The following is a 56137-nucleotide window of genomic DNA, read 5'->3' as shown; positions in this document are numbered from 1 at the left end:
ATCACTAGGTCGGTCTCGCGCCGCTGATAGGACTTCGAGGAAAACAGCGGACCCAGCACCGGCAGCTTGCCAAGCCCCGGCAAGCGCGTGCTGGTCATGTCGTTCTGCGACTGCAGAAGGCCGGCGATCATGAAGCTCTGGCCATTCTTCAGGTCGACTGATGTCCTGGCGCGGCGCACGATGAAGGCCGGAATGGAAATGCCGTTGCTGACTTGGATGGAGGCGGAAGGGTCGATCGAGGACACTTCCGGCGCGATATCCAGGCTGACCAGCCCGTCCTTGAGCACCGTCGGCGTGAAATCCAGACCAACGCCGTATTTCTTGTAGGTGACGCTGATCTTGCCGTTGTCTTCCGAAACCGGGATCGGGAACTCGCCGCCGGCGAGGAAGCTCGCCGTCTGGCCGGAGCGGGCGATCAGGTTCGGCTCGGCCAGCCGCCGGGCCAGCCCGCGCTCTTCCAGCGCCTTGATGGCGATGTCGATCGAAACGCCGTTGGAGAGCAGCCGGCCGATGATCTCACCGGTACCCGCCGTCGGGATGGTGCCTGGATCGATCACGACATCGCGGCCGCCAATGCCGAAGGCGAAGTTGGCGCCGTACTTGACGCCGAGGTCCTGTCCTGCTTGGCGGTTGATCTCGACGAAGCGAACGTTGAGCTGCACTTGCTGCGAGGACGAGATATTGACCGAGTTGATGACTTCCTCATTGCCGGAAAAGCGCGACGCGATCTTGCTGGCCTTCTCGGCCGCGACCGCATCGTCGGCCTCGCCCGACAGCACCACGCGGCCGTTGGCCGAACCGACCCTGATCTTGGCATCCGGCACGCTGGCGCGGATGGTATTGGCGAGCTGATCTGTATCCAGCGTCACCTCGACGTCGATGGTGCCGACGAGCTGCTTGTTCTGATCGAACAGCGCGATGCCCGTGGTGCCGAGATTGTTGCCCAGCACATAGAAGGATTTGTCGGTCAGCGGGTTGACGTTGGCGATCTCCGGATCGCCGATGACGATCTGGTAGAAGGCGGCGCTCGTCATGATCGTCTTGGGCTTGCCCTTGGCGACCTTGATCGAGGCGTTCCTGGTCGCCGAGACGTAGACGACGTCGTTATTTGCCTGGGCCGGCGTCCCAAAGGCAAGCATTCCGGCGGCTGCCAGTAAGGTGCCCGCCGCCATCGCACGCAGAAGGCGCAGCCCTCTCGTTGTCCATTCTTTATTCAACACAGGCATTGTCCCGTCCCCGGCCGGTCCCCACCGGCTATTATTCTTGTTCCTTGGAAGGAACGACGTCTCCCTCGGCTCGCTTCGAAGGAACCCTGTATTCCTCGACCTTCGTGCCGCGCGACACGATCACCGTCTTGAATTTTGGCTCTTCCGGCTCCTTGGCCACCGCATTGACCAGCGAGGCGGTGCTTGCCTCCGCGCTCGCGGCGACCGAACCGCCGAAGGAGGAGATGGTGGTGAGCCCGTTGCCGCTGGCGCTGGCATCGGCGGCGGACCGCAAAGACAGCGACAAGGTGCCGACGGTGCGGGCGAGCGCGACCTTCTGCGCCCCTTCGTTCGTCACCTCGAGGGTCACCGAATTGGCGATCTGCGGCTCGGTCTTGCGCTCGTCCGCGCCCTGCCCGACCGAAAGCACTTTGGCGTCGGAAACCACGATCTCGGACGTGACCGTCGAGCCCGATGCCCCTTGAGCATTTTTGGACACTTCCTGGATTTCGCCGGCGTCGCGCGTCAACACGACGTCGACCCGGTCGCCGGGCGTGATGAAGCCGCCGACGCCGGCGATCTCATCGGTGCGGATGGTGACGGCGCGCATGCCTGGCGACAGCATGTTGGAAAGCGTCGCGCGGCCGTTCGGCCCAGACAACTTGGCGAGCAGCACCGGCTCGTTGACCTCGATCGGCGACAGCACGACGCGGCTGCCTTCGGCAAGCAGCTTGTCGATGGTGGGGAAGGCGCCCCGCGGCAGGGAATCCTGCGGCCACGGGATTTCGGTGAGTTGCGACCGGTCGAGCTGCATGCCGTAGCGCAGCGAAGCATTGGCCACCACGATGGTCTTGAACTCGACCTTGGGCTCCTGCGGCACGACGACCGATGCCACCTTCTGCTCGGATTGGGCTTTCGCCTGGCTTTTGACCCAGAAATCCGCGGCAAAGATCGAGATCGCGCCGAAAACGGCGGCGATGCCGATCATGGTTATGGCCCTGCCTCTCACGCCGAAACCCCTGATGCCCCGTGGTCTTTTGTCGTTGAGGTTCACGCTAGGCGTTAATGTTAAAGAATCAGGAATCCGTGGATGCCAGGACCGCCCTATTTCCGGCGGCTTGGTTATCGAATGGTTTTAGAATAAGAGAGACTTTGATCCCTGAACGGAACAGGAACCTCGTTCGCCCGCCGAAAGCGTGGCAGTATCGAGGAGTGATTCGCAGTACCGGACTTAATGGCCAGCATGGACGACACCAGCGATCTTTTCGGCAATCGGGAAAAGCAACCCCAGCAGGGGCGCGCGCCGTCGCGCCCGGCTGATCCGCTGGTTCAGGCGGCCAAGCGTTCGACCGCCGCCCGCGACGGCAGCGAAGGCTACAGCGCCGCCGACATCGAGGTGCTGGAAGGGCTGGAGCCGGTGCGCCGCCGCCCAGGCATGTATATCGGCGGCACCGACGACAAGGCGATGCATCACCTCTTCGCCGAGGTCATCGACAATTCCATGGACGAGGCGGTCGCCGGTCACGCCACCTTCATCGACGTTGAGCTTTCGGCCGACGGCTTCCTGACGGTCACCGACAACGGCCGTGGCATCCCGATCGACCCGCATCCGAAATTCAAGAAGCCGGCGCTCGAAGTCATCATGACGACGCTGCATTCGGGCGGCAAGTTCGACTCCAAGGTCTATGAGACTTCCGGCGGCCTGCACGGCGTCGGCGTCTCCGTCGTCAACGCGCTGTCCGATCACCTCGAGGTCGAGGTCGCGCGAGGCCGCCAGCTCTATCGCCAACGCTTTTCTCGCGGCATCCCGGTGAGCGGGCTTGAGCATCTCGGCGAGGTGCACAACCGCCGCGGCACGAGGACCCGCTTCCATCCCGACGAGCAGATCTTCGGCAAGGGCGCCGCCTTCGAGCCGGCGCGGCTTTACCGCATGACGCGCTCGAAAGCCTATCTGTTCGGCGGCGTCGAGATCCGCTGGACCTGCGATCCGTCGCTGATCAAGGAAAAGGACCAGACTCCGGCCAAGGCCGAGTTCCATTTTCCCGGCGGCCTGAAGGATTATCTCAAGGCGACGCTCGGTGACGAATTCCAGGTCACGCGCGAGGTCTTCGCCGGCAAGAGCGAAAAGCAGGGCGGCCACGGTTCGCTCGAATGGGCCGTCACCTGGTTCGGTGGAGACGGCTTCCTCAATTCCTACTGCAACACCATCCCCACCGCCGAAGGCGGCACGCATGAGGCCGGTTTCCGCAACGTGCTGACGCGCGGCCTTCGCGCCTATGCCGACCTGATCGGCAACAAGCGCGCCTCCGTCATCACCACCGAGGACGTGATGATCTCGGCCGCCGGCATGCTGTCGGTGTTCATCCGCGAGCCCGAATTCGTCGGCCAGACCAAGGACAGGCTGGCGACGATCGAGGCGATGCGCATCGTCGAAAGCGCCATCCGCGATCCGTTCGACCACTGGTTGGCCGACAACCCACAGGAAGCCTCAAAACTTCTTGAATGGGTGATCGCGCGCGCCGACGAGCGCGTGCGCCGCCGCCAGGAGAAGGAAGTCTCGCGCAAGAGCGCGGTGCGCAAGCTGCGCCTGCCCGGCAAGCTCGCCGACTGCACGCAGAACGCCGCCGCTGGCGCCGAGCTCTTCATCGTCGAAGGCGACTCGGCCGGCGGCTCGGCCAAGCAGGCGCGCGACCGCGCCAGCCAGGCGGTGCTGCCGCTGCGCGGCAAGATCCTCAACGTCGCCAGCGCCGGCAACGACAAGCTTGCCGCCAACCAGCAGATCTCCGACCTGATCCAGGCGCTCGGCTGCGGCACGCGCTCGAAATACCGCGACGAGGACTTGCGCTACGACCGCGTGATCATCATGACCGACGCCGACGTCGACGGCGCGCATATCGCTTCGCTGCTGATCACCTTCTTCTACCAGGAGATGCCGAACCTGATCCGCGGCGGCCATCTCTACATGGCCGTGCCGCCGCTCTACTCGATCCGCCAAGGCGGCAAGGTCGCCTATGCGCGCGACGACGCACACAAGGACGAGTTGCTGCGCACAGAATTCACCGGGCGCGGCAAAGTCGAGATCGGCCGCTTCAAGGGTCTTGGCGAGATGATGGCCTCGCAGCTCAAGGAGACCACGATGGACCCGAGGAAGCGCACGCTGCTCAGGGTCGACGTGAGCGAGGCCGAGGCGGCGACCAAGGATGCCGTCGACGCGCTGATGGGCACAAAGCCCGAGGCGCGCTTCCGCTTCATCCAGGAACGCGCCGAGTTCGCCGAGGCCGACGTGCTGGATATCTGAACGCGGACTGGTCCATAACAGGCTCCGGTACGGAGACTGTATGTGACCCGCACGCGGCTGAAAGAGCTTGTCGAGATACCGCTGAACGGCCTGACGCAGCCGACGCGCTCGGACTGGATTTTTGCCCTGCGCACGGTTTCGGCCGGGCTGATCGCCCTGCTTGCCGCCTACGCCCTCAAGCTCGATCATCCGCAATGGGCGATGATGACGGTCTTCATCGTCGCGCAGCCGGTGGCCGGCATGGTGCTGGCGAAAGGTTTCTACCGGCTGCTCGGCACACTCGCCGGCGGCCTTGCTGCGGTCGGCATCACATCGCTCTTCGGCACCAATCCCTGGCTGCTGGTCACGGTGCTGGCGCTGTGGATCGGCGTCTGCACGCTCGTCTCCTCGCTGCTGCGCAATCCGGAGGCCTATGGTGCGGCCCTTGCCGGCTACACGGCGATGATCATCAGCCTGCCGGCTTTCGGACAGCCGCATCTCGTCGTAGATCTCGCTATCGCGCGCTGCGCCGAAATCGTGCTTGGCATCGTCTGCGCCGGCGTCACCAGCCGGCTGATCCTGCCGAAACTTGCGGCCGACGCGATCATATCGAGATTGAAGCGCAGCATCCTCGATCTCGCCGAGTATGCGGGAGGCGCCTTTTCCGGCGGCGACCCGGCGGCCCTTGCCGCTCTCCAGCGCAAGCTGATCACCGATGCGCAGACGCTGGCCGAGATGCGCACCTATGCGCGCCTCGAGGCGCCGAGCTTCGCCACGCGCGCCCATCCGATGCGGCGCACGATCGGGCAACTCCTGTGGGCGCTCTCGGCGGCCCGCGCGCTGCACACCCACGCCGCGCCGAAGAACGCGGCGCTCATCCCGGTGCGCGGCGAGTTGAAGACCTTGGTCGGCGAACTGGCGGCGACACCAGGGGCGCTTGACGACACCGGCCCGTGGGTGGCGCGGCTCGATGCGATCGCGAGCAAGGCAAGAGAGGCGCCGCCTGCGCCTGCCGACCCCGGCGAAGACAAGGTCGGCACCATCACCCGTCTCACCATTGCCGCCGATTTCGCGGAGGCGCTGAAGCAGGTGATGCGCGGCCTGGATGCGCTTCGCTCGCCGGTTGCCAAGCCATCCCGTGAGCGGCAACAGCCGGCCCTGGTCGTGCATCGCGACTATCACGCCGCCTGGCGCAACGCCGTGCGTGCGGCGCTCGCCACGCTGCTGGTGGCGGCCTTCTGGCTGACAACCAAATGGTCGGAGACCGCGGGCACCGTTATCCTCGTTGCCGTCGTCTCTAGCCTGTTCGCGGCGCGTCCCGATCCGGTTCAGTCCGCCTGGGGCTTCTTCAAGGGAACGCTGCTCGCTCTGCCCTTCGCCTTCCTCGTCGGCCAGATCGCCTTGCCGGCGCTACCGGGCTTCGGCTGGTTCACGCTCTTTGTCGTGCCGATCATGGTGCCGGCAGCACTCGGCATGGCCAATCCGCGCCATGTCGGCGTCGCCACCGCCTTCGCCATCAACTTCCTCGCTTTCCTCAGCCCGCATCAGCTGATGACCTACGATCCCAGCCCGTTTTTCGCCGGATCGGCGTCGATCCTGGTCGGCATCCTGATTGCCATCGGCGTTTTCATCATCGTGCTGCCGGCCAATCCATGGGTCACCGTGGAGCGCATCTCGCAGGCGATGCGGGAGGACCTGGCCCGCCTTTGCCTGCACGAGCGCATTCCCCGGCGTTTGGCCTTCGAAAGCCTGGCCTATGACCGGATCAACCAGCTGATGCCGCAGCTGCAGCAGACGGGCAGGAAGGGCGATCCCATCCTGGGCGGCAGCATCGCCGCGGTCACCGTCGGGCTCGAAGTGCTGCGGCTGCGCGGCGCGCAGCTGAATTCCGCGATCCCGCGCGAGACGGTGGAGTCGGTCGGCAACTTCCTGCGCGGCCTGGCGCGGGAATTGCTGTTCAGAAGACACGGCGAGCCGCAAACCTCGACCGTTGCCGTGGCGAGGCAATATGCGGCCGGCATCGCCGATCGCAGCGACCGCCCCGAAATGCTGCAGATCGCCGCTTCGCTGCGCATCATCGCCGCGGCGATGGAAGACTATCCGGATTTCTTCGCGAAGGGTCGGGCGTAGCCCAAGCAGATAGGCCTCAGCCCTTGGTGTGCTTTCGCATTGGGGCGGCCATCTTAGCCGGCTTCGCTTCATCCATGAGATCCACGTCGAAGTGATCGGCCGCCCGCAAGATCAACTTCGAAATGCCATCAATAGCTTCTTCAAGTTTCCGCTTGTCGGGCGCGGGAGGTATCCGTCCTGACGGCGACGGATACCGAAAAGTTGTCGCGTAGGCTTCCAGCCACGCAAAAGATTTCAAAGTCGATTTCTCGGCATTGTCGTCCGGAAATCGCCTTATCACCTTGTCCAACTGGTGGGCATCGTGACGTTCGATGTGAATGGCCTCGGAGGTCGCCAGAGCCCGGACAACCTGCTCGAGCGCCTGTTCGCCCAGATAGGCAGCGTTCCGGGATCCTGAGCCGGCCAGAAGACGTGCGTCACTGATGCATCCATTCGCCAATCGAAGGGCGCTGGCTATCGTCCATTGGTCAGACATCTAGGCGGCGGCCGCTTCGAGCAACGTCATACGCGATCGTATTCTTCGAGTTCCAGCTGGCCGCCAGGTCGCTGGATGTCGTGGAAAGAATAGTAGCGGGAATTCCGATCTCGTTCTTTATCGTCCAGGCCACCAAGGGATCGAGCAATTCGGGCCTGACATCGTCCGGCAGTGCAACGAGAATATCCCAGTCGCTGTCGGGGCGATTGTCTCCTCGAGCTCGGCTTCCAAACAGCCAAATAGACTCCGGATTCAAGCGAACCTTGATCGCATCAATCAGAGGTTGAATTTCGACCGGAACCTGGGCACGTTGTTTTTCGGCAAGTCGGCGCATGGCTCACACATAGTACCAGATTTTTCCGCGTACAACGCTTCGGGAATGCGGCGCTCTGGCTATGCAGCAGCAATCGCCAGCGCATGTCCGCGCGCGTTCTCGCGCAGCGCGTCGAGATGGATCGACTTCACCAGCCCGGCAAGATCGCCCTCGGCCGATTGCCCGCCGAGTTCCTTCAGCATCAGCCAGCTCACTTCCTGGACGCCGGCGACGCGCTTGCCGTTGGCAACCTCGCGCCAGATCTTCAACGCCCGCAGGATGATACCGTGCGTGGCGGCAGCGAGGCCGGCGTTGCGGAACAGCGCCTGCAACGCCACGTCGTGACCGCCGGCCAGCAGCGCCCTCACCCTCTGCTCGGATTGCTGGGCAAGCGCGACCAGCGCCGAGCCGAAGAAGTCGACCTTGCCATGCGCGATGGTGCGGATGATGAAGCCTGCTGTGAGATCGCCGCGCAACCTCAGATGCTCGATCAGCGCGGCATGCTCCTCGGCACGCGTGCCCTCGATCAACGTGACGGAGGCTTTCACGCAGGCGTCGCGCATCACGCGGTCGGCGCGGGCAGCCCCCATCAGCGCCAGCACCAGCGGCGACCCCTTCAGCGTCTCGCCGAGCTTGACCAGCAGCATGTGCCGGCAGTCGGCAGGCAAACGCGCGTCGGCAATCAGCGCTTCGCGCACCAGGGGCAGATGGCCGTGCCGTTCGGCCATGCGGCGGAAGCTCAGCGATGCAATATCGGCGCCGCTGTTGGCAACGAGCGTGGCGCAGGCTTCCGGTTCGCCGATCTCGGCGATGGCAGCCGCCAGCGACATCGAGACGACAGGGCGGTTGGCTATAAGCTTCTGGGTGGCCTTCTGGCCGCAAGCGACACGGTCGATGAGATCGGCATCGGTAAGCAAAGGCGAACGCGCCAGGACCAGGGCGGCCACTTCCGGTTGGTCGGCAGCCAGCGCGGCGATCACCTGCGGCGGCGCGTGATGGCTCATCGACAGCGCTTCGGCGAGCGACTGCCGGACCTTGGCGGAAACGTCGTCGAGCAGCAGCGTCAACGCCGCCTCGGCGGCACAGCGATCCTCGAACGGCAGGTCGGAGTTTATGTAGGCGCGGGCCAGCGCGCTCGCGGCAGCCGCACGCTCGGAAACCCTTGCCGTATCAATCCATTTTAGAAAATGCGAAACAATCATGCCGACCAGCTACGCCCTTGCCGGAACGTTCCCCGGCCCCGTTGTGAACGGTAGGCCGGAAATGGTTTACGAACGGTTCACCATGTTTCTTAACCGGCTTGATGGAGCCGCAGCCAACGCCTATCAAGCAAGGGTAAGCGGAGGAGATCGGACAATGGCTGGGCTTTATCTGGAAGAGTTCGTCGTTGGCCATGTCTTCCGCCACACGCTGCGCAAGACCGTCACCGAAAGCGACAACATGCTGTTCTCGGTGATGACGCTGAACCCGCAGCCCCTGCACATCGATTTCGACTTCGCGGCGAAGAGCGAATGGGGCAAGCCTTTGGTCAATTCGCTGTTCACGCTCGGCCTGATGATCGGCATCTCGGTCAACGACATCACGGTCGGCACCACGATCGCAAATCTCGGCATGAAGGAAACGGTGTTTCCGCATCCGGTCTTCCACGGCGACACGGTCCGCGTTGAGACAACGGTCGTTTCGGTGCGCGAGTCGAAATCAAAGCCGGATCGCGGCATCGTCGAATTCGAGCACCGCGCTTATAATCAGAACGACGTGCTTGTCGCCAAATGCACAAGGCAGGCGATGATGATGAAGAAGGCCGCCTGATGCGCTCGCTGCTCTTCGTGCCCGGCGACTCCGAGCGGAAGCTAGAAAAAGGCTTTGACGCCGGCGCCGACGTCGTCATCGTTGATTTGGAGGATTCCGTCGCCGCCGCCAACAAGGCGGAGGCGCGGGCGATTGCGGCGAGCTTCATCTCAGCCAAAAGGCAGCAGACAAATCCCACCGTCTATGTGCGGGTCAACGATCTGTCGACCGGCCTGACCGACGACGACCTCGCGGCGCTTGTCCCGGTGAGGCCCGACGGTATCATGCTGCCGAAGTCGAACAGCAGCCAGGATGTCCAGCAGCTCGCGGCAAAGCTTCGTGTGCACGAAGCCGAAAACGGGTTGCCGGACGGCAGCATAAGAATCCTGCCGATCATCACCGAGACCGCCGCCGGCGTGCTGGCTGCGGCGAGCTATGCCGGCGCCAGCGAAAGGCTCGTCGGGCTTACCTGGGGCGCAGAGGACCTGTCGGCGGCGATAGGCGCGCGCTCGGCGCGCGACGAGAGCGGCCGCTACACCGACGTGTTCCGCCTGGCGCGCACGATGACCATCCTTGCGGCCGGCGCGGCCGAGGTCGCGGCGATCGATACCGTGTTCCCGGATTTCCGCGATATGGCCGCCTTCGAGGCCGAATGCCGCGAGGCCGAGCGCGACGGCTTTGCCGGCAAGATGGCGATCCATCCGGCGCAGGTGCCGGTCATCAACGCCGCCTTCACGCCGTCGGCCGAGGCGGTCTCGCGATCGCAGGCGATCGTCAACGCCTTCGCGGCGGCGGGAAATCCCGGCGTGGTCGGCATCGGCGGCAAGATGTATGACCGGCCGCATTTGCGGCTCGCCGAACGGCTGCTGGCCCGCGCCAGGGCGGCAGGAATTTCCGCCTGACCTTCCGGCCTGCTACCAGACCATCGGGATCAACCTGTAGCGCACGTTCGCCGCATAATCGTCATAGCCTTGCAGCCCGGTCCTGAGCGTCTTTTCTTCGATGAAGGTGCGGATGGCGAGCAGCACGATGAAGACAAGCACCGATGCCAGTCCCCACCAGGATCCGAGCAGCAGCGCCGTGCCGGCGAAATAGAGTATGGCGCCTGCATACATCGGATGGCGGACGTAGCTGTAAGGCCCTGTCGTGATCACCCGCTGTCCACGCTCTTCCTGGATCTTCACGACCGGCGCCGCGAAGCTGTTTTCCAGCATCGTGAGATAGCAGATCCAGATGCCGACGAGCAGGACCGGCGCGCCGATCACTTGCACCCAGGCGGAAACCGGCGACCAGCCGAAACGGAAATCGAACCCCATCAAGGCCAGCCAACCGAAGATGCCGAGCAGCAATATGCTCAGCAATATTTTGTCGGCCGCGGTCTGGTTCTTCTGGATCGGAGGGCGGAGGCGCTCATTCATCAGGCCCGGATCGCGCCGGGCAAGCGCCATACCCATGGTAAGGCTTAGTGCGACCATCACGACTATGTACACCCAGGCTCCGGTCCAGCGCAGCGTGCCTGCCGACAGAAACATCAGTGCGCCCATGAAGCCGAACCACAGGAATGTCTGGACAACCAATTTCGAGACCATGACCCAACCTTCCGTGACATGCTCCGCCGCTATTGGTCGAATCCGACCAGTGGTCTATTATACCGACCAATGGTCTGTTCTCAAGCTTTATCGGCACTCGAGCATCTGGACGAGAACGGTCGCCGCGTGCAGAAGGTTTCGCCATGCCACGTATCATCAAGCACCCGGAACTCAGGCGAGAAGAACTGCTCGACCATGCCCAGGTCCTGTTCCTGACGCATGGGTACGACAAAGCAAGCCTCAATGACGTGATTGCCGCCGCCGGCATCTCGAAGGGCGCCTTCTATCACTATTTTCCTTCCAAGGAGGCCCTGCTGGAAGCGCTGGCCGAGCGCTTCGCCAAACAGGCGCTCGCCGGTGTCCAGGACATACTCGCCGATCCGGCGCTCGATCCGCTCGGGCGGCTCAATGCCCTGCTCGCAAAATCGCGGCAGGCCAAGATCGAGACCGCGGCGGAAGCCTGGGCGCTGTTCGAGACGCTGTTCCGGCCGGAAAACCTGGTGCTGTTCCACCGCATCAACCTGGCGGCCAGCGCCTCGTTTTCGCCCTTGCTGGTCGAGATCATCCGGCAAGGCGTCGAGGACGGCACGTTCCGCACATTCGACCCGGAAGGCGTCGCCGACATCGTCATGCAATTCGGCATGGCCACGCACGACGTCATCGCCAAGGCGTTCGCCAGCGGCAACGATGCCGACATGGACATCGCGATCGAAGCCCTGGAGAAGCGCGTCAGGCTCTACGAGATCGCCCTCGACCGCATCCTCGGCCTGCCCGACGGCAGCATTCGCATCGGTGAGCCCGGCTATGTGCGCGCCGTGATGACAGCACGCGCCAAAGCAATTCCAGGAAAAGTGCGCAGCGGTTTTCCGTCCGGAATTGCATAAACCAATGCTTGGAGCGGACCGGCGACAACAGTCGCCGATCCGCTTTAATCCTTTGGCCAGCGCGGCCGCCGCATCGAAAAAATCTCGTTGACGCTGGCGTAGTCCATATAGCCGAGCCGGGCGACATTGCCGGCTCTGACGATGTCGAATTGGCCGTCCTTGAGATAGGCATCGTCGATGTGGACGCCGACGACTTCGCCGGCGACGACGACGGCGCTGGTTTGCGTGCCGTCCAGCGCCCGGGGCCGAAATATCTCCGTCACCCGGCATTCGAGCGCCGCCGGCGCTTCCGCCACGCGCGGCGGCGCGACGAGGCGCGACGGCGCCATGGCGAGGTCGGCATAGCCGAACTCGCTGACGCCGCGCGGCGCATCGACAGCCGTGCGGTTCATCTTCTCGGCCAATTCGCGGCTGACGAGATTGGCGACGAATTCGCCGGTCTCTTCGGCGAAGGTGGCGCTGTCCTTCGCGCCTTCGGATGAGAACCAGACGATGAAGGGACGCGTCGAAAACGCATTGAAGTACGAATAGGGCGCGAGGTTGATCTCGCCGGCCCTGTTCAACGTCGAGATCCATCCGATGGGGCGCGGCGCCACGATCGCTTTCGACGGATCGTGCGGCAGGCCGTGGCCCTTCGAAGGCTCGTAGAACATCTTAGCCGCCCCAGGGCCCTGCGTAATCGGCATAGAGCTTCGCCGGATCGGGCCGCGGCCGCTCGGGCGCCGGCCCCTGGTATGAGCCGATATGGACGAAGCCGACGACGCGCTCCTGCGGCGACAGCCCGAGGATCGCCCTGCCCTCCGCGACGTCGGAATACCAGTTGCTGATCATGTTGGTGCCATAGCCCAGCGCATTGGCCGCGATCATCAGATTCATAGCCGCCATTGCGCCCGACAGGAACATCTCCCATTGCGGGATCTTCGGGTTCTCCTTCGGCACCGATACCACGCCGATCACCAGCGGCGCGCGCGAGAAGCGCGCCAGCTCCTGGTTGCGCCGCCCCTCGGGCAGTGGCCCCTCACGCTGCTCGGCAAGGGCGGCGAGCTTCTTGCCGATCTCGATCCGCGCTTCGCCGCGATAGAGGATGAACCGCCAGGGTTCGAGCCGGCCGTGATCGGGAACGCGCGAGGCGGCAGCGATCATCGTGGCGATCTCCGCGTCGCTCGGCGCCGGCTCCTTGAGGTCGGGTATAGGCGCGGAATTGCGGGTCAGCAGGAAGTCGATGATCGGCGACGCCATGGGCGCAAGTCTCCTAGAAACATTCAATTTTGAGCTGAAGCACGCCATCGGGAGGTCGGGCGGCTCGGGCAATGGCGCATTATGCGCCGGATAAAGAGCCCTGGCGGGACGCGGCGGGCTCTTGAGCCTTGAAATTGCCACTGCCTTGGGCTTCAACGCAAGGCATGTTTGAGGGGACTCTGCGCCTTTTCGTGATCGGGCTCATCGCCGCGCTGTTCGCGGTGCCGGTTTCGTTTGCGCTGGCCCAGAACGCCAACGACGTCGGCGACATCAAGCTGCCGGGCATTTCGAGTTACGCGACGCCGAAGAGCGAGAGGTCGCTGGCGCTCGGCAGCGGCGGCGCGATCACGCTTTCCGCGCAATTGACCGACAAGGGCGCCGACATCAGCCGCGGCATCGTCTGGCGCGTGTTCAGGCCGGAGCCCGCCAGCGACGGCAAGCTGCCCATGGTGGCGTCCGCACATGGCGGTACGGCGGTGTTCCAGCTCGATCCCGGCAGCTACCTTGTCCACGCCTCCTATGGGCGCGCCGGCGCCACCAAGCGCATCACCGTCGGCAAGGATGCCAAGCGCGAAAGCCTTGTCCTCGACGCCGGCGGCCTGAAGCTCGACGCCGTGACGTCGGGCGGCGCGCATATCCCGCCGAAGAAGCTCCGCTTCGCGATCTATGAGGGCCAGGCCGAGGCCAATGGCGACCGTGCGCTGATCGCCCCCGACGTCGCGCCCGATACGGTGGTGCGGCTGAATGCCGGCACCTATCACGTCGTCTCCACCTATGGCGCGGTCAACGCCGTGATCCGCTCCGACATCCGCGTCGAGGCCGGCAAGCTGACGGAGGCCACTGTCGAGCACCGCGCGGCCGAGATGACGATGAAGCTGGTGCGCGAGGCCGGCGGCGAAGCCATTGCCGACACCTCCTGGTCGCTGCTCAACGAATCCGGCGATCCGATCAAGGAAGCCGTCGGCGCCTTCGCCTCGATGGTGCTGGCCGAGGGCCAGTACACCATCATCGCCAAGAACCGCGACCGCATCTACCAGAAGGATTTTACCGTCGTCGCCGGCCAGAACCAGGAAATCGAGGTTGTCGCGAACGAGTCGTCCGCCATCGATCCTGAAGAAGGCGCCGACTAACCGGCGCCTTGGTGTTTACTCGAAGTGATAATTCAGTCCGATGCGCACGGTCTGCTCGTGGTACTTGGCGGACGCGTTGAAATTGATCGGCGTGTTGGTGGCTGCGGTGAACGACCGCTTGCCGAGGTCGACGTAAAGATATTCGGCCTTCAAGCTCCAGTTTGGCGCCAGCATCGTTTCGACGCCACCACCCACCGTCCAGCCGGCGCGCGTTCCGGAGGCTGTATGATCGCCGCAGATGGTTGCGTCAGGAATACAGCCGGAGGTCACGTCGGTCTCGCTGTAGCTTAGGCTGGTTTCGCCAAAGGCAAGGCCGCCCGTTGCATAGACAAGCCATTGCGGATCGACGAGGTACCCTGCCCGCCCGCGCAGCGTTCCAAACCAGTCGATCTTCTTTTCAACACTAGTGCTTGTCGTGTCGAAAAATTCCGGAAACCTGACTTCCGACTTAGACCCGCTGATGCCTGAGGCCTGCAGATCCGCCTCGATGCCAACAACCCAGCCGGATGGCAGTTGCCAGTTATAGCCAGCCTGACCGCCGCCGATCACACCCTGGGCCGAAGGGGATAGGGACGAAGGAAAGGAGCCGGAAGCGATGATGGCGTCCAGGAAATCCTGCAGCTCCGGGACATCCGTGCTTGGCGACAAACCGACCTTGCCCGAATCCCAGCCATAGCCGACATTGGCGCCGATATAGGCACCGCTCCAGGACGGAGTGGCCTCACCCGCATTGGCGGAACCCATATTGATGAAGGCTGGCGCGCCCAAGGCCAGGCTCGTCAACACAAGTGTCTTCGCAATGTTCATCGACTTGCCCCCAAACCCAAGCCTTTGATAGCAAATCGTGCAACCTATGACTGTGGCCGTTTGGCTACAGTCGCATGAATATCTGTTAAGTATTCAAGCAATAGCTAAAATATTGACCAGCGAAAGCCAACTAATATCAGCCGGTCAGGCCGCCTTGCGCATCCGCTTTGGCAGAAACGGCACGCGTCCGCGCGGCGCGGCCGGCGATGCCAGGTCGAAAACAGCGCGGTAAAGCCGGTCGAGCAACGCCTTGCGGTCGCGCAGCGGCTCCAGTTCGCTCCACCTCAGAATATCGCCGATGCGCACTTCGATCGCCTTGCCGGACAGGCGCGCGAACTCGCGGATGAGCAGGGAGGTGCGCAGCGTCAACGATGCCTTGCCGACGAACTTCGCCACACGGTTGTCGCGCTCGGCCATGTTCATCGGCCCGCTGACCAGGTGGAACAGGCGGCCGTTCTGGCCGGAGAAATGCATCGGGATGACCGAGGCCCTGGCCTCCTGGATGAGCTTGGCCGGAAACATCTTCCACGGCAGGTCGATCGCCCGGCCAAATCCTTTCGGCGCCGTGGCGACGCCGCCGGCCGGGAAGACCACGATGGTGACGCCTTCCTTCAACAGCCGCACCGCCTCGTGACGCACCGCCATGTTGTTCTTCAGCGCTTCCTTGGTCTCGGAGAAATCGATCGGCAGTGAATAGGCTTCCATCTCCCGGATCCTGAGCAGATCCTTGTGGATCATGACCCGGAACGGCCGGCCGAGCTGCTCGGCCAGCGACAAGACGGCAATGCCGTCGCCGATGCCGAACGGATGGTTGGCGACAATCACCAGCGGCGTGTCCGGTAAATTCACCGGCGGCCAATGGCCCGCGTTGCGCACCTTGACGTCAATCAGCTCCAGCATGCGGCTGAACACGCGCTCCCCGGTCGGCGCCACTTGGCGGCGCCAGAAATCATAGAGCACGGCGAAGCGGTCGCGGCCCGACAGGCCTTCGACGGAATGGATGAACCACCGCGTCAGCGCCGGCTGATGCTGGTTGGCGTAAGAGAGCTCGGGAAACGGCCGTTGCCGCAGTTTCAGCTTGAGCATGGCGGCTCGGTTACAGGGTTGGCGTGACAGGCATGTGAAAATGGCGGTGGACCATGCCACCGCCATTCCAATGCATGTCGCCCAAAAGTGTGCAGCGGTTTTGGGAAAACGACATGCATCAAAACAAAGACCTAAAGCGCGTCGTGCTGAATCCGTTTCAGCGCGGCGCGCTTTAGGAGAGGTTCAGGAAAATCAAGCCGCGGCGCGGCGCTTGCGGTCCGGCGAGACCGCCTCGTCGGTCAGCGATTTCACCGCATCGGCGAGCTTCAGCGACTCCTGATCGCGGGAACCCAGACGGCGGATATTGACCGTCTCCTCTTCCGCCTCACGTTTACCGCAGACGAGGATGACAGGGACCTTGGCCAGTGAATGCTCGCGCACCTTGTAGTTGATCTTCTCGTTGCGCAGGTCGGCTTCGGCCAGCAGGCCCGCCGCTTTCAGCCGATCGACGACCTTCATTGCGTACTCATCTGCATCGGAGGTGATCGTCGCCACCACCACCTGCAGCGGCGCGAACCACAGCGGGAAATGGCCGGAATAGTTCTCCATCAGGATGCCGAGGAAGCGTTCCATCGAGCCGCACACCGCGCGATGCACCATGACCGGCTGCTTCTTCTCCGAATCCGAACCGATATAGAAGGCGCCGAACCGCTCCGGCAGGTTGAAGTCGACCTGCGTGGTGCCGCACTGCCATTCGCGGCCAATGGCGTCCTTCAACACATATTCGAATTTCGGCCCGTAGAAGGCTCCCTCGCCCGGATTGATCGAGGTCTTGATGCGGTTGCCCGAGCGCGTGCGGATCGTCTCCAGCACATTGCTCATGATCGCCTCGGCATGGTCCCAGGCCTCGTCGGTCCCGACGCGCTTGTCCGGCCGCGTCGACAGCTTCACGGCGACCTCGTTGAAGCCGAAATCGGCATAGGTCGACAGGATCAGGTCGTTGATGCGCAGGCATTCCGCGGCCAACTGCTCCTCGGTGCAGAAGATATGCGCGTCATCCTGGGTGAAGCCGCGCACACGCATCAGCCCGTGCAGCGCGCCCGATGGCTCGTAGCGATGCACATTGCCGAACTCAGCAAGTTTCACGGGCAGTTCGCGGTAAGACTTCAACCCATGCTTGAAGATCTGCACATGGCCGGGGCAGTTCATCGGCTTCAGCGCGAAGATGCGGTCGTCGTCGGTATCATCGCCGGCGACCGTCACCTTGAACATCGCGTCGCGGTACCAGCCCCAATGGCCCGACGTCTCCCACAGGCTCTTGTCCAGCACCTGCGGCGCGTTGACTTCCTGATAGCCATGCTCGTCGAGGCGGCGGCGCATATAGTTGACCAGGTTCTGGAACATCTTCCAGCCCTTGGCGTGCCAGAAGACGACGCCCGGCCCTTCTTCCTGGAAATGGAACAGGTCCATCTCCCGGCCGAGCTTGCGGTGGTCGCGCTTCTCGGCTTCCTCCAGCAGCATCTGGTACGCCTCGAGCTGCGCCTGGTCGGCAAAGGCGGTGCCATAGATGCGCGTCAGCATCGGGTTGTTGGAATCGCCGCGCCAGTAGGCGCCCGCCACCTTCATCAGCTTGAAGGCGTTGCCGACCTGACCCGTCGAAGCCATGTGTGGACCGCGGCAGAGGTCGAACCAATCGCCCTGCGCGTAGATCTTGATGTCCTGATCTTCCGGAATGGCGTCGATCAGCTCGACCTTGTAGCGCTCGCCCTTGTCGGCGAAGACCTTCTTCGCCTTCTCGCGCGACCAGACTTCCTTGGTGAACGGCTTGTTGCGGGCGATGATCTCGCGCATCTTCTTTTCGATCGCCGGGAAATCGTCCGGTGTGAACGGCGCGTTGCGCGCAAAGTCGTAATAGAACCCGTTCTCGATCACCGGCCCGATGGTCACCTGCGTTCCCGGCCAAAGCTCCTGCACGGCCTCGGCCAGCACATGCGCCGCGTCATGGCGGATGAGCTCGAGCGCGCGCGGGTCGTCGCGGGTGATGATCTCGACCTTGCCGGATTTGCCGAGCGGATCGGAAAGGTCGCGCACGGTGCCGTCGATCGCATAGGCCACGGCCTTCTTGGCCAGCGACTTCGAGATCGACTCGGCAAGGCCGGCGCCGGTCATCGCCGCGTCGTACTCGCGGACCGAACCGTCGGGAAACGTCAGGGAAACGGAATTCAGCATCAGAGTTCTCCTATCCAGTCCCGCAAACGAGCGCGGGTGGTGAAATGCATGTCGAGCTGAGCATGCAGAGGGTTAACCAGAGGCGCCAATCACACGGGCGATTGCCGGCGGGCGCGGTTTTAGAGGCAGGATGGCGTCAGGTAAAGAGGCCGTCAGGAAATGTCGCCAGCGATGTCGCAGGCTGGTCGCGAAGGCTTGCGAATAATCCAGGGACAGATTTGGATGACCGGAATGGAAGACGCCACACCCAGCCGAACCGCCCTGCGCGTCGCGCGCCTGCGGGCATTGCATCAGTTTTCACCGCAGGCCGCGTTGTTTCGCGATCCATACGCGGCAGCAATTCTGGGTGAGGCCGCGCCCGGCGCGCAGGAGCTCGACCAGGAAGACGAGCATGGCCGCCGCATGCGCCTGTTCGTTGCGGCGCGCGCCCGCCTCGCCGAGGATTGGCTGGCGGCGGCGGTGCGGCGCGGCGTTCGCCAGGTCGTGGTGCTCGGCGCCGGTCTCGACACATTTTCGCTGCGCAATCCGTACCCGGACCTCGCGGTCTTCGAGGTCGACCATCCGGCAACGCAAGCCTGGAAGCGCCGGCTCATCGCCGATGCCGGCCTCTCGGAGCCGCGCGGCGCCACATTTGTGCCGGTCAATTTCGAGCGCCAGCTTCTGTCGGAAGAATTGTCGTCGGCCGGTTTCAAGCCGGCCGAGGCAGGCTTCTTCATGTGGCTCGGCGTCGTGCCTTACCTGACGCGCGAAGCGATCTTCGGCACGCTGTCCTACATTGCCGGCATCCCCGGCTCGGAGGTCGTGTTCGATTACAGTGAGCCGGCCGAGAACCGCGATACGGCCGGACAGGCAGCGCTTGCCTTCTACGCGGCGCGTGTCGCGGCTATCGGCGAACCCTGGATCAGCTTCTTCGTTCCCGGCGAACTGAGAAAGTCCCTCAACGACCTCGGCTTCGACGAGATCGAGGATCTCGAGAGCAGCGCCATCGCCGCCCGTTTTGCCAGAGCCCCTACCCCTAGCCGGAACAATTCCGGCGGGCACATTCTTCGCGCCCGCCGAAGCGTCTGAACCGGATCACTTCACCAGTTGCGGCAGGTCCTTCAGGAACGCCGCCCTTGTCGCGAGGCCCTTCGGCATGTCGCCGCGCTTGGCATCGACAACCAGCCGCGCGAAGACGATACGGCGGCCATCCTTCTCGCCCCAGCCGACGAACCAGCCGAGCGAGCGCTTGTTCTTGTCGAGTGCTGTGCTGCCGGTCTTGCCCTGCACGGTCCAGTCCCCGGCCTCGAAGCTCGGGATGATCGTTTTTGTCATCTCATGCGCCTTGGCCGAAACCGGCATCTTGCCGGCAAGCAGCCGGCGCAGGAACGCCGTCTGCTCGACAGGCGAGATTTCGAGCGAGGAATCCACCCAGGAATTGGTCAGGCCGTCATTCTTGCCAGAGGTCCCTGAGACATCCGCGTTGCCGTAGCCGAACTTCGACACATAGCCGGCGAAGCTTTTCGCGCCGAGCCGGCGCGTGATCTCGCGCGAATACCAGATGATGGAATCGCGTTCCCAGATCGTCGGGTCGACGGTCTTTCGGTCGCGCTTCACCGCGTTGAACTCGGGCTTGTAGTCCCAGCTCGGCGTGTGCTGGTCGCTCAGGATTCCGGCATCGTAGCCGATCAGCGCCAGAGGCACCTTGAAGGTGGACGCCGGGCTGACGCGCTGGTCGCACACACCGTCCTGGTAAAGCGTCGCGCCGCTCGTCGAATCCTGGATCAGCGTGCAGTGGATGTCCTTCAGCGGCGCCGATTGCGCCCGCATCGGCAGGCCGAGCATCAAAGCCAGAAGGAACAAAATAACGGCGATAAAGAAGGGATAGCGGTCCATCTGGCGCATCGAAGCTCACTCCGGAAAGGGATTACGCAGAGCGGCTTAGCGAGGCGTCTTGTCTCGATTTTGTCTCAAATTCGCAGTGTTTGTGCAGGCTGATGTTAACCCTACTGGATCGTAAACACAGCCTTCGAGACGACGATGCGGTCAGCCATCCGCGTCGCCGCGTTTCCTGCCAATCCGCCAGTAGCGCCACGGCATGAACCAGACATAGCGCGAGGCGAGCGTCTCCGGCACGCGGTCGATGCCGTGCGTTCCGAACGGCCCGCAGCGCGAGATCCGGAACAGCGCCATCCAGCCGCCGGCCCACAGGCCGTGGCGGGCAATCGCTTCATGCGCGTATTCGGAGCAGGTCGGCAGGTGCCGGCAATTGTTGCCGACGAAGCCGGAGAGCGTCAGCTGATAGAGACGCACAAGCGACGTGCCAAGCAGACGGCCCGGCGTCTTGCGCCAGGGTCCCGGCCAGTTGCGCCCGCGCTGGATAGGCCGGGCGCTGTGCATATGCCCATGATGGTCAGCCAACCAATCTGCTCCGCAGTGTTTCGCTGCACGATAGATGTGGGCTTCAGGCCCGGAACGCAATGTTCTTTTGCCCTCATGGCCTGGTGCGGCGAGCGGGATGCCGGTCTGTCCGCGGCGCATCGTGAAATGAACAGTCTGGATGGTCATGGCAACAGCGGCTGCGCGGGGCCTCGCCACGCCACTGAAAGGTGGCGATCCGCATGACGTCGTTCAAAATGGCCAGGAACTCGTTCATCGCAGGTCTCCTTCGAGCACCGATTAGACTGCCGCTGGCCTTCGTCCTCAAACGAGTATAATTTCCGCGTCGAATAACTTGAGGTTATACGAAATGAAGCGTGGCCGGCTGCCGCTGACGGCGCTCAGGAGCTTCGAAACCGCCGGCCGGCACTTGAGCTTCAGCCGCGCGGCCGAGGAACTTTATGTCTCGCAAGCGGCGATCAGCCGGCAGATCCGCGAACTCGAAACCTTCCTGCGTCAGCCGCTGTTTCTCCGCCTCCACCGCCGCGTCGAGCTGACGGATGCCGGCCGCCGGCTGCTCGACCAATTGGTGAGAAGCTTCGACGACATCGACCGGGTGCTGTCGGAGTTGGCGACATCGCCGGCGCAGTCGGTGGTGCGCGTCAGCGTCGAACCTTCGCTTGCAGCGGTTTGGCTGGTGCCGCGGCTCAACCGCTTTCGCCAGTTGCGGCCCGATATCGATGTCTCCCTGGACGTCGATCCGAGATTGATCGAGTTCCGCAGCGACCAGCCCGAGCTTGCCTTGCGCTTCAGCCCGCGCGCGAGCTCGTGGCCGCGCAGCGATGCCGAGCGCCTGGCTTCGACGGTCGATTCACCCGTCCTGTCGCCGGCATTGCTGGCGGCCGGCCCTCCCCTGGAGAAGCCGGTCGACCTTCGCCACTACACGCTGCTGCATGAGGAAAACAGACAAAGCTGGGCGCGCTGGTTCGAAGCGGCCGGCGTGGCGGCCGACGCGGTGCCCGCGCGCGGCCCGATGCTCGCCGACGCCTCGCTCTCGAAGCAGGCGGCGCTGCTCGGCCATGGCGTGGCGCTTGGCGATCTCTTGCAGATCGGCGACGAGCTCGCCTCCGGCGCGCTGGTCAAGCCTTTCGACATCGACGTCGCGTCGGGCGCCTACTGGCTGGTGGCGAGAAATTTGCAGGATCTTTCCGAGCCGGCCGCGGCTTTCGCCGACTGGATAAGAGGCGAGTTTGCCGCGACTAGGGGAGCGGTTTAGGCGCTTGTGATCAAGCAGCCTGACCGGCGCGCTTCTTCTCGATCTGGCCGATCGCGTCGACCACCGCGTCGAAGGTCAGCATGGTCGAGGCGTGGCGCGCCTTGTAGTCGCGCACCGGCTCCAAATATCTGAGGTCGGCGAAACGGCCCTCCGGCGGCGCGCCGTTTTCCTTCAGCATCTTCAGCATGGTCTCGCGCACGGCGCGCAACTCGTTAGCGTTCGCGCCGATCACATGCCGGGCCATGATCGAGGAGGAGGCCTGGCCGAGCGCGCAGGCCTTCACGTCATGGGCGAAATCGGTCACCACATCGCCGTCCATTTTCAAGTCGACGGTGACGGTCGAGCCGCACAATTTGGAATGCGCCCGAGCGGTCGCGTCGGGGTGGTCGAGCCGGCCGATCCGCGCGATGTTTCCGGCGAAGCCGAGAATTTTCGCATTGTAGACATCGTCGATCATATTTTTCCAATCCGTCGCCGCCGAGCGAACAGTGTTTGCCGCTGTTGCGTCTTCCTTTCGCTCTGCACGAGCATATATAATGCTGGCAGCCGGGCATCGACAAGGCAACCTCAAGCCATTGTCATTGCTCATCTGTTCACGCCGCTTACGGGCTGGAAACCGGGCGAGTTTCACCCGAAAGGTCGTGGTCCGTTCAACTCGTCCCACCTTTGAGTGGGACTACGGGAGACGCCTTTATGGATGCCGTCATCAAGAAACTCATGCCCCCTTCCTCCTACATGGAGAAGCCGGTCACGGACCGGCCAAGCGAGGCCGAGGTCGAGGCCGCCGTGCGCACGCTTTTGCGCTGGACCGGGGACAACCCGGATCGCGAAGGCCTCGTCGACACACCGAAGCGTGTCACCAAGGCCTTCCGCGAGATGTTCAACGGCTACGACATGTGTCCGGCCGAAGAGCTTGGCCGCACCTTCGAGGAAGTGGCCGGCTATGACGATCTCGTCATCGTCAGGGACATAAAGTTCCACTCCCATTGCGAGCACCACATGGTGCCGATCATCGGCAAGGCACATGTCGGTTACCTGCCGGACGGCAAGGTCGTCGGCCTCTCCAAGATCGCGCGCGTCGTCGACATCTTCGCGCACCGCCTGCAGACGCAGGAAGCGATGACCGCGCAGATCGCCGGCGTCATCCAGGACGTCCTCAACCCGCGCGGCGTCGCCGTGATGATCGAGGCCGAGCACATGTGCATGGCCATGCGCGGCATCCGCAAGCAGGACTCGACCACGCTCACCTCGACGTTCACCGGCGTCTTCAAGGACACACCCGAGGAACAGGTGCGCTTCGTCACTATGGTGCGCAGCTGATCGTCTGCCATCACCTGCTAAAGGCGTAGGCTGAGTCGAAAATGGTGGTTTCCGATATCCGGAGCGGAGCGTATTTATCTACGTGAGCACCGGAGGCGCGGGAACCGCCATTTTTGCAGGCCGGCCTCCGTGAATATCGGCGTCTTTAGATCGAACAAGGACCGGCGATGTCGGCACTACAATTTCCCAAAGCTCCAGCAGACAAGAAGGCGCTGGAGGAAGGCACCGCCCTTTCTCCGCGCTTCGATGCCGCTGGCCTCGTAACCGTCGTCGTCACCGACGCCGGCGACGGCATGCTCTTGATGGTCGCGCATATGAACGCCGAAGCACTGGCGCTGACGCTGGAAACCGGCATCGCGCACTACTGGTCGCGTTCGCGCAATGCGCTGTGGAAGAAGGGCGAGACCTCGGGCAATGTCCAGAGCGTCGTCGAGATGCGCACGGATTGTGACCAGGACGCGATATGGTTGAGCGTCAAAGTATTGGGCCACGACGCAACTTGTCACACCGGGAGACGTTCCTGCTTTTATCGGACGGTGGGGCTCAGCGACGGCAAGGCGACGCTTGTCAACGACGGCAGCAAACCGCTGTTCGATGCGAAAGAGGCGTATCGGAAGCCGGTGTGAACCATTCAATATTCACAAATCACTCATATTCACTATTCTCAAACATCCTTGTGGTAGAAGGGATAAGGGACAAGGGGAGATCATGATGCTCGAATGGGCGTCATTGCGCAGCAGACCTGACGTTCAGGAAGCCAACGGCCCTGCATCGTCCGGCGGCGTGCCCGATCCGAAGTCGGCGAAGAAGGCGGGCATTTCGCTGGCGCTCGGCGGCGGCTGCGCTCGCGGCTGGGCCCATATCGGCGTGCTGCGCGCGCTGGACGAAGCCGGCATCGAAGTGTCGATGATCGCAGGCACCTCGATCGGCGCGCTGGTCGGCGGCTGCTATATTGCAGGCAAGCTGGACGAACTTGAGGAGTTCGCCAGAAGCCTGACCAAGCGGCGCATCTTCGGGCTTCTCGACCTCAATCTGCGCGGCAGCGGCCTGTTCCGCGGCATGAAGCTTGACGCGCGGCTGCGCGAGCGCATGGCCGGCATCCGTTTCGAGGACCTGACGAAGCCGTTTGTCGCCGTCGCTTCGGAGATCCGCACCGGCCACGAAATCTGGCTGTCGAAAGGTTCGCTGATCACCGCCATGCGCGCGTCCTACGCGCTGCCTGGCGTCTTCGAGCCGGTGAACTGCAACGGCCGCGTGCTGGTCGACGGCGCGCTGGTCAATCCGGTGCCGGTCTCGGTCTGCCGCGCCTATGAGCAGCCGCTCGTCGTGGCGGTCAACCTCCACTACGATCTGTTCGGACGCGCCGCGGTGATCAAGCATAGCGCGGGTGAACTCGTCATCGAGAACGACGCGCCGCGTCCCGGCCAGGCCAATCCTCAGTACCAGCCACACCAGACCCGGCTCGGCATCACCGGCGTCATGGTCGAGGCCTTCAACATCATCCAGGACCGGATTTCACGCGCCAGGCTCGCCGGCGATCCGCCTGACATGTCGCTGCAGCCGAAGCTCAGCCACATCGGCCTGACCGAGTTCCACCGCGCCGATGAGGCGATCCGCCTCGGCTATCAGGCGACGATGTCGCAGATCAGCGAATTGACGCGGCTGCAGACGGTGCTCGCCTGAACTGAAGCCCCAGTCGAAGTTCAAGCTATCGCGGCATCCGTGATGCGGAATTGCACCGTACGGTTGCCGTTCCAGTAATTGCCCGACAGCGAACCGGCGACATGCACGGTCTTGCCCCTGTTCTTGAACAGGAACTCGCCGAGCGCGGTATCGACGGCCCGGAACGCTATCGCCTGGAGGTTGCCGCCGCTTTGCGACTGCAGGTCGGCGCGAATGTGGTTGGTGCCGATCGGTCGTGCGTCGGTCAGCCTGTGGCGCGGCAGCACGAACACCGGCGCGATATGTCCCGCGCCGAACGGACCGGCTTTCTCCAGCGCGTCGAGAAGCGAAAGCGTGGCGCCCTCGGCCGCAAGCGCGCCGTCGATCGCCAGGCTTTCTTCGCTCTGCAACCGGAACACGTCCGCCGACGCACGCTCCTCGAAGAAGGCTCGGAGCGCGCCGAGCTTGGCGCGCTCGACGGTGATGCCGGCCGCCATGCCGTGGCCGCCCCCCTTGACGATCAGCCCGGCCTCGGCCGCCTCACGCACCAGCCGGCCGAGATCGAAACCGGAGACCGAGCGCCCCGAGCCGGTGCCGATGCCGTTGGCGTTGAAGGCGATGGCGAAAGCCGGGCGGCGCGCATGCTCCTTGAGCCGCGAGGCCAGCAGCCCGACGATGCCCGGGTGCCAGCTGTTGCTGGCGGTGACGACGATGGCCGGACCGCTGCCGCCGGCAAGCTCGGCATCGGCTTCGGCGCGCGCCTGCGCCAGCATCTCCATTTCCATCTGCTGCCGTTCCTGGTTGAGGCGGTCCAGCGTTTCGGCAATGCTTGCGGCTTCGACCGGATCGTCGGTGGCCAAAAGCCGGCTGCCAAGCGCGGCATCGCCGATGCGCCCGCCGGCATTGATGCGCGGCCCGATCAGATAGGCGAGATGAAAAGTGTTGATCGGCTCGCCGATGCGCGAGACCCGCGCCAGCGCCGCCAGCCCCTCATTCTTCTGCTGGCGCGCCACCTGCAGCCCCTTGACCACGAAAGCGCGGTTCACGCCGGTGAGCGGCACCACGTCGCACACCGTCGCCAGCGCGACGAGGTCGAGCAGCGAGAGCAGATCGACCGGCGCGGCGTTCGGCAACTTCTCGCGCAGCACCTTCGCCGTCTGCACCAGGCAGAGGAAAACCACGCCGGCGGCGCAAAGATACCCCTGCCCCGAAAGATCGTCCTCCCGGTTCGGATTGACCACCGCATCGGCCGCCGGCAGCGCGCCGCCGACCTGGTGATGGTCGAGCACCACGACATCGGCGCCGGCTTGTTTGGCCGCCTCGACCGAAGCCGCGCTGTTGGTGCCGCAGTCGACCGTGACGATAAGCTTCGCGCCGCGCGAGATCAGCTCGCGCATGGCTTCCGGATTGGGGCCGTAGCCTTCGAAGATGCGGTCCGGAATGTAGATTTCGGACGGCACCGAAAAATGCGTGAGAAAGCGCTTCAGCAGCGCCGACGAGGCTGCGCCGTCGACATCGTAATCGCCGAAGATCGCCACTTTTTCGCCGGCCGCGATCGCATCCGCCAGCCGCTCCGCCGCCTTTTCCATATCGGTCAGCGAGGCAGGATTCGGCAAAAGCTCGCGGATGGTCGGATCGAGGAAGCGCTCGGTCTGCTCGACCGTCACGCCGCGCCCGGCGAGCACCCGCGCCACGATGTCCGGCACCCCATGGCCCTGCGCGATGGCTAAAGCGGCCATGTCCTGCCGCTCGGTCAGCCGGTGCTCCCAGGAGACACCGGTCGCCGACTGCCTGACATCGAGGAAGAACCGTCTTTCGCCCGTCATGCGACGCGCCGTCTGCACACCATCCTGTGGCAGATATCAATATGCGACGTACAGAGCAATTCCGGGAAAGCGGGCAATTAAAGGAAACTGTGGACGCTCTTCCGTCCGCAATTGCGTCGAAAGGGTCCACGCAGGCCAAAAATCAAAACTTTTCCAGATCCTGGTGACGCGCCTTGATCTCGCGCACGGTGCGCGAGGACGAGCGCAGCACGATTGTGTGGGTGGTGATGAAGGTGCGGCCGAACTTCACCCCGTCGAGCAGATTGCCGTCGGTGACGCCGGTCGCCGCAAACAGCACGTCGCCGCGCGCCATGTCCTGCGCGCGGTAGACCCGCTTCGGGTCGGAAATGCCCATCTTTTCGGCGCGCGCCACCTTCTCCGGCGTGTCGAGGATCAGCCTGCCCTGCATCTGGCCGCCGGTGCAACGCAGCGCCGCCGCGGCCAGCACGCCCTCCGGCGCACCGCCGGTGCCGAGATAGATGTCGATGCCGGTCTCGTCCGGATCGGTGGTGTGGATGACGCCTGCGACGTCGCCGTCGCCGATCAGCCGGATCGCGGCGCCCGTGGCGCGCACGGCGTCGATCAGCTTGGCGTGGCGTGGCCGGTCGAGGATGCAGGCGGTGACGTCGGACACCGCGACGCCCTTGGCCTTGGCGAGGTTGGCGATGTTTTCGGCCGGCGGCGCGTCGATGTCGATGATGCCCTCGGCGTAGCCTGGACCGATGGCGATCTTGTCCATATAGACGTCGGGCGCGAACAGCAGGCTGCCCTTTTCCGCGATGGCGATGACGGCCAGCGCATTGGGCAGGTTCTTGGCGCAGATCGTGGTGCCTTCGAGCGGATCGAGCGCAATGTCGACGGCCGGGCCTTTGCCGGTGCCGACCTCTTCGCCGATATAGAGCATCGGCGCCTCGTCGCGCTCGCCCTCGCCGATCACCACGGTGCCCTTGATGGCGAGCCGGTTGAGCTCCTGGCGCATGGCATCGACCGCGACCTGGTCGGCGGCCTTCTCGTCACCACGTCCGCGCAGCCTGGCCGCCGCGACCGCGGCCCGCTCGGTGACGCGCACGACTTCCATGGTGAGGATCCGGTCGAGACCGGCGGCGATGTTCTGGGCCATGTTCATAGATAGGCATTCCTCGTTGACTGTTGCTTCGAGCAATTCCGCGCGGAAAACCGCTAAGCGCTTTTCCTGGAATTGCTCCCGCCTCCCGCCAGAGGCGCGCTTCTTCTGGCAAAGCTCCATGACAACGGCAAGACTTGCCCCGGCAATTTTTGAAATGGCAGCAATATCAATCGATTGAAGGCGGAATGTAACCAAGCATGTCTCCCGAAAGTGGGAACCGGTTTCGGGCCGAAGACATGCGTCAAGTCAAATCAGAGTTATTCCGCCCGCTCGATGCGGATCACCTGCGGCTTGTCGGTCAGATGGCCGTCCTTGGTGACGCCTTCGACCGCCTTGCGCACCGCGGCTTCCGTCGTCTCGTGGGTGACGAGGATGACCGTCTTCTGCGCCTCGGTTTCCGGCCCGGCTGCCTGCTGCACGATCGATTCCAGCGAAATGTCGTTGTCGGCCATGCGCTTGGCGATCGCGGCGAAGACACCGATGCGGTCATGCACGGTGAGCCGGATGAAATAGCCCCCGGCGTGGCTGCGCATCTGCGCCTTCCTGTAGGGCTTCAATTCCTTCGCCGGCCAGCCGAAGACAGGCCCGTGCTGGAAGCCCGGCCGGCTCTTGGCGATGTCGGCTATGTCGCCGACCACCGCCGAAGCGGTGGCGTTGCCGCCGGCGCCGGGACCAGAGAGCAAAAGCTCGCCAAGGATGTCGGTCTCGATCGCCACGGCATTGGTGACGCCGTGCACCTGCGCGATGACCGAGGCCGTCGGCACCATGGTCGGGTGCACGCGCTGTTCGATGCCGCTGTCGGTGCGCTGGGCGACGCCGAGCAGCTTGATGCGGTAGCCGAGCTCGGCCGCCGCGCGGATGTCGGCCTGGGTGATGTTGGAGATGCCTTCCATATAGATGTCGTTGGCGGCGATCTTGGTGCCGAAGGCAAGGCTGGTCAGGATCGACAGCTTGTGCGCGGTGTCGTGGCCCTCGATGTCGAAGGTCGGGTCGGCCTCGGCGTAGCCCAGCCGCTGCGCGTCCTTCAGGCAGGCGTCGAAAGAGATGCCTTCGGCCTCCATGCGGGTCAGGATGTAGTTGCAGGTGCCGTTGAGGATGCCGAAGACGCGGGTGACCTGGTTGCCGGCCATCGCCTCGCGCATCGTCTTGATGACCGGGATGCCGCCGGCCACCGCCGCCTCGTAGTTGAGCAGCACGCCCTTCTTCTCGGCGATCTCGGCGAGTTGCACGCCATGCTTGGCCAAGAGCGCCTTGTTGGCGGTCACGACATGGCGCCCGGCCTCGAGCGCCGCCTTCACCGAGGCTCGCGCGGGTCCCTCGTCGCCGCCGATGAGCTCAACGAAGACATCGATATCGGCGTATTCGGCCAGCTTGACGGCATCGTCGAACCACCTGGCGGTGCTGAGATCGATGCCGCGGTCGCGCTTCGGGTCACGCGCCGAAACGGCGGTGACGACGATGTCGCGACCGCACTGGCGGGTGAGTTCGGCGGCCTTCTCGTTGAGCACGCGCGCCACCGAGGCGCCCACCGTGCCAAGGCCGGCAATTCCAACACGCAACGCTTCAGCCATGTCCGGCGACGCCCCTCAAAGATTGGTCGGTGTAATGTGCGGTGAACTCAGCGGCGCGCGGTGAGCGGCACAACATTGTTGGGCTGCTTGGCGGTCGAGGCAAAGAAGCGCTTGATGTTGCGCGCCGCTTGCCTGATCCGGTGCTCGTTCTCGACCAGCGCCAGGCGCACGAAGTCGTCGCCGTGCTCGCCGAAGCCGATGCCCGGCGCCACCGCCACGTCGGCATGCTCGATGAGCAGTTTGGAGAATTCGAGCGAGCCGAGCTGGCGGAACTGTTCCGGGATCGGCGCCCAGGCGAACATCGAGGCCGCGGGCGCAGGAATGGTCCAGCCGGCGCGGCCGAAGGAATCGACCATCACGTCGCGCCGCTTGTGGTAGACCTCGCGCACCTCCTCGATATCGGCGCCGTCGCCGTTCAGCGCATGCGCCGCCGCCACCTGGATCGGCGTGAAGGCGCCGTAGTCGAGATAGGACTTGACCCGGGTCAGCGCCGCGATCAGCCGTTCGTTGCCGACCGCGAAGCCCATGCGCCAGCCGGGCATGGAGAAGGTCTTCGACATCGAGGTGAACTCGACGCAGACGTCGATCGCGCCCGGAACCTGAAGCACGGAAGGCGGCGGGTTGCCGTCGAAATAGATCTCCGAATAGGCAAGGTCCGACAGGATGATGATGTCGTTCTTCTTCGCGAAGGCGACGACGTCCTTGTAGAAATCGAGCGAGGCGACCAGCGCCGTCGGGTTGGACGGGTAGTTGAGGATCAGCGCCAGCGGCTTCGGGATCGAGTGGCGGATGCCGCGCTCGACCGCCGGGATGAAGCCGTCATCGGGCTCCACCTGAAGCGAGCGGATGACGCCGCCCGACATGATGAAGCCGAAGGCGTGGATCGGATAGGTCGGATTGGGGCACAGGATAACGTCGCCGGGCGCGGTGATCGCCTGCGCCATGTTGGCGAAGCCTTCCTTCGAGCCCAGCGTCGCCACCACTTGCGTGTCGGGGTTGAGCTTCACGCCGAAGCGGCGCTGGTAATAGTTCGCCTGGGCGCGGCGCAGGCCCGGAATGCCGCGCGAGGAGGAATAGCGATGCGTGCGCGGGTCGCGCACCACTTCGCACAATTTGTCGACGATGGCCTTCGGCGTCGGCAAGTCCGGATTGCCCATGCCAAGGTCGATGATGTCGGCGCCGCGCGAGCGTGCGCTGGCCTTCAGCCGGTTGACCTGTTCGAACACGTAAGGCGGAAGCCGGCGGACCTTGTGAAATTCTTCCATTTCAGTTCCAGACGATCAAACGGGGGCGCATTCGGCGCGCGATATAAACCTAATTGCAGTTAGGGTCGAGGGCGGGATCGCATTTGCCTTCGATCTGCTTCAGCGTGTCGTCGCCATGCGTTCTGGCGAGCGTGTTGAGCGCCGCGGTATTGGGGGCTGGTTTCGCGCCGCCGCCCTTGGCAAGCTGCGCCTGCTGCTCGGACTTGAGCTCACCGAGCTTGGCGGCGGTCTCCTCCTTGGAGAGTTGCTTGGCGGCCACCTGAGGCCGAATGTTGAGGTTCGGATAGGAGCCGGTGTCCTTCGGTCCCTCGGCCAGCGCTGTCGGCGCCGAACTGTTGGCGTTGCCGGTGCTGGTACAGCCGCCTGCCAGCAACGGCGCGCACAGCACCGCGGCCGCGACGGCGATGCGGCAAATCGAACCGACGCCGAGAAAATAAGTCCCGCCAACATTAATCGTCATATTGTTTTCCTGGCAGCCGGGTTAGAGCGTGTTGGACCCGGTCAGATGTCCCATGATAATATGTCAAGAAAACGCTCCGGGAGGAACCCCGCGAACCATGTCCAAAGCGCCCGATTCGGACAAAGCGGAAAATGGCGGACCTTCGACCGTCGAGCAATATCTGGTGAAAGACCCCGAGCGTTTCGCGTTGAACATGGCGCGCATGATCGAGCAGGCCGGCAAGGCGGCCTCCGCCTGGGCTGAGCCGCGCGAGAAGGGCGAGGTGCGCGACCATGTCGCCGAGCCCGTGGTCGACATGGTCAAGACCTTCTCCAAGCTCTCGGAATACTGGCTGGCCGACCCCCAGCGCGCGCTGGAAGCGCAGACGCGGCTCTTCGCCGGCTACATGACGGTCTGGGCGAACGCCATCCAGAGGGCCAGCCCCAACGCCGAAGCCCCCGAAGACGCAGTCAAGCCCGAGCGCGGCGACAAGCGCTTCCAGGACCCGGAATGGGGTCGCAACGCCTTCTTCGATTTCCTGAAACAGGCCTATCTCGTCACCTCGCGCTGGGCCTCGGACCTCGTCGAGCATGCCGAGGGCCTGGACGAGCACACCCGCCACAAGGCGAGCTTCTACGTCAAGCAGGTCTCCAACGCGATCGCGCCGTCGAATTTCATCCTGACCAATCCGGAGCTGTTCCGCGAGACCGTCGCCTCCAACGGCGAGAACCTGGTGCGCGGCATGAAGATGCTGGCCGAGGACATCGCCGCCGGCAGGGGCGACCTGAAGCTCCGCCAGGCGGACTACGCGCCGTTCGAGATCGGCAAGAACATCGCCACCACGCCCGGCAAGGTCATCGGCCGCAGCGATGTCGCCGAGATCATCCAGTACGATCCGGCGACCGAGACGGTGCTGAAGCGCCCGCTGCTCGTCTGCCCGCCCTGGATCAACAAATACTACATCCTCGACCTCAACCCGCAGAAATCCTTCATCCGCTGGGCGATCGAGCAGGGCCACACGGTCTTCGTCATCTCCTGGATCAACCCCGACGAGCGCCACGGCGCCAAGGGTTGGGAGGCCTATATCCGCGAAGGCCTGCAATTCGGCCTCGACATGGTCGAAAAGGCGACCGGCGAGAAGGAGGTCAATTCGATCGGCTATTGCGTCGGCGGCACGCTGCTGGCGGCAGCGCTTGCGCTTCTGGCGCAGGAAGGCGACCACCGCATCAAATCGGCGACCTTCTTCACCACCCAGGTCGACTTCACCTATGCCGGCGACCTGAAGGTTTTCGTCGACGAGGACCAGGTTGCCGCGGTCGAGCGCTCGATGAGCGAGAAGGGCTACCTCGAAGGCACCAAGATGGCCACCGCCTTCAACATGCTGCGCTCCGGCGATCTGATCTGGCCATACGTCATCAACAACTATATGCGCGGCAAGGATCCCCTGCCCTTCGACCTGCTCTACTGGAATGCCGACTCGACCCGCATGGCGGCGGCCAACCATTCCTTCTACCTGCGCAACTGCTATCTCGAGAACAATCTCTCGCGCGGCACGATGGAGCTTGCCAGCCGCACCGTGTCGCTGGCCGACATCACGATCCCGGTCTACAACCTGGCCACGAAAGAGGACCACATCGCGCCGGCGCTCTCGGTGTTCCTTGGCTCGCGCTATTTCGGCGGCGATGTCGAGTATGTGATGGCGGGCTCCGGCCACATCGCCGGCGTCGTCAATCCGCCGGCGGCGCATAAATACCAGTACTGGACCGGCGCCAAGCCGGTGGGCGATTTCAACACCTGGTTCGCTGGGGCGCACGAGCATGCTGGTTCGTGGTGGACGCACTGGCAGCACTGGATCGAAAGCCAGGACAATGTGCATGTGCCGGCCCGCAAACCGGGCAAGCGTATGAAAACCTTGGGCGATGCGCCGGGCACCTATGTCAAGGTGCGTGTGTAACGGACTGTAATGTCTGGTGAGTTGACGGGCTGCCAAAACAGGGCGAAATGGTGGCGTTAATCGTTTTCGCAGCCTCAGTTCGCCTTCAGACGCACAATAATTCCGAGGCTTGCGGATTGACGCATATCCCGTTTCCGGTTCGGGAACAGGAGGTCGTCGCCAGGGGCACTGGAGCGCCACGGCGATGATGAACGGACCGGATGCTGAGGGGGAATTCTATTTTGAAACCAGCAGGTTGGCGTCTTGCACGAAGGGAAAGCCGCAGCATTGTGGCAGCGCTTTTCTCCGTGCTTCTGGCCTCCTGCACCTCGACCGGCGACCCGACTATGTCGGTCGTCACGCCGGCCTACAATTCAACCGCCACCGAGATGAGCGCTGCTTCCAGCGCCACGTCCGCGGCTTCGGCCGATTCGACCTCGCAGGTGGCGTCGGCCACCCCAGAGGCGGCATCGACCGTGATGAGCGAGGACGACAAGCCGCTGCCGGAAAAGATTGCTTATGTGCCGGAGACACGGCCTGGAGCCGCCGCGTTCCCCGCCGTCGCCGTGCCTGACGGCGCCACCTCGATTGCAGGCAACACCCCGCAACCGTTGGCACAGCCGGCGCAGACGGCCGACGAGACGAAAGCCGCCGCCGAGAAGGTCGCCGCAGGCGATGCCGCCGCGGTCGCATCGAAAGCGCAGGCGACAACGCAAGATATGAGCAATGGCGTCTATGTGACGGCCGGCGAGCCTCAGCAGCAGCCGATCGCCGCGCCGAAGAAGGGCCTGTTCGCCTCGCTGTTCAGCACCACGCCGGCTTCCGCGGCGCCCGCGCCGCTGATCAACAACGCGCGCTCAGGCGACCAGCCCGCCGCCCAGGCCAAGACCACGCCGCCGCCGGCCAAGCCGATCGTGACGCTCGCCTCCGCGACGCCGGGCGACAAGCCGGTGCAACTGGCGTCCCTCGGTGACGACAGCGGCAGCCACATTACCGGCGCCGATGCCCTGCCCGGCGTGCGCCAGACGGCGCTGTTCGAGATCAAGCGCAAGTCCGGCATCGACGACGAGAGCGACGTCGACCTCAACGAGGACGAAGGCGGCGGCTCCTACCAGGTGGCGTCCGCCGCCGGCATGGCGAGGCTCGCCCCCAACGGCCTCTTGAAGCAGAACGAAAGCGTCGACGTCGCCTGCCTCAAGCCGTCGCTGGTGCGCGTGCTGAAGACGATCGAGGGCCATTTCGGCCGCAAGATGATCGTCACCTCCGGCTATCGCGATCCCTCGCGCAACCGCCGCGCCAACGGCGCCAAGAACTCGCTGCACATGTATTGCGCCGCCGCCGACATCCAGTTGCCCGGCGTCTCGAAATGGGAGCTGGCGAGCTATGTCCGCTCGATGCCTGGCCGCGGCGGCGTCGGCACCTACTGTCACACCGAATCGGTCCACGTCGACGTCGGCCCCGAGCGCGACTGGAACTGGCGCTGCCGCCGCCGCGGCGGCGGTGGCGACGGCTAACGGAGGGCGCTTCGCCTCCCACCCGTCTTCAGCGTTGGAAATTGGCGAAAGCGGCGGCGACAGCCAATCTCCCCCCAAGTGGGGGAGATGCCCGGCAGGGCAGAGAGGGGCGCTGTCCCGCCGACATCTCAGGTTTCCGCACCGCCGTCGGCCCATTGGAAAAAAGTTGTCGCATGTGGCCGCGGATGGGTTGCCGGTTGCGAACAACGCAATTATAAGCCGCTTCGTCTGAGCGCGCCCATCGTCTAGCGGTTAGGACACCGCCCTTTCACGGCGGTAACAGGGGTTCGATTCCCCTTGGGCGTACCAGAGATTTCAACGACAAGCTGTCACAGCCAGAGGTGTGTGGCGCCGAGCAATCCAGCCCGGCGCCGACTTCGATCACCCACGTATGTCAGCAAAGTGGCGGTTAGGCCATCTTTGCCAATATCTTGGTCATATCTGCCGTGTCGAACGCCCTCAGTGTCTCAGTTCTGATGTTGCCCATCGATGCGATTGATAAGGCTAGTGCGGTCGCAGCAATGTCGTCCTCTGCTTCGGCAACGACCACGACATCATATTTACCAAGCGTCCACAACAAGGTGTGAACCTTGACGCCGCTTTTGCTGGCCATCGCCTTGAAGGCCTCAGCACGCTTCTGAGTGTCCTTTACGGTCCTGATACCTTGATCTGTGAAATTCGACAGTAGTACGAAATGAGCCATTGGTTCCTCCCACAATGGGAACGGGCGGGCGCTCACGGCGTCCGCCGTTTCCCGGAACCACGATAACACGAGCCGGGTACGCGAACCACAATCGGTAGCGGCAACGACAACAGCGCTCGGCGCAGTGGCGCGGAAGCGATGTCGATCCGGCATCGGCGCGCCTGGCCATCGACCGGCACTTGCAGTTCTATCGCATTGGCCGCGAAGTCATCGCCCGCCGCCATCAACAAGCAGCCCGCCGGTCCAGTTCTACCGCCTGCACCGCGTCCTGGTTCACCTCCTCGCGCACCAGGCGGATGGCGCTGTCGGCGATGCGGTCGAGCTCGTCAAGATCGCTCAGCCATTTTTCGCGCTCGTCCTCAAGGAACTCGGCTCTGAGTCGACAGGGGACCCGAGAAGCAGTTTGTTATCTTGCCGATTCACCAAGTCACGCCCAAAGGCGGGCCTGTGAAGGTCAGTCCGAAACGCGCCCCGATGGCTGCGATCTGATCCATATCATCGGGGATTCGGCACTTGTGTTTCGCCATCTCCGCGAAGAAGCCCTCGAAGCCGCCGGGTGTCATGACGGTGAGCATTCTGGCGGGTCGATCGCCCACTACCCGGAATGCATGCTCGATACCGCGCGGAACGTGCACGACGCTGCCTGGGCCGACTATGCGCGTTTGACCGCTCATCCAGAACTCCACTTCGCCCGACTGGATCTGGAAGGTCTCGTCTTCGTCGTTGTGAATGTGGCGTGGAGGACCATAGCCGGGCTGGTCGAGGCTTTCGAACATTCCGAGCCGCGAGGCCGTTTGCTCCGCTGTGAGGCAAATCCTGTAGGACGTGCCAAGCCACTGGACACTGTAGGGTACCGAAGCCGCAGCCACCGAAACCTCCCGCGATCCGACGCCATTTTCGATGCAGAGAAATTGCCAGAACCGATTTCATAATTGAAATCGATAGCTATTATAAAATAAATTCAGGCGATGAATTTATCGAACTTCGATCTCAATCTTCTGCGAGTGCTCGACGCGCTGTTGCACGAGCAATCGACCGTAAAGGCCGGAGAACGCATCGGCCTATCGCAACCAGCGGTCTCAGCCGCCCTGGGACGGCTTCGGAATTTTCTGGGCGATCCGCTGTTCGTGCGCGAAGGACGGCGTATCGTGCCGACGCAATACGCCGGAAATCTCGAACTTCCGCTTCGCCGCATCCTCGATGAACTGTCGGCGCTGCTTGCCGGCCCTGGAGGCTTCAATCCGGCCGACGCCGAGCAAAGTTTCAAGATCGCAGGTTCGGATTTTTTTGCCGAGATGCTGATGCCTCCCCTCGCCAACACTATTTCCCAGCTTGCTCCGAAAATACTGGTCCAGCTGGTGGATCTGGTGCCCGACGACTATGTCGGCACGCTCGAAAAGCATGGCATCGACCTTGCCCTTGTTCCCAAGACCGATTTCCCGACCTGGATCGACTATCTTCCTGCCTTCCGGTCGACATTCGTGACGATTGCCCGCGCTGGGCACCCAAGGCTCGAGCGGGCGAATGTGAGGCCGGGTGACGTCGTACCGATCGACCTATTCTGCGACCTCGGCCATGTCGTCTTTTCGCCCGAGGGAAAACTCAAGGCCATGGGCGACACCGCACTGGCCCGCATGGGGCGCGAACGGCGGGTGGCCATGACAATGCCGGTGTTCGGCGGCGTCTGTAACGCGGTGGCGGGAAGCGACCTGGTCGCGCTCGTGCCGGAACAACTCGCGCGCAAGGTGGCATCCCGCTTGGGGCTGGCGATCTACGTTGCGCCTATGCCGATCAATCCTGCCCTCATCTGCATTGTCTGGCACAAACGCAATACAACCGATCCGACACACCGCTGGCTGCGAGAAGTGGTGCTGAAGTTGCTCTCACAACTGAATGCCAGCGAAACCGATAGCAGCGCCCATGAACCGCGCCTGACCTGAATAGCGGGCCGATGTCGGTGCTTGTGAACTTGACGGTAAGAAGAGAGGAGGGAGGACCACGCCGGCTCCCACGACCGACCGGGTGTTTGAAACGGTCACGTAAGCGACCTCGAGGCGGTCGATTCCATCAGGAAACCACCCCAAACACCACCGTCTGAACCAACCCTCCCCCCGACCGGTTCTCCAGCCGGATCGTCCCGCCGTAGCGCTCGATGATCTCCTTGGCGATGGCAAGCCCCAGCCCGGCGCCCGGGATGAATTGCGTGCGCGCCGGATCGACGCGGAAGAACGGCTCGAAGGCCTTGTTCAACAGGTTCGGCGGAATGCCGGGTCCCCGATCGGCGATGGTGAGCACGGCCTGGCCGCCCTGCGCAGTGAGCGCGACGACGCAGCTTTTGCCATGCGTGGCGGCGTTGATGATCAGGTTGCGCAGCGCGCGGCGCAGTCCGAGCGCGCCGGCTTTCACCGAGACCTTGTCGAGATGGTCGATCGATACGGCATGGCCGAGCGCCGTCATCTCGGTCTCGATATCGCGGATCAGCCGGTCCAGTTCCACCGCCTGCACCGCGTCCTGGTTCACCTCCTCGCGCACCAGGCGGATGGCGCTGTCGGCGATGCGGTCGAGCTCGTCGAGATCGCTCAGCCATTTTTCGCGCTCGTCTTCGAGGAACTCGGCGCGAAGCCGCATCCTGGTCATCGGCGTTCGAAGGTCGTGGCCGGCGGCCGCGACCAGGCGCATGCGGCTTTCCATCGCCGCCTTGAGCCTCGCCGAGAGCTGGTTGAGCGCCTGCGCGGTGGCCCTGACCTCGGCCGATCCCTCCTCCGGGACAGTTGCCAGCACGCCGTCCGAGCCGATCTTGCTGACGGCGGCCTCGAGCATTTCCAGCGGCCGCACCAGCACTCCGGTAAAGTAGATCGACACCGGCGTGGCGCCGAGCACGATCAGCGCCATCCAGCCCGCCAGTCCGTACCAGACATCGCGCGGCGGCCCGAAATCGGGGACATCGACGATCATCCAGCGATGGTCGGGCAGCTCGACCGAAGCCACCATTCCCGGCCTGCCGGCATTACGGCTGACCACGGCAGAAACATCGAGACCGTTGTGGTGCAGGATCTCGTTCAACACTGTCGTGTGCTTGCGATCCTCGAAGCCATCGGCCGGGCGATCCTTTACGACGACCGGCGCGTCGCCGGCTTGTCGCACGTGGCCGGGAACCAGCTGCACCATGTAGTGGATCTGGCGGGCAAGCGGGCCCATGACCAGTTCGGGCGACGGCCCGCCGAGCACCTTGACCGCGACAAACGTGGCGAGGCCGACCACGCCGAGGATCGAAACGACAAGAAGGATGATCAGCCGTCGGCGCAGCGATGTCATGGCTCGACATCCGCGGTTTCGACGCGCGCGGTAAGCTGATAGCCGCCATTGCGCACGGTCTTGAACAGCGAGCCCTCGCCGGCCTCGGCGAATTTCCGCCGCAGCCGGCTCATCAGCACGTCGACGGAACGTTCGAGCGGGTCGCGCTCGCGCCCTTGCGTCAGGTCGAGCAACTGGTCGCGCGACAACAGCCGCCCGGGCCGGTCGAGAAAGACCTGCAACAGGTCGAATTCCGCGCCGGTAAGGTCGACGATCTCGCCGTCGTTATCCATCACCTTGCGCGTGTCGGGCTCCAGCCGGTAGCCGGCGAAATGGTAGACGCGCACCTTGGGCGGCGCGGCTTCTTCCGGCGCCGAGCGCCTCAGCACCGCGCGGATGCGCGCCGAGAGTTCGCGCGGATTGAACGGCTTGCCGAGATAGTCGTCGGCGCCGAGCTCCAGGCCGATGATGCGGTCGACATCTTCCTTCAGCGCCGTCAGCAGGATGACCGGGATATGCGGCTTGCGGTCGCGCAAGCTGCGGCAGATGTCGAGCCCGGAGCCGTCCGGCAGCATGACGTCGAGCACGATCAGGTCGAATAGGCCGGTGGCGAGCTTTTGCTCGCATTCGCGCCGGTCCGCCGCCACGGAGACCCTGAACCCCTGCCCGTCGAGATAGCGCCCGAGCAGCGTCCTGATCTCGCGATCGTCGTCGACGACAAGGATATGGGCCAAAGTATGGGATTGTGCCTGCATGTCTGCCCGCTTGCCTTTGTGCCTGGGATTATAGGGAGAGCCGCCGCCAAGCGGCATGGAAAATTGCAACGGAATGTTTCCGCGGGGCGGACGGAAACGTTGGGAAACAAATCTCCCTTTTCTAGAAACCTTCGGCAACGCGCCGAAGCAAAGCGGCAAAGGACGCTTCCTATCCTCCTGCCACCCGAAGCATGAGAGGAAAGGATCACATCATGCGAAGCAGACTTTTGGCGCTCGGCCTGTTCTCGGTCGCGGCCATCCATCCCGTGCTGGCCGCCCAACCCGATCCTGGCGCACCCGGTGACGAGCCGCCGGCAATCGGCCGGCAGGACGATGCGAACCCGGCCCCGATGCCGTGGCCTGGCCCGCATGGGCCGATGCGGCACGGCCCGCAGGGGCCGGAGGGTTTCGGCTTCCGCCGCATGGGACCGCCGCCGCCGGAAATGCTTGCCGCCCGGCTTTCAGCGCTCGAGACCCGCATCGGCATCCGCTCCGAGCAGCTCGACGCATGGCGCGACTATACCAGCGCGCTGCAGGCGGTGCTGGCGCCGCCGCGGTTCGACCACGGCCCTGGCGCTCCCGGCGGTCCCGAAGCAGGCGGCCCTGAAGCAGGTGGGCCGGCTGGCCCTGGCGCCCACGATCAGGCGCGGCGCGATCCCTTCGCCTTCCAGGAACGACTGGCCGACGAGGTCACCAAACGCGCGGCTTCGGCCGCCAAGCTGAAGGACGCGATCGCCGCGCTGCGCGGCAAGCTGACGCCCGAACAACTCGAAATCCTCGCTTCGGCGGATCGGCCGCTCGGCCCGCCCCCCGGTCCATGGGGCAATCCGCCGGATGATGCAGCCGGACCCGGAGGTCCGCCCGAACATGGCGGACAACTCCAGCCACCCCTACCCCGGAATGGCGAGCAACTCTGACCGGCTGCGCCGGCCGGCCCGTTGACCCACCCGTTCACGGGCCGGCCGGTTCTTTGCGAATTGGCGGACGCGTCCGCGCAACCGCCAAGCATGGAACGCATGATGATGTGGGAAGCCCTGATGATGCTGCGGCTGCTTGCCTCCCTGGGCGCGCCCGTGCCGATCCACCGTTACGCAAAGCCGCCGGTCCTGCCGGCGAGCACGTTCAAGGGCAAGATCCGGCTGAGCTTCGCCGCCTACCGCCTGTCGCTTCCGATCCTGGCAATTTCGAACACTGAAAATCATGACCAGAAAATTGCGTAAAAGGCATCTTCTGCTCGTCGCCGTGCTGGTCGCGGCCGGAGTGGCCGCCATGCTGAAGGCCTATGGCCGCGGCACGCCGGAACCGGATGTCGAGAAGCCCGCGCCGGCCCAGGCCGCCACGCTCACCGTTTCCGTGGAGACGGTCGGATCGCAGGCGGTCACCGCTTCGGTCAGCGCCACCGGCACCGTTTCCGCCTGGCAGGAAGCGACGATCGGCGCGGAGGAAAACGGCCTGCGCCTGACCAACGTTCCGGTGAAGGAAGGCGACCATGTGAAGGCGGGCGATGTCGTCGCGAGGCTGGACGACGCGCTGCTCAAAGCCCAGCTCGCCGAACAGAAGGGAGCCGTCGCTGAGGCGCAGGCGACGCTCGACTCCGCGCTGTCGGCCGCCGCGCGCGCCGACAAGCTGCTCGCCAGCAATGCCGTCAGCGCCGAGACAGCCGAGGACAAGGCGACCGCCGTCAAGACCGGCAAGGCCGGGGTCGAGCAGGCCGAGGCCGCCGCTGAGAGGCTGCAGGCCCAACTCGACCGGACGACCATCCGCGCCCCCTTCGACGGCGTCGTCTCCAGCAAGCCGGCTGTGACGGGCTCGATCGTCCAGGCCGGCACCGAGCTGATGAAGATCGTCCGCGACGGCAGGCTGGAGGTCGGCGTTCTTGTTCCCGAAAAAGATCTGGCGGCAATCTCGGTCGGCCAGGCGGCGACCATCGCCGATGCCGCCGGCCGCACCTTCTCAGGCAGCGTTTCCTCGATCGCCGAGACGGTGAATGCGATCACGCGGCTTGCCACCGTCTATGTCGAGATCGGCGAAGGCTCGGGGCTGAAACCCGGCATGTTCGCCCGTGTCTCGATCGAGACAGCAGCGTCCCGCCAGCTCAGCGTCGCCGAGGCAGCCCTGGTCTGGCATGACGGCAAGCCGGCTGTCTTCGTCGTCGACGACAAAGGCAAGGTCGGCGCGCGTTCCGTTGTGACCGGTTCGCGTCAGAAAGGCAGGGTCGCCATCGAAAGCGGGCTTTCCGAAGGCGACCGCGTCGTCGTCGCGGGCGCCGGCTTCCTCAACGACGGCAACCTCGTGCGCGTCGCCGCCAGTGAGACGAAGGCCGCCGACGCCGCAACGGAGCCGGCGCAATGAACGCCATCTCCTCCTGGTCGATCCGCAATCCGGTTCCGACCATCGTGCTGTTCCTGTCGCTTGCGATCGCCGGCGTCTACGGCTTCATGCAGCTGCGCACCAACAACATGCCCGACATCGACCTGCCGACCGTCACCGTCACTGTGGCGCAGCCGGGCGCGGCGCCGAGCGAGATGGAAGTCCAGGTCGCGCGCGTCATCGAGAACGCCGTGGCGACCCTTGAAGGCGTCGACGACGTCTCGACCTCGATCAGCGAGGGCTCGTCCGTCACCACGGTCGAATTCACGCTAGGCACCGATCCGGAGACCGCAACCAACGACGTCCGCAACGCCGTGTCCGGCGTGCAATCCAGCCTGCCGGCCGCCGCCCAGACGCCGGTTGTGGCGAAGGTCAACGCCACCGGCAATTCGGTGCTAACTTTTGTCGTCGAGGCGCCGACCATGTCGCCCGATGCGCTGAGCTGGTACATCGACAATGACGTCGCCAAGGTGCTGCTCGGCGTCGACGGCGTCTCCAAGATCACCCGTTCCGGCGGCGTCGACCGCGTCGTCCGCGTCGAGCTCGACCCCGATCGCCTGGCGGCGCTCGGCATCAGCGCCGGCGATGTCAGCCAGACGCTGGCCTCCAACAACGTCAACCAGCCGGGCGGCCGCGCCACCATCGGTGGCCAGGAGCAGTCGGTGCGCACGCTTGCCAGCGCCACGACGGTCGAGGCGCTCGCCGATACCCGCATCGCGCTCTCCGGCGCCGGCGACGTCAAGCTCTCCGACCTCGGCACCGTCGTCGACAGCTGGGAAACGCCGCGCCAGGCCGCCTATCTCGACGGCAGGCAAGTCGCCGCCTTCAATGTCTACAGGTCGGTCGGCTCCAGCGAGATCGACGTCGTCAAGGCCGCGCGCGCCGCGATCGCCGAAATCGGCGCCAAGACCACGACGGCAAAATTCACCGAAGTCACCTCCTCGTCCGGCTTCGTCCAGGAAAGCTACGACGCCGCCCTCGAGGCGCTCTGGCTCGGCGCCCTGCTCGCCATCGGCGTGGTCTGGCTGTTCCTGCGCGACATCAGGGCGACGCTGGTTTCGGCGGTGGCGATGCCGCTGTCGCTGATCCCGACCTTCGCGGTGATGGCGGCCTTCGACATCTCGCTCAACAACATCACCCTGCTCGCCCTGTCGCTGGTGGTCGGCATCCTCGTCGACGACGCCATCGTCGAGATCGAGAACATCGTGCGCCACATGCGCCAGACCGGCGCCAGCGCCTACCAGGCGGCGATCGAGGCCGCCGACGAGATCGGGCTTGCCGTGGTGGCGACCACCGCGACCATCGTCGCCGTCTTCCTGCCGGTCGCCTTCATGCCCGGCATTCCCGGAAAATTCTTCTTCTCGTTCGCCGTCGCCGTCAGCGTGTCGGTGCTGTTCTCGCTGCTGGTGGCGCGCATGCTCACGCCGCTGATGGGCGCCTATCTGGTGCGCGCCGGTGGGCACAGCGAGGACGACCAGCCGGCCTGGGTGCCGACCTATCTCTGGCTGCTGCGCAAGGCGCTCGACCATCGCTGGATCACGCTCGTCGCCGGCATCGCCTTCTTCGCCGGCTCGATGATGCTGGCGACACGACTGCCGACCGAATTCATGGCGGCGGCGGATCGCGGCCGCTCGATGATCTCGGTCGAACTGCAGCCTGGTTCGACGATCGAGCAGACGGCGGCCGTGGTGCAGGACATCACAAAGCGGCTCGAAAAGGAGCCGGCCGTCGACAGCGTCTTTGCCACCATCGGCACGGCGGCCTCGTCCGGCGGCGGACCGAACCAAAGCTCGAGCTCGGCCGAAGTCCGCACGGCGACCGTCACCGTCAACCTCAAGCCACGCGCCGAACGGACGATGAGCCAGCAGCAGTTCGAGGCCGAGGCCTCGCCCAAGCTGAACGACATTCCGGGCGCCCGCATCCAGTTCGGCGCCGACGGTTTCGCCGGCGCAAAAGTGTCGATCACGCTGGTTGGTGACGATGGCGCAGCGCTTGAGAAAGCCAGCGATGAACTCATTGAGCAGATGAAATCCATCCCCGGCCTCATCAACCCGACCTCGACCGCTGCGACCATGAAACCCGAGCTGATCGTGCGTCCGGACAGCGCCAAGGCGGCCGAGCTCGGCGTCACGCCGACCGAGATTGCCGCGACGGTGAAGATCGCCACCATCGGCGACACCGACACCAGCCTGGCGAAGTTCAACCTCGGCGACCGCCAGGTGTCGATCGTCGTCACCCTGCCCGACGGCGCCATCGACGACCCGGCCAAGCTTGCCGTCCTGCCGCTGACCGGCAGCAAGGGCACGGTGCCGCTCGGCGCCGTCGCCGACATCGGCTTCAATGCCGGGCCGAACAGCATCACCCGAGTGGATCGCAGCCGCAGCGCAACGATAGAGGCCGATCTTTCCGGCCTGACACTCGGCCAGGCGACCACCGCCATTCGCGCCCTGCCGGTGATGAAAAACCTGCCGCAAGGCGTGCACGAGCTGGCGCGCGGCGACGCCCAACGCATGCAGGAGCTGTTCACGGGCTTCGCCACCGCGATCGCCGCCGGCATCATTCTGATGTACCTGACGCTGGTGCTGCTCTTCCGCAGCTTCGTGCAGCCGGTGACCATCCTGGTGGCGCTGCCGCTTTCGGTCGGAGGCGCGCTGGGCTTGCTTCTCGTCACCGGCAAGGCGCTTGGCATCTCGCCTTTGATCGGCATACTGATGCTGATGGGCATCGCGGCCAAGAACTCGATCCTGCTCGTCGAATATGCTCTGGTCGCCGAGAAGGAGCATGGCATGAGCCGCTTCGAGGCGCTGCTGGACGCCGCCCGCAAGAGGGCTCGGCCCATCGTCATGACATCGATCGCCATGGGCGCCGGCATGCTGCCGATCGCGCTCGGCATCGGCGCGGACGCCGAGACGCGGGCGCCGATGGCGATCGCCGTCATCGGCGGGCTGCTCTCCTCGACCGTGCTCAGCCTCGTCTACGTGCCGGTGGTCTACACCTTCATGGACGACATCCAGCGCTTCCTTGCCCGTCACCTCCGCAAGCTGCTGGTCGAAGGGTCAGGCATCGACGGCCAGGCGGCGACCGCAACTCCAGGGAAAGATCCAGCCAATGCATTTCCAGCCTAGTCATTCTCATTCGTTGGCGGGGCCACGCCGGCTGTCGCCCTGGGCGGGAATGCTGTGCGCCGCCCTCATTCTGACAGCCTGCTCCCAGGAGAAGAGTCAGGCTCCGGCGGGCATGGGCGGCGTCGGCCGCCCCGAGGTCGGCGTCGTCACGCTGCATCCGCAATCGGTCGCGATCACCGCCGAATTGCCCGGCCGCACCGCGGCCTCCCTCATCGCCGAGGTGCGCCCGCAGGTCGACGGCATCATCCAGCAGCGCCTGTTCCAGGAAGGTGCGGAGGTGGTGCCGGGACAGCCGCTCTACCTCATCGATCCGGCGAGCTACCAGGCGGCCTATGACAGCGCCGTCGCCGCCCAGCAGAAGGCCGAAGCCGCGCTCCCCACCGCGCAGGCCAAGTTCGACCGCTATGCCGGATTGCTGAAGCAGAACGTGGTCTCGAAGCAGGATTACGACGATGCGGCAGCGACGCTGGCGCAGGCTCAAGCCGATGTGGCGTCCGCCAAGGCCAGCGTCGAGACCGCGCGCATCAGCCTCAATCGCACCTCGATCACCGCGCCGATCGCCGGCCGGATCGACAAATCCACGCTGACGCCCGGAGCGCTGGTCACCGCCAACCAGGAAACGGTGCTCACCACCATCCGCGCGCTCGACCCGATCAATGTCGACGTCACGCAATCGAGCACCAATCTGCTCAACCTGCGCCAGGCGATCAACGAAGGGCGGCTGAAGTTCAGCGGACCCAATGTCAGCGTGAAGCTGAAGCTCGACAACGGCACCATCTATTCGCGGACCGGCAAGCTGGAATTCGCCGGCGCCAATGTCGACCAATCCACTGGCACTTTCGCGCTCAGGGCCCAATTCCCCAACCCCGACCGGCTGCTGCTGCCCGGCATGTATGTCCGCGCCATCGTCGAGGAAGGCGTCGCCCAGAACAGCTTCCTGGTGCCGCAGCGCGCCGTCAGCCGCAATCCCAAGGGCGAGGCGACGGCAATGGTGGTGAATGCCCAGGGCAAGGTTGAATCGCGCGCCTTGAGCGTGCGCAACAGCGTTGGCAACAACTGGCTGGTGGACTCCGGCGTCGGCGACGGCGACCGCGTCATCGTCGAGGGCATCCAGCTCGTGCGCGCCGGCGGCGACGCGACGCCGGTCGAGGTGACCATCGACGAGGCGACCGGCGAGATCAAGGATCGCGAGCAGACCTCAGCCACGGTGGAAACGGCCGGTGGCAAAACTGGCGGCGCCGGCAAGCAACCGGCGTCTGGCGCAACCGGGAACTGAGGCGATGTCGACCTTCTTCATCAACCGCCCGATCTTTGCCTGGGTGATCGCCATCGTGATCATGCTGGGCGGCCTGCTCGCGCTGCGGTCGCTACCGATCTCGCAATATCCGCAGATCGCCCCCACCACGGTCAACATCAGCGCGAACTACCCCGGCGCCGACGCCCAGACGGTGGAGAACTCGGTGACCAAGGTCATCGAGCAGGGCATGACCGGCATCGACAATCTCGACTATATGACGGCGACCTCGACATCGACCGGTTCGGCCTCGATCACGCTGACCTTCACCAGCGCCGCCAATCCCGACACCGCCCAGGTGCAGACCCAGAACAAGCTGCAGCTCGTGCAGTCGCAGCTGCCGCAGGTCGTCCAGAGCAACGGCATCACCGTCTCCAAATCCTCGACCGGCTTCCTGATGGTCATCGGCTTCGTCTCCGGCGACGGCAAGATGAACTCGACCGACCTCGCCGACTATGTCGACAGCACGGTCAACGACACGCTGAAGCGCGTCGAGGGCGTCGGCTCGACGCAGCTCTTCGGCTCCGGCTATGCCATGCGCATCTGGCTCGATCCCGACAAGCTCGCCCAATATGCGTTGATGCCGAGCGACGTGGCGACCGCCATCGAGGCGCAGAACACGCAGGTCTCCGCCGGCCAGCTCGGCGGCCTGCCGGCGCGCAAGGGGCAGCAGCTCAACGCCACGGTGACGGCAAAAAGCCGGCTGCAGACCGCCGAGCAGTTCCGCAGCATCATCCTGAAGAGCAACACCGACGGCTCGCTGGTTCGGCTGAACGACGTCGCCAAGGTCGAGATCGGCGCCGAAAGCTACACCACTGCGGCCTTTTACAACGGCAAGCCGGCAGCCGGCGTCGCCGTCAATCTGGCGACCGGCGCCAACGCCATCAGCACCGCCGAGGCGGTGCGCGCGACGATCGATCGGCTCAGCTCGACCTTCCCGCAAGGGGTCGAGGTCGTCTACCCATACGACACCTCGCCCTTCGTGCGCCTGTCGATCGAGGAAGTGGTCAAGACGCTGGCCGAAGCGATCGTGCTGGTTTTCCTGGTGATGCTGCTCTTCCTGCAGAACCTGCGCGCCACCATCATCCCGACCATCGCCGTGCCGGTGGTGCTGCTCGGCACCTTCGGCGTACTCTCCTTCTTCGGCTACTCGATCAACACGCTGACCATGTTCGCCATGGTGCTCGCTATCGGCCTGCTCGTCGACGACGCCATCGTCGTGGTCGAGAATGTCGAGCGCGTGATGCAGGAGGAAGGCCTGCTGCCGAAAGAGGCGACGCGCAAATCGATGAACGAGATCACCGGCGCCTTGATCGGCATCGCCACCGTGCTTTCGGCCGTGTTCGTGCCGATGGCTTTCTTCGGCGGCTCCACAGGCATCATCTACCGGCAGTTCTCGGTGACCATCGTCTCGGCCATGGTGCTTTCCGTGCTGGTCGCGCTGGTGCTGACGCCGGCGCTCTGCGCCACGATCCTGCGGCCGCCCAGGGATCACGCCACGCAGAGAGGTCCGTTCGGCTGGTTCAACCGCGCCTTCGACCGCGGCGCGACGGCCTATCGCGGCGGCTCGCACGGCATCATCAACCGCGGCAAGCGCTTCCTCGTCGTTTTCCTGGCCATCGTCATCGCCATGGGCTGGATGTTTGCCAGGCTGCCAAGCTCGTTCCTGCCGGAAGAAGACCAGGGCATCCTGATCACCAGCGTGCAGCTGCCGACGGGCGCGACGCAGGACCGGACCGAGCGCGTGCTCGCCAAGGTGACCGATCACTATCTGAACGAGGAGAAGGACGCTGTCGAAGGGGTCTTCACGGCTTCCGGCTTCGGCTTCGGCGGGGCCGGTCAGAATGTCGGCATCGCCTTCGTCCGGCTGAAGGATTTCGACAAGCGCACGTCACCGGCGCTCGCCGCGCAAGCGGTCGCCGGCCGCGCGATGGGCGCTTTTTCCAAGATCAGGGATGCGCAGGTCTTTGCGCTCGCACCTCCCGCCATCCAGGGTTTCGGCAACACCAGCGGTTTCGACTTCTACCTGCAGGACGTCAACGGCGCCGGCCATGAGGCGCTCATCCAGACGCGCAACCAGCTGCTGGGTCTCGCTGCGCAAAGCAAGCTGCTCGCCAACACCCGCCCCAACGGCCAGGAGGATCAGCCGCAATTCTCGGTCGATATCGACCAGGAAAAGGCGAGCGCCCTCGGCGTCGGCCTTGCCGACATCAACAACACGCTTTCCACCGCCTGGGGCAGCGACTACGTCAACGACTTCATCGATCGCGGCCGGGTGAAGCCGGTCTATCTGCAGTCGGATCCGGACTTCCGCATGCAGCCGGAAGACCTGGATAAATGGCAGGTCCGCAATTCCGGCGGCGCCATGGTGCCGTTCTCGGCCTTCGCCTCCAGCCACTGGACATACGGCTCGCCCCGGCTCGAGCGCTACAACGGTTCGGCGGCGGTCGAGATCCAGGGCGCGGCGGCCGCCGGCCAGAGTTCAGGCGCCGCGATGGACGAGATCGACAGGCTGGTCGCGCAACTGCCTGCCGGCTACTCGCACGAGTGGACAGGGCTGTCGCATCAGGAGCGGCTTTCCGGCAATCAGGCGATGTCGCTGTATTTGATTTCGGCGCTTGTCGTCTTCCTCTGCCTCGCCGCGCTCTACGAGAGCTGGTCGATCCCGTTCGCGGTCATGCTGGCGGTGCCGATCGGCATCTTCGGCGCGCTGGCGGCGGCGAGCCTGTTCGGGCAGACCAACGACGTCTATTTCAAGGTCGGCCTGCTGACCACGATCGGTCTCGCCTCGAAAAACGCCATCCTCATCGTCGAGTTCGCCATCGAGCGGCAGGCGGCCGGAATGGGGCTGGTCGAGGCGACGCTGGAAGCGGCGCGACAACGGTTACGGCCAATCCTGATGACGTCGCTGGCCTTCATTCTCGGCGTCACGCCACTGGCGATCGCCAGCGGCGCGGGCTCGGGAGCGCAGAACTCCGTCGGCATCGGCGTGATGGGCGGCATGATCGCGGCAACCGCGATCGGCGTGTTCCTGGTGCCGCTGCTCTTCGTCACGGTGCGCAGGATCTTCAAGGGTAAGGCCGCCAAGCAGGATTCCGGGCAGGATACGGGCGGGGCGCCAGCCACAGCCACTCAGCAATAAGGGTTTCAGTTATGACAGGTTTCGAACGCGGTCAGCGGACCGCGAAGGGGCTCTTTTTGCCCATTTTTGCCGCCGCCCTGCTCTCCGGATGCGTCGTCGGCCCCGACTATCGGACGCCCTTGTTGGCCGTGCCGGCGACCTGGAGCGGCCAGAAGGTGACGAAACCGGCGAAGCCGGCGCAGCTGTCGAAATGGTGGCTGAAGCTGAGCGATCCCGCGCTCAACGCGCTCATCGAGGACGCCGTTGCCGGCAATCTGGATGTGGCGACGGCCAAGGCCAAGATCCGCGAGGCGCGCGCGAGCTACCGCCAGTCCGCGGGGACGCTGTTTCCGTCCGCCGACGGTTCGGCTTCCGCCACGCGCAACAAGACCGCCGCGACCACGTCAGGTGGTGTCGGCAGCGAAACCTACGACCAGTATCAGGCAGGTTTCGACGCCAGTTGGGAGCTCGACCTCTTCGGCGCCAATCGCAGGAGTGTCGAGGCCGCCCGCTACGGATTGGACGCTTCCGAGGAAAACCTCCGTTCAACCCTTTTGACCTTGATCGGCGATGTCGCCTCCAATTACGTCCAGGCACGCGGTTACCAGACCCGCATCGCGCTTGCCCGGCGCTCGGCCGCATCGCAAAGGCAGACCGCCGAACTCACCCGCACGATGGCTCTGGCCGGCACGGCGACTGCTGCCGATGTCGCCAAGGCCATGGGACAGGCAAGCAGCACGGAAGCCGACGTTCCGACCCTCGAAGCGGGTTATGCCGAAGCGGTGCATCGCCTTTCGGTGCTGACCGGGCGGCCGCCGGCCGCTTTGACCAACCGATTGAAGCGCCCCACATCGATCCCGACGCCGCGCCTGCCGGTCCCGACCGGCATTCCGGCCGACATTCTGCTGACCCGCCCGGATGTGCGCATGGCCGAACGGCAATATGCTCAGTACACCGCCAAGATCGGCCAGGCCGAGGCGGCGCGCTATCCGAGCGTCAGTCTGACGGGAGACATCAGCACGACCGCCCTGAAACTTGGCGATCTCGGCAGGAATTCCACCATCGGCTGGTCTTTCGGCCCGACGCTCAGCGTGCCGCTGTTCAACGCCGGCCAGTTGCAGGCCGCCGTCGACATCGCCAAAGCCCAGCGCGACCAATATTTCATTGCCTACAAGGCCGCCGTGCTGACGGCGCTGGAGGATTTGGAGAACGCGACGGTCTCGCTGTCGCAGGAGCGCATCAGAAACGGCAAGCTCGCCTCTTCCGCGAAATCCTATGGCGACGCCGCCCGGCTCGAAAGAACGCTCTACAAGGCCGGCGAGACAAGCCTTCTCGACGTGCTGGATGCGGAGCGATCGCTTTATTCGGCCGAAGACACGTTGCTGCAGAGCCGGGTGTCGATCGCCACCGATTACATCGCTCTCAGCAAGGCGCTCGGCGGCGGCTGGGACGGCACGATCGAGAGCGCCAAGCCTGAAGTCGTCGATGTCGGCGCAGGCCCGCGGCTGGCATCAAGCACGCAGTCACACGAAGCCGAGCGTCTATGGCGTCGGAACAAATCTCCGTGAGCAATAGCTGAAAGCAATCGTCCACTATACTATAATCTGGTCGAGGCAATGCGATGTCGAACGTCTACGATCTTGGAACCGATCTGGTACGTCGTATCTATGAAAAGCGCATAGATGCGCCCGCGATTCTTGATATCAGCACGCATTTTCCCAACGCAGTGAAGTTCGCAGCTGCCTGGCAGAGCATTCGTGACGAGGCGCTGTCGGTGCAGCTGAACCGGGTGCCGCGTTTCCACGACATCATGCCCGAGCAGGCCGGGATTTCGGCCAATGACGGCCTCGATTGGCGCATGTTCGTGCTCAAGGCCTACGACATGGCGATCCCGAAAAACCTGGCGCGGATGCCTACCCTCAGCCGGCTGCTGTCAGAATGCCCGGAGGTCAAATCGGCGGCTGTCTCGTTCCTGGCGCCGCGCAAGCACATCCCTGCCCATCGCGGCCCCTTTCGCGGCATCATGAGATTTCATCTCGGCCTGGTCATCCCGAAACAGCCTGACGGCCGCCCGGCGACCATCATGATGATCAACCATGAGGAAAAGCGGATCGCGGACGGCGAGTGCATGCTGTGGGACGACACGTTCGAGCACGAGGTCATGAACAATGCCGATCAGGCGCGCATCGCCTTGCTGCTCGATGTGTGGCGTCCGGAGATGCCGCTGGACATGGAAATCCTCTCGCGCCTGATCGTCCGCGGCGTGCAGGTCGGAATGCACTACAGGGGTGTGTCTTTTGGAGGTTGAGGCTAGGCACGCGCCTCGCGAAACCCTCTTGCGTTGCCGCCGCGCTTGACCGGCAGCATCATATCCCTGGCAAGCAGACCGCTGACGCGGCAGAAGGCCATGAATGCCCGGCAGGCTTCCTCGGTGCCCGCCACATCGACCGTTGCGCCGAAGCAGGCGTTGAAGGCGGCGTCATAGACCTTGCCCTGCCGGCGCTTCGGCCAGTCCTGCAGGAAGTCGAGCGCCTGTTCGACGCTGTAGATTTCCTCGACCGGCAGGCCAGGCGCGGGCGCGATGCGCACCGGCACCTCGAATTGCAGTCTGTCCATTCCCTGTCTCCCGAACCGGCGCGGTTGGAGCAACGCCATTCGTTCTGAAAAGTTGCTTTCGGGGTCTTCTGGCCCAGGAATGTGACCTCAGTGCGGTGCGCGGATCCACCATCGGTGCGGCAGATCGGCGCTTGGTCACATCGTTCATCGAATCCTCTTGGTGTGACAGGGCGATGCAACCGGCATCGCTCGTCACAAGTATCCGCATGCCAGTCATTCTACTGGTTCGCCGGATCGGTCTCCGCCTCATAGGCCATGCGTGAGACCACCATCAGCAGATAGGCGGACGGTCCGGCGAAGATGACGGCGAGCACGATCGCCGCCGTCCCCTCCATGCGAAGCGTTGCGGCGACCGCCCAGTAGACCGTGCCAATGCAGATGATTGCCTGGACGGCCAAGAACGAGGCTGCCGAGGCGGCGCGCGTAAGAGTTTTGAATGTCTTGATGCGTTGCATCGAGAAATGTCCGAACTGGCGCGCCACGCAACCGGCGGACGGCCGATAGCCGTCGCCGGATCGCGGCGCGAAGGAATGTTTGGGTGTGAAGCTGCGGTCGGCGACCGCCGGGCTCAGGCTGCGGGTGGCGCCCGAGGCTGATTGGCGTGCGAGAGCGGCGCGGCCGCAAAGGCAGGCACGATGCTCGGCTGCGCCGGCAAAGCCTGGCCAGCAACAAGGAAATCGGATGCTGGGGCGAGAGCACCGGGATTGCCGCTGACGAGCTTTATGGGCAGCGGCCGCCCGGCGCGGACCTCGACCGCCTGCGCCTTGCCGCTGACCCTCAGCAGGGCAAGCGTTTCGCCCTGCCGCGTTGCGCTGATGCTGGCGCCGCCCGAGGCCGTGGCTGTCGAGGCGGAGATTTCAGCCTGGGCGAAGCCCAGCAGCGCAAGCACGAGCAGCGCCATCAGGGCCGAGCATGCGGTCCTTAATGGCAGCAGCGTCGATCTGGCGCGTTCCGATGCCGTCAACGGCATAAATCTCCCATATCCAGACCCGCCCTAACCCATGGGGTGGCGAAAGGAAAGCTTGGCAGTGAGCCCTGACGCGCCAACCTTGCGCCAGCAAATATTCCCGGCGGCGGCCGGTCGAGGGCACTTCGTCCTTGAACCTTGCGGCATCCAGTGCCAAATCTGGAGAAAATTTTCCGCATCGGCTCGCATCAGGAGCCAACCCAAAAACGGACAAGAATGGTTACCTATCTCGACGCCGCAACGGCCCCTTTGAGAAACACAGGCCAGATCCGCCTTTATGGCGAGGAAGGCTTTGCCGGCATGCGCAAGGCCTGCGACCTCACCGCGCGCTGCCTCGACGAGCTGGTGCCGATGGTGAAGCCCGGCGTCACCACAGAGACCATCGACCGCTTCGTCTTCGAGTTCGGCATGGACCACAACGCCCTGCCGGCGACCCTCAACTATCGCGGCTACACCAAATCGTCCTGCACCTCGATCAACCACGTCGTCTGCCACGGCATCCCCGACAACAAGCCGCTGAAGGACGGCGACATCGTCAACATCGACGTCACCTACATCCTCGACGGCTGGCATGGCGATTCCTCGCGCATGTATCCTGTCGGCACCATAAAGCGCGCCGCCGAACGCCTGCTCGAAGTAACCTATGAATGCCTGATGCGCGGCATTGCCGCCATCAAGCCGGGCGCCCGCACCGGCGCTATCGGCGCGGCGATTCAGACCTATGCCGAAGCCGAGCGCTGCTCTGTGGTGCGCGACTTCTGCGGCCACGGCGTCGGCCAGCTCTTCCATGACGCGCCGAACATCCTGCATTACGGCATCGCCAACGAGGGCGTCGAGATGCGGCCCGGCATGATTTTTACCATCGAGCCGATGATCAATCTCGGCCGCCCGCATGTGAAGGTGCTGTCGGACGGCTGGACCGCGGTGACGCGCGACCGTTCGCTCTCGGCGCAGTACGAGCATACGATCGGCGTCACCGATACCGGCTGCGAGATCTTCACGCTGTCGCCGAAAAAGCTCGACCGGCCCGGCCTGCCGGCTTAGAGCAGTTTCACCGTTTCGCGGCAACGCCGAACTGCCCTACTTCTTGTTTTGACGCAATTCCGAACGGAAACCGCTTCACACTTTTCCTGGAATTGCTTTAGTCTTTCGGCCGGAAGCCTTCTGGGGGAATAGGCAGGCTATGGGGAAAGTCGACGACGAGCGGGCCTTCTTTTCAGAAGCCTGGACCGAACCGCCGCAGACATCACAGAAAAAGGCCGTAGCAGCCGAAAAGCCGCATTATCACGGCCACCGCGACCGCCTGCGCGAGCGTTTCGTTGCGGGCGGCGCAGATGCCCTGCCCGACTATGAACTGCTCGAGCTGCTGCTTTTCCGTCTGATCCCGCGCGTCGACACCAAGCCGATCGCCAAGGCGCTGATCGCCCGCTTCGGCTCGCTGGCCGAAGTGCTCGGCGCGCCGGCGTCCCTGCTCGAGGAAGTGAAAGGCATCGGCCCGGCGGTGGCGACCGATCTCAAGGTCATCGCCGCCACCGCGCAGCGCATGGCGCGCGGCGAGGTGCGCGGGCGCGAGGTGCTGTCCAACTGGACGCAGCTTCTCGACTATTGCCGCTCCGCCATGGCCTTCGAGGCCCGCGAGCAGTTCCGCATCCTGTTCCTCGACAAGAAGAACGGGCTGATCGCCGACGAGGTGCAGCAGACGGGCACCGTCGACCACACGCCGGTCTATCCGCGCGAGGTGGTCAAGCGGGCGCTTGAACTCTCGGCCAGCGCCATCATCCTGGTGCACAACCATCCGTCCGGCGATCCGACGCCCTCGCGCGCCGACATCGAGATGACCAAGCAGATCGTCGATACGGCGAAGCCCCTCGGCATCGCCGTGCACGACCACATCATCATCGGCCGCAAGGGCAACGCCTCGATGAAGGGCCTGCTGCTGATCTAGAGCAATTCCAGGAAAAGTGCGCAGCGGTTCTCCGTCCGGAATTGCGTAAAAACAAAGAGTTAGAGCAGTTCAGCGATTCTATCAAACGCTGAACTGCTCTAAGCCCGCCTCGGCACGGGTTTTCTGCCGCCGTCAAGATCAATACCTGACACGCTGTTAAGGTTAACCATGATCGGACGGATTTATGGTTTCCAAGCAGTAAATGCTAATATAGTATTTGAATCAGGGTATGCTGGTCCCGCTATCGCGGCGACGAGGGGGTCACGCCAGCTAGAAACATATTTTGGGGCACGAGTGTGCAAGCGCTCGGAAGGGGGGATTCATGTCTGTCGGCGATATCAAAGTCTTCACGATCAGCCAGAATGGCTTCGTGCTGTCGGTCCAGGCCATCGATCTGGGCAGTGGTAAAACGGAGTTCGTCATTACTTCGGTTCAGGGCACAGGAGACCTGAATGCGATTTGGTGGTCCGATGGCGATTCCACGGTCGATGGCAATATCACCCTTACGAAGTCGGACAGTTCGCTCAACATGAACGGCACCGGAATCGTGTGGGATGGCTATGACTACCTTTCCAGCGCGGGCCTCGGAAAGCTTGGGGAGACCAAGTCCACATTCATCAGCCAAGGCGAGACGCTGACCTATACGGCCAGCGTGAATTTGGCCGACATCAGCACCCTTGGCATCCGCGCGACGAGCGTCAACGGCGGCGACAGCATCAAGGGCGTCGACACCAGCGCGGACCACACCTACACCGCGCCCACCGTCTCGATCGGCGATACCTCCGTCACGGAGGGCGGCAATGCCCAGTTCACCATCAGCCTGAGCAATGCCTATGCTTATGACATCAAGGTCTACTATGGCACCGGCGACGGCACGGCAACGGCCGGTTCCGACTATACGGGTACCAGCGGGTATGTGATCATTCCGGCTGGCCAGACCACAGCCACGGTCTCCGTGCAGACGATTGATGACTACTACAAGGAGGCAAACGAGACTTTCAACGTCACGGTCAGTGGTGCGACAACAAATGTTCTCGGGTCCAACATCAACCTAGGCATTACCGACGGCAATGGCGTCGGCACAATCACCGACGACAAGGACACCACCACCATCACGCTCAGCGCCCCGGGGGCGGTGGACGAAGGCGGGTCGATCACGGTAACGGCCAGCGTCGACCACCCGCCGCAGGGGGACCTCGCCATCACGCTGTCGAACGGCCAGACCATCACCATCCTGAGCGGCCAGACCAGCGGTCAGGTGACCTTCGCGGCGCCGGGCGAGGATCCTTACAAGGACGCCAGCACGCTGAGCCTCAGCATCAATTCGACAACCGGCGGCAACTACGAGAAGCTCGATACGACCGCCACCGCCAGCGTCGCGGTCCACGACACCATCGACACCACCGCCATCACGCTGGACGACGTCAGCGTCAACGAGGGCGCCGGCACGGCGACGATCACCGCCCATGTCGCCAACGCCGTCACCGGCTCGGATCTGGTGATCAACCTCGACAACGGCGCCAGCGTCACCATCGCGGTCGGCCAGACCAGCGGCGTCTCCACCG

General features: G+C 64.2%; 51 protein-coding genes, 1 tRNA gene and 1 pseudogene (1 of these 53 cut by a window edge). 26 read left to right on the top strand and 27 right to left on the bottom strand.

The window, feature by feature from the left end:
• Together AC4FWB_RS12065 and cpaB are read right to left on the bottom strand one after the other, a co-directional pair.
• Positions 1-1172: the 5' portion of a type II and III secretion system protein family protein gene (locus AC4FWB_RS12065; protein WP_491026492.1), read on the bottom strand. 223 nt of this gene lie to the left of the window's left edge; only the first 1172 of its 1395 coding nucleotides appear in the window; the start codon lies at positions 1170-1172; its stop codon lies off the left edge, out of view.
• A gap of 85 nt (positions 1173-1257) precedes the next feature.
• Positions 1258-2214 (bottom strand): Flp pilus assembly protein CpaB, encoded by a 957-nt coding sequence (cpaB, locus tag AC4FWB_RS12060; RefSeq protein ID WP_491026244.1) that lies wholly within the window; start codon positions 2212-2214, stop codon positions 1258-1260.
• A gap of 234 nt (positions 2215-2448) precedes the next feature.
• Between cpaB and parE the strand changes: the two genes are divergently transcribed.
• Positions 2449-4503, top strand: coding sequence for a DNA topoisomerase IV subunit B (parE, locus tag AC4FWB_RS12055; RefSeq protein WP_491026242.1), 2055 nt, complete (start codon positions 2449-2451; stop codon positions 4501-4503).
• Positions 4504-4545: 42 nt separating this feature from the next.
• Positions 4546-6612 (top strand): FUSC family protein, encoded by a 2067-nt coding sequence (locus tag AC4FWB_RS12050; protein WP_491026240.1) that lies wholly within the window; start codon positions 4546-4548, stop codon positions 6610-6612.
• A 16-nt stretch (positions 6613-6628) separates the two neighbouring features.
• Here AC4FWB_RS12050 and AC4FWB_RS12045 read toward each other — a convergent pair whose 3' ends face one another.
• The 3 genes from AC4FWB_RS12045 to AC4FWB_RS12035 are packed head-to-tail and all read right to left on the bottom strand — an operon-like array spanning position 6629 to position 8602.
• Entirely contained in the window at positions 6629-7087 is a 459-nt protein-coding gene (locus tag AC4FWB_RS12045; RefSeq protein WP_491026239.1) for a HEPN domain-containing protein, read from the bottom strand.
• Positions 7080-7421 (bottom strand): nucleotidyltransferase family protein, encoded by a 342-nt coding sequence (locus tag AC4FWB_RS12040; RefSeq protein ID WP_491026238.1) that lies wholly within the window; start codon positions 7419-7421, stop codon positions 7080-7082. Before AC4FWB_RS12040 ends, AC4FWB_RS12045 begins: the two co-directional genes overlap by 8 nt.
• Before the next feature lie 59 nt (positions 7422-7480).
• Positions 7481-8602: a DUF2336 domain-containing protein gene (locus AC4FWB_RS12035; protein WP_491026236.1), complete on the bottom strand. Its 1122-nt coding sequence runs from the start codon at positions 8600-8602 to the stop codon at positions 7481-7483.
• Between AC4FWB_RS12035 and AC4FWB_RS12030 the strand changes: the two genes are divergently transcribed.
• Both AC4FWB_RS12030 and AC4FWB_RS12025 read left to right on the top strand, forming a co-directional pair.
• On the top strand, positions 8601-9209 hold the full coding sequence (locus AC4FWB_RS12030; RefSeq protein WP_491026234.1) for a MaoC family dehydratase: 609 nt from the start codon (positions 8601-8603) through the stop codon (positions 9207-9209). The genes AC4FWB_RS12035 and AC4FWB_RS12030 overlap by 2 nt on opposite strands.
• Positions 9209-10090: an HpcH/HpaI aldolase/citrate lyase family protein gene (locus AC4FWB_RS12025; RefSeq protein ID WP_491026232.1), complete on the top strand. Its 882-nt coding sequence runs from the start codon at positions 9209-9211 to the stop codon at positions 10088-10090. Before AC4FWB_RS12030 ends, AC4FWB_RS12025 begins: the two co-directional genes overlap by 1 nt.
• A 12-nt stretch (positions 10091-10102) precedes the next feature.
• On the opposite strand, the gene AC4FWB_RS12020 is transcribed toward AC4FWB_RS12025, so the two are convergent.
• On the bottom strand, positions 10103-10777 hold the full coding sequence (locus tag AC4FWB_RS12020) for a methyltransferase family protein (protein WP_491026230.1): 675 nt from the start codon (positions 10775-10777) through the stop codon (positions 10103-10105).
• Between the two features lie 143 nt (positions 10778-10920).
• Here AC4FWB_RS12020 and AC4FWB_RS12015 point away from each other — a divergent pair, with 143 nt between their 5' ends.
• Positions 10921-11661 carry a TetR/AcrR family transcriptional regulator gene (locus AC4FWB_RS12015; RefSeq protein WP_491026229.1) on the top strand — a complete coding sequence of 247 codons (741 nt, stop codon included), beginning with the start codon at positions 10921-10923 and terminating at the stop codon, positions 11659-11661.
• 44 nt (positions 11662-11705) lie between these two features.
• Here AC4FWB_RS12015 and AC4FWB_RS12010 read toward each other — a convergent pair whose 3' ends face one another.
• On the bottom strand, positions 11706-12314 hold the full coding sequence (locus AC4FWB_RS12010) for a flavin reductase family protein (RefSeq protein WP_491026228.1): 609 nt from the start codon (positions 12312-12314) through the stop codon (positions 11706-11708).
• Between the two features lies 1 nt (position 12315).
• On the bottom strand, positions 12316-12900 hold the full coding sequence (locus AC4FWB_RS12005) for a nitroreductase family protein (RefSeq protein ID WP_491026226.1): 585 nt from the start codon (positions 12898-12900) through the stop codon (positions 12316-12318).
• 164 nt (positions 12901-13064) lie between these two features.
• On the opposite strand from AC4FWB_RS12005, the gene AC4FWB_RS12000 reads away from it, so the two are divergent.
• Entirely contained in the window at positions 13065-14030 is a 966-nt protein-coding gene (locus AC4FWB_RS12000; RefSeq protein ID WP_491026224.1) for an RgsD C-terminal domain-containing protein, read from the top strand.
• 15 nt (positions 14031-14045) lie between these two features.
• On the opposite strand, the gene AC4FWB_RS11995 is transcribed toward AC4FWB_RS12000, so the two are convergent.
• The 3 genes from AC4FWB_RS11995 to thrS all read right to left on the bottom strand — a co-directional run bounded on the left by AC4FWB_RS11995 (position 14046) and on the right by thrS (position 18092).
• The gene (locus AC4FWB_RS11995; protein ID WP_491026222.1) at positions 14046-14837 is read right to left on the bottom strand and encodes an outer membrane protein; all 792 of its coding nucleotides are present in this window, start codon (positions 14835-14837) and stop codon (positions 14046-14048) included.
• Positions 14838-14981: 144 nt separating this feature from the next.
• Positions 14982-15923, bottom strand: a complete 942-nt coding sequence (locus tag AC4FWB_RS11990) for a lysophospholipid acyltransferase family protein (protein ID WP_491026221.1) — start codon at positions 15921-15923, stop codon at positions 14982-14984.
• Between the two features lie 192 nt (positions 15924-16115).
• Positions 16116-18092: a threonine--tRNA ligase gene (gene thrS, locus AC4FWB_RS11985; protein WP_491026220.1), complete on the bottom strand. Its 1977-nt coding sequence runs from the start codon at positions 18090-18092 to the stop codon at positions 16116-16118.
• A 222-nt stretch (positions 18093-18314) separates the two neighbouring features.
• On the opposite strand from thrS, the gene AC4FWB_RS11980 reads away from it, so the two are divergent.
• Positions 18315-19160, top strand: a complete 846-nt coding sequence (locus AC4FWB_RS11980) for an SAM-dependent methyltransferase (protein WP_491026219.1) — start codon at positions 18315-18317, stop codon at positions 19158-19160.
• A 6-nt stretch (positions 19161-19166) separates the two neighbouring features.
• On the opposite strand, the gene blaOXA is transcribed toward AC4FWB_RS11980, so the two are convergent.
• Positions 19167-19976 carry a class D beta-lactamase gene (blaOXA, locus tag AC4FWB_RS11975; RefSeq protein ID WP_491026218.1) on the bottom strand — a complete coding sequence of 270 codons (810 nt, stop codon included), beginning with the start codon at positions 19974-19976 and terminating at the stop codon, positions 19167-19169.
• Between the two features lie 141 nt (positions 19977-20117).
• Positions 20118-20492 carry a membrane protein insertion efficiency factor YidD gene (gene yidD / locus AC4FWB_RS11970; protein ID WP_491026217.1) on the bottom strand — a complete coding sequence of 125 codons (375 nt, stop codon included), beginning with the start codon at positions 20490-20492 and terminating at the stop codon, positions 20118-20120.
• Positions 20493-20820: 328 nt separating this feature from the next.
• Here yidD and AC4FWB_RS11965 point away from each other — a divergent pair, with 328 nt between their 5' ends.
• On the top strand, positions 20821-21726 hold the full coding sequence (locus AC4FWB_RS11965) for a LysR substrate-binding domain-containing protein (RefSeq protein WP_491026216.1): 906 nt from the start codon (positions 20821-20823) through the stop codon (positions 21724-21726).
• A gap of 10 nt (positions 21727-21736) precedes the next feature.
• Here the strand turns inward: AC4FWB_RS11965 and AC4FWB_RS11960 are convergent, their stop codons facing one another.
• On the bottom strand, positions 21737-22183 hold the full coding sequence (locus AC4FWB_RS11960) for an iron-sulfur cluster assembly scaffold protein (RefSeq protein WP_491026215.1): 447 nt from the start codon (positions 22181-22183) through the stop codon (positions 21737-21739).
• 236 nt (positions 22184-22419) lie between these two features.
• Here AC4FWB_RS11960 and folE point away from each other — a divergent pair, with 236 nt between their 5' ends.
• From folE to AC4FWB_RS11945, 3 genes are all read left to right on the top strand, one after another.
• Positions 22420-23046, top strand: a complete 627-nt coding sequence (gene folE / locus AC4FWB_RS11955) for a GTP cyclohydrolase I FolE (protein WP_192243790.1) — start codon at positions 22420-22422, stop codon at positions 23044-23046.
• Between the two features lie 167 nt (positions 23047-23213).
• Complete coding sequence (gene hisI / locus AC4FWB_RS11950; protein ID WP_491026214.1) at positions 23214-23672, top strand: phosphoribosyl-AMP cyclohydrolase; 459 nt, start codon at positions 23214-23216, stop codon at positions 23670-23672.
• An 85-nt stretch (positions 23673-23757) separates the two neighbouring features.
• Positions 23758-24729 (top strand): patatin family protein, encoded by a 972-nt coding sequence (locus tag AC4FWB_RS11945; RefSeq protein WP_491026491.1) that lies wholly within the window; start codon positions 23758-23760, stop codon positions 24727-24729.
• A 20-nt stretch (positions 24730-24749) separates the two neighbouring features.
• On the opposite strand, the gene recJ is transcribed toward AC4FWB_RS11945, so the two are convergent.
• The 5 genes from recJ to AC4FWB_RS11920 form a co-directional block, all read right to left on the bottom strand.
• The gene (recJ, locus tag AC4FWB_RS11940) at positions 24750-26534 is read right to left on the bottom strand and encodes a single-stranded-DNA-specific exonuclease RecJ (RefSeq protein WP_491026212.1); all 1785 of its coding nucleotides are present in this window, start codon (positions 26532-26534) and stop codon (positions 24750-24752) included.
• A 142-nt stretch (positions 26535-26676) separates the two neighbouring features.
• Positions 26677-27660, bottom strand: a complete 984-nt coding sequence (glpX, locus tag AC4FWB_RS11935) for a class II fructose-bisphosphatase (protein WP_491026211.1) — start codon at positions 27658-27660, stop codon at positions 26677-26679.
• Positions 27661-27917: 257 nt separating this feature from the next.
• Positions 27918-29231, bottom strand: a complete 1314-nt coding sequence (locus AC4FWB_RS11930) for a homoserine dehydrogenase (RefSeq protein ID WP_491026210.1) — start codon at positions 29229-29231, stop codon at positions 27918-27920.
• A gap of 47 nt (positions 29232-29278) precedes the next feature.
• Positions 29279-30496: an LL-diaminopimelate aminotransferase gene (locus AC4FWB_RS11925; RefSeq protein WP_491026209.1), complete on the bottom strand. Its 1218-nt coding sequence runs from the start codon at positions 30494-30496 to the stop codon at positions 29279-29281.
• Positions 30497-30545: 49 nt separating this feature from the next.
• Positions 30546-30956, bottom strand: coding sequence for a hypothetical protein (locus AC4FWB_RS11920; RefSeq protein WP_491026208.1), 411 nt, complete (start codon positions 30954-30956; stop codon positions 30546-30548).
• Between the two features lie 97 nt (positions 30957-31053).
• Here AC4FWB_RS11920 and phaC point away from each other — a divergent pair, with 97 nt between their 5' ends.
• The 3 genes from phaC to AC4FWB_RS11905 all read left to right on the top strand — a co-directional run bounded on the left by phaC (position 31054) and on the right by AC4FWB_RS11905 (position 34691).
• Positions 31054-32889, top strand: coding sequence for a class I poly(R)-hydroxyalkanoic acid synthase (gene phaC / locus AC4FWB_RS11915; protein WP_491026207.1), 1836 nt, complete (start codon positions 31054-31056; stop codon positions 32887-32889).
• A 200-nt stretch (positions 32890-33089) separates the two neighbouring features.
• Positions 33090-34382 carry a YcbK family protein gene (locus tag AC4FWB_RS11910; protein WP_491026206.1) on the top strand — a complete coding sequence of 431 codons (1293 nt, stop codon included), beginning with the start codon at positions 33090-33092 and terminating at the stop codon, positions 34380-34382.
• A gap of 234 nt (positions 34383-34616) precedes the next feature.
• A tRNA-Glu gene (locus tag AC4FWB_RS11905) sits at positions 34617-34691 on the top strand.
• A gap of 100 nt (positions 34692-34791) precedes the next feature.
• On the opposite strand, the gene AC4FWB_RS11900 is transcribed toward AC4FWB_RS11905, so the two are convergent.
• The 3 genes and pseudogenes from AC4FWB_RS11900 to AC4FWB_RS11890 all read right to left on the bottom strand — a co-directional run bounded on the left by AC4FWB_RS11900 (position 34792) and on the right by AC4FWB_RS11890 (position 35861).
• Entirely contained in the window at positions 34792-35085 is a 294-nt protein-coding gene (locus AC4FWB_RS11900) for a GYD domain-containing protein (protein ID WP_491026205.1), read from the bottom strand.
• Between the two features lie 238 nt (positions 35086-35323).
• Positions 35324-35467, bottom strand: a pseudogene (locus AC4FWB_RS11895) (two-component sensor histidine kinase); the annotation flags it as partial.
• A gap of 37 nt (positions 35468-35504) precedes the next feature.
• Positions 35505-35861, bottom strand: a complete 357-nt coding sequence (locus AC4FWB_RS11890) for a cupin domain-containing protein (protein ID WP_491026204.1) — start codon at positions 35859-35861, stop codon at positions 35505-35507.
• A 192-nt stretch (positions 35862-36053) separates the two neighbouring features.
• On the opposite strand from AC4FWB_RS11890, the gene AC4FWB_RS11885 reads away from it, so the two are divergent.
• The gene (locus tag AC4FWB_RS11885; RefSeq protein WP_491026203.1) at positions 36054-37025 is read left to right on the top strand and encodes a LysR family transcriptional regulator; all 972 of its coding nucleotides are present in this window, start codon (positions 36054-36056) and stop codon (positions 37023-37025) included.
• A 127-nt stretch (positions 37026-37152) separates the two neighbouring features.
• Here the strand turns inward: AC4FWB_RS11885 and AC4FWB_RS11880 are convergent, their stop codons facing one another.
• Both AC4FWB_RS11880 and AC4FWB_RS11875 read right to left on the bottom strand, forming a co-directional pair.
• Complete coding sequence (locus AC4FWB_RS11880) at positions 37153-38400, bottom strand: ATP-binding protein (RefSeq protein WP_491026201.1); 1248 nt, start codon at positions 38398-38400, stop codon at positions 37153-37155.
• Positions 38397-39134 carry a response regulator gene (locus AC4FWB_RS11875; RefSeq protein ID WP_491026199.1) on the bottom strand — a complete coding sequence of 246 codons (738 nt, stop codon included), beginning with the start codon at positions 39132-39134 and terminating at the stop codon, positions 38397-38399. Before AC4FWB_RS11875 ends, AC4FWB_RS11880 begins: the two co-directional genes overlap by 4 nt.
• Before the next feature lie 212 nt (positions 39135-39346).
• On the opposite strand from AC4FWB_RS11875, the gene AC4FWB_RS11870 reads away from it, so the two are divergent.
• The 8 genes from AC4FWB_RS11870 to AC4FWB_RS11835 all read left to right on the top strand — a co-directional run bounded on the left by AC4FWB_RS11870 (position 39347) and on the right by AC4FWB_RS11835 (position 51352).
• Positions 39347-40051, top strand: coding sequence for a hypothetical protein (locus AC4FWB_RS11870; RefSeq protein ID WP_491026197.1), 705 nt, complete (start codon positions 39347-39349; stop codon positions 40049-40051).
• A gap of 90 nt (positions 40052-40141) precedes the next feature.
• Positions 40142-40354: a hypothetical protein gene (locus AC4FWB_RS11865; protein WP_491026196.1), complete on the top strand. Its 213-nt coding sequence runs from the start codon at positions 40142-40144 to the stop codon at positions 40352-40354.
• Positions 40335-41486 (top strand): efflux RND transporter periplasmic adaptor subunit, encoded by a 1152-nt coding sequence (locus tag AC4FWB_RS11860; RefSeq protein WP_491026195.1) that lies wholly within the window; start codon positions 40335-40337, stop codon positions 41484-41486. Before AC4FWB_RS11865 ends, AC4FWB_RS11860 begins: the two co-directional genes overlap by 20 nt.
• On the top strand, positions 41483-44629 hold the full coding sequence (locus tag AC4FWB_RS11855) for an efflux RND transporter permease subunit (protein ID WP_491026194.1): 3147 nt from the start codon (positions 41483-41485) through the stop codon (positions 44627-44629). Before AC4FWB_RS11860 ends, AC4FWB_RS11855 begins: the two co-directional genes overlap by 4 nt.
• Entirely contained in the window at positions 44613-45905 is a 1293-nt protein-coding gene (locus tag AC4FWB_RS11850) for an efflux RND transporter periplasmic adaptor subunit (RefSeq protein WP_491026193.1), read from the top strand. Before AC4FWB_RS11855 ends, AC4FWB_RS11850 begins: the two co-directional genes overlap by 17 nt.
• Positions 45906-45909: 4 nt before the next feature.
• Entirely contained in the window at positions 45910-49065 is a 3156-nt protein-coding gene (locus AC4FWB_RS11845; RefSeq protein ID WP_491026489.1) for an efflux RND transporter permease subunit, read from the top strand.
• Between the two features lie 11 nt (positions 49066-49076).
• On the top strand, positions 49077-50612 hold the full coding sequence (locus tag AC4FWB_RS11840) for an efflux transporter outer membrane subunit (protein WP_491026192.1): 1536 nt from the start codon (positions 49077-49079) through the stop codon (positions 50610-50612).
• 53 nt (positions 50613-50665) lie between these two features.
• Positions 50666-51352, top strand: coding sequence for an aspartyl/asparaginyl beta-hydroxylase domain-containing protein (locus AC4FWB_RS11835; RefSeq protein WP_491026191.1), 687 nt, complete (start codon positions 50666-50668; stop codon positions 51350-51352).
• 2 nt (positions 51353-51354) lie between these two features.
• Here AC4FWB_RS11835 and AC4FWB_RS11830 read toward each other — a convergent pair whose 3' ends face one another.
• The 3 genes from AC4FWB_RS11830 to AC4FWB_RS11820 all read right to left on the bottom strand — a co-directional run bounded on the left by AC4FWB_RS11830 (position 51355) and on the right by AC4FWB_RS11820 (position 52624).
• Complete coding sequence (locus AC4FWB_RS11830) at positions 51355-51660, bottom strand: DUF982 domain-containing protein (protein WP_491026190.1); 306 nt, start codon at positions 51658-51660, stop codon at positions 51355-51357.
• 218 nt (positions 51661-51878) lie between these two features.
• Positions 51879-52115 (bottom strand): hypothetical protein, encoded by a 237-nt coding sequence (locus AC4FWB_RS11825; RefSeq protein WP_491026189.1) that lies wholly within the window; start codon positions 52113-52115, stop codon positions 51879-51881.
• Between the two features lie 113 nt (positions 52116-52228).
• On the bottom strand, positions 52229-52624 hold the full coding sequence (locus AC4FWB_RS11820; RefSeq protein ID WP_491026188.1) for a hypothetical protein: 396 nt from the start codon (positions 52622-52624) through the stop codon (positions 52229-52231).
• Between the two features lie 219 nt (positions 52625-52843).
• On the opposite strand from AC4FWB_RS11820, the gene map reads away from it, so the two are divergent.
• The 3 genes from map to AC4FWB_RS11805 form a co-directional block, all read left to right on the top strand.
• Positions 52844-53671, top strand: a complete 828-nt coding sequence (gene map, locus AC4FWB_RS11815) for a type I methionyl aminopeptidase (protein WP_491026187.1) — start codon at positions 52844-52846, stop codon at positions 53669-53671.
• A 139-nt stretch (positions 53672-53810) separates the two neighbouring features.
• Positions 53811-54572, top strand: a complete 762-nt coding sequence (radC, locus tag AC4FWB_RS11810; RefSeq protein WP_491026186.1) for a RadC family protein — start codon at positions 53811-53813, stop codon at positions 54570-54572.
• Positions 54573-54894: 322 nt separating this feature from the next.
• Positions 54895-56137: immunoglobulin-like domain-containing protein (locus AC4FWB_RS11805; protein ID WP_491026184.1), on the top strand; the 1243-nt coding region annotated here is incomplete at its 3' end.

The organism is Mesorhizobium sp. LEGMi-168a, assembly GCF_058312955.1.
The sequence above is the reverse complement of the archived record's forward strand: the minus strand, read 5'-3'. Positions and strand labels throughout refer to the sequence as shown.

Excerpts from the sequence above, each read along its gene's own strand:
- blaOXA (WP_491026218.1), bottom strand. The coding sequence starts at position 19,976 with ATGCGCCAGATGGACCGCTATCCCTTCTTTATCGCCGTTATTTTGTTC.
- AC4FWB_RS11845 (WP_491026489.1), top strand. The coding sequence starts at position 45,910 with ATGTCGACCTTCTTCATCAACCGCCCGATCTTTGCCTGGGTGATCGCC.
- AC4FWB_RS11960 (WP_491026215.1), bottom strand. The coding sequence starts at position 22,183 with ATGATCGACGATGTCTACAATGCGAAAATTCTCGGCTTCGCCGGAAAC.
- AC4FWB_RS11840 (WP_491026192.1), top strand. The coding sequence starts at position 49,077 with ATGACAGGTTTCGAACGCGGTCAGCGGACCGCGAAGGGGCTCTTTTTG.
- AC4FWB_RS11835 (WP_491026191.1), top strand. The coding sequence starts at position 50,666 with ATGTCGAACGTCTACGATCTTGGAACCGATCTGGTACGTCGTATCTAT.
- AC4FWB_RS11910 (WP_491026206.1), top strand. The coding sequence starts at position 33,090 with ATGCTGAGGGGGAATTCTATTTTGAAACCAGCAGGTTGGCGTCTTGCA.
- AC4FWB_RS11885 (WP_491026203.1), top strand. The coding sequence starts at position 36,054 with ATGAATTTATCGAACTTCGATCTCAATCTTCTGCGAGTGCTCGACGCG.
- folE (WP_192243790.1), top strand. The coding sequence starts at position 22,420 with ATGGATGCCGTCATCAAGAAACTCATGCCCCCTTCCTCCTACATGGAG.
- recJ (WP_491026212.1), bottom strand. The coding sequence starts at position 26,534 with ATGACGGGCGAAAGACGGTTCTTCCTCGATGTCAGGCAGTCGGCGACC.
- radC (WP_491026186.1), top strand. The coding sequence starts at position 53,811 with ATGGGGAAAGTCGACGACGAGCGGGCCTTCTTTTCAGAAGCCTGGACC.
- parE (WP_491026242.1), top strand. The coding sequence starts at position 2,449 with ATGGACGACACCAGCGATCTTTTCGGCAATCGGGAAAAGCAACCCCAG.
- AC4FWB_RS11830 (WP_491026190.1), bottom strand. The coding sequence starts at position 51,660 with ATGGACAGACTGCAATTCGAGGTGCCGGTGCGCATCGCGCCCGCGCCT.
- thrS (WP_491026220.1), bottom strand. The coding sequence starts at position 18,092 with ATGCTGAATTCCGTTTCCCTGACGTTTCCCGACGGTTCGGTCCGCGAG.
- AC4FWB_RS11870 (WP_491026197.1), top strand. The coding sequence starts at position 39,347 with ATGCGAAGCAGACTTTTGGCGCTCGGCCTGTTCTCGGTCGCGGCCATC.
- AC4FWB_RS12005 (WP_491026226.1), bottom strand. The coding sequence starts at position 12,900 with ATGGCGTCGCCGATCATCGACTTCCTGCTGACCCGCAATTCCGCGCCT.
- AC4FWB_RS12000 (WP_491026224.1), top strand. The coding sequence starts at position 13,065 with ATGTTTGAGGGGACTCTGCGCCTTTTCGTGATCGGGCTCATCGCCGCG.
- AC4FWB_RS11925 (WP_491026209.1), bottom strand. The coding sequence starts at position 30,496 with ATGGAAGAATTTCACAAGGTCCGCCGGCTTCCGCCTTACGTGTTCGAA.
- AC4FWB_RS11850 (WP_491026193.1), top strand. The coding sequence starts at position 44,613 with ATGCATTTCCAGCCTAGTCATTCTCATTCGTTGGCGGGGCCACGCCGG.
- AC4FWB_RS11865 (WP_491026196.1), top strand. The coding sequence starts at position 40,142 with ATGGAACGCATGATGATGTGGGAAGCCCTGATGATGCTGCGGCTGCTT.
- AC4FWB_RS12045 (WP_491026239.1), bottom strand. The coding sequence starts at position 7,087 with ATGTCTGACCAATGGACGATAGCCAGCGCCCTTCGATTGGCGAATGGA.
- AC4FWB_RS11965 (WP_491026216.1), top strand. The coding sequence starts at position 20,821 with ATGAAGCGTGGCCGGCTGCCGCTGACGGCGCTCAGGAGCTTCGAAACC.
- AC4FWB_RS11945 (WP_491026491.1), top strand. The coding sequence starts at position 23,758 with ATGCTCGAATGGGCGTCATTGCGCAGCAGACCTGACGTTCAGGAAGCC.
- AC4FWB_RS11900 (WP_491026205.1), bottom strand. The coding sequence starts at position 35,085 with ATGGCTCATTTCGTACTACTGTCGAATTTCACAGATCAAGGTATCAGG.
- phaC (WP_491026207.1), top strand. The coding sequence starts at position 31,054 with ATGTCCAAAGCGCCCGATTCGGACAAAGCGGAAAATGGCGGACCTTCG.
- AC4FWB_RS11990 (WP_491026221.1), bottom strand. The coding sequence starts at position 15,923 with ATGCTCAAGCTGAAACTGCGGCAACGGCCGTTTCCCGAGCTCTCTTAC.
- AC4FWB_RS12015 (WP_491026229.1), top strand. The coding sequence starts at position 10,921 with ATGCCACGTATCATCAAGCACCCGGAACTCAGGCGAGAAGAACTGCTC.
- AC4FWB_RS12010 (WP_491026228.1), bottom strand. The coding sequence starts at position 12,314 with ATGTTCTACGAGCCTTCGAAGGGCCACGGCCTGCCGCACGATCCGTCG.
- AC4FWB_RS12035 (WP_491026236.1), bottom strand. The coding sequence starts at position 8,602 with ATGATTGTTTCGCATTTTCTAAAATGGATTGATACGGCAAGGGTTTCC.
- AC4FWB_RS11825 (WP_491026189.1), bottom strand. The coding sequence starts at position 52,115 with ATGCAACGCATCAAGACATTCAAAACTCTTACGCGCGCCGCCTCGGCA.
- AC4FWB_RS11930 (WP_491026210.1), bottom strand. The coding sequence starts at position 29,231 with ATGGCTGAAGCGTTGCGTGTTGGAATTGCCGGCCTTGGCACGGTGGGC.
- AC4FWB_RS11995 (WP_491026222.1), bottom strand. The coding sequence starts at position 14,837 with ATGAACATTGCGAAGACACTTGTGTTGACGAGCCTGGCCTTGGGCGCG.
- map (WP_491026187.1), top strand. The coding sequence starts at position 52,844 with ATGGTTACCTATCTCGACGCCGCAACGGCCCCTTTGAGAAACACAGGC.
- AC4FWB_RS12025 (WP_491026232.1), top strand. The coding sequence starts at position 9,209 with ATGCGCTCGCTGCTCTTCGTGCCCGGCGACTCCGAGCGGAAGCTAGAA.
- AC4FWB_RS11855 (WP_491026194.1), top strand. The coding sequence starts at position 41,483 with ATGAACGCCATCTCCTCCTGGTCGATCCGCAATCCGGTTCCGACCATC.
- AC4FWB_RS12030 (WP_491026234.1), top strand. The coding sequence starts at position 8,601 with ATGCCGACCAGCTACGCCCTTGCCGGAACGTTCCCCGGCCCCGTTGTG.
- AC4FWB_RS11980 (WP_491026219.1), top strand. The coding sequence starts at position 18,315 with ATGACCGGAATGGAAGACGCCACACCCAGCCGAACCGCCCTGCGCGTC.
- AC4FWB_RS11880 (WP_491026201.1), bottom strand. The coding sequence starts at position 38,400 with ATGACATCGCTGCGCCGACGGCTGATCATCCTTCTTGTCGTTTCGATC.
- AC4FWB_RS11890 (WP_491026204.1), bottom strand. The coding sequence starts at position 35,861 with ATGTTCGAAAGCCTCGACCAGCCCGGCTATGGTCCTCCACGCCACATT.
- AC4FWB_RS11860 (WP_491026195.1), top strand. The coding sequence starts at position 40,335 with ATGACCAGAAAATTGCGTAAAAGGCATCTTCTGCTCGTCGCCGTGCTG.
- AC4FWB_RS11875 (WP_491026199.1), bottom strand. The coding sequence starts at position 39,134 with ATGCAGGCACAATCCCATACTTTGGCCCATATCCTTGTCGTCGACGAC.
- AC4FWB_RS11920 (WP_491026208.1), bottom strand. The coding sequence starts at position 30,956 with ATGACGATTAATGTTGGCGGGACTTATTTTCTCGGCGTCGGTTCGATT.
- AC4FWB_RS12020 (WP_491026230.1), bottom strand. The coding sequence starts at position 10,777 with ATGGTCTCGAAATTGGTTGTCCAGACATTCCTGTGGTTCGGCTTCATG.
- AC4FWB_RS12040 (WP_491026238.1), bottom strand. The coding sequence starts at position 7,421 with ATGCGCCGACTTGCCGAAAAACAACGTGCCCAGGTTCCGGTCGAAATT.
- hisI (WP_491026214.1), top strand. The coding sequence starts at position 23,214 with ATGTCGGCACTACAATTTCCCAAAGCTCCAGCAGACAAGAAGGCGCTG.
- glpX (WP_491026211.1), bottom strand. The coding sequence starts at position 27,660 with ATGAACATGGCCCAGAACATCGCCGCCGGTCTCGACCGGATCCTCACC.